This is a genomic window from Aquirufa sp. A-Brett2-W8 (assembly GCF_054558755.1).
Genome location: NZ_JBPXKS010000002.1, coordinates 288,357 through 346,027, shown reverse-complemented (window position 1 = coordinate 346,027; position 57,671 = coordinate 288,357). Strand labels below are relative to the sequence as shown.

The 57,671-nt window shown below is 40.9% G+C and carries 51 protein-coding genes (2 of these 51 cut by a window edge); 28 read left to right on the top strand and 23 right to left on the bottom strand.

What is annotated here, in order from left to right:
* Positions 1-1,925 carry the 5' portion of a methionine synthase gene (gene metH, locus ACST13_RS01485; RefSeq protein ID WP_459521449.1) on the bottom strand. The gene continues 1,834 nt to the left of window position 1, outside the view, so the window shows 1,925 of its 3,759 coding nt (coding positions 1-1,925); it begins with the start codon at positions 1,923-1,925; its stop codon lies beyond the left edge, outside the window.
* Positions 1,926-1,989: 64 nt separating this feature from the next.
* Positions 1,990-2,742, bottom strand: a complete 753-nt coding sequence (kdsB, locus tag ACST13_RS01480) for a 3-deoxy-manno-octulosonate cytidylyltransferase (protein WP_459521448.1) — start codon at positions 2,740-2,742, stop codon at positions 1,990-1,992.
* A 64-nt stretch (positions 2,743-2,806) separates the two neighbouring features.
* On the opposite strand from kdsB, the gene ACST13_RS01475 reads away from it, so the two are divergent.
* The 5 genes from ACST13_RS01475 to ACST13_RS01455 all read left to right on the top strand — a co-directional run bounded on the left by ACST13_RS01475 (position 2,807) and on the right by ACST13_RS01455 (position 7,066).
* Positions 2,807-3,466 (top strand): hypothetical protein, encoded by a 660-nt coding sequence (locus ACST13_RS01475; protein ID WP_459521447.1) that lies wholly within the window; start codon positions 2,807-2,809, stop codon positions 3,464-3,466.
* A complete protein-coding gene (locus ACST13_RS01470) occupies positions 3,453-4,328 on the top strand; it encodes a LysM peptidoglycan-binding domain-containing protein (protein ID WP_459521446.1) in 876 nt (291 codons plus the stop codon). The genes ACST13_RS01475 and ACST13_RS01470 overlap by 14 nt, the downstream gene beginning before the upstream one ends.
* A 162-nt stretch (positions 4,329-4,490) precedes the next feature.
* Positions 4,491-5,273, top strand: a complete 783-nt coding sequence (locus ACST13_RS01465) for a TIGR02757 family protein (protein ID WP_459521445.1) — start codon at positions 4,491-4,493, stop codon at positions 5,271-5,273.
* A complete protein-coding gene (locus ACST13_RS01460; protein ID WP_459521444.1) occupies positions 5,264-6,142 on the top strand; it encodes an aldose epimerase family protein in 879 nt (292 codons plus the stop codon). Before ACST13_RS01465 ends, ACST13_RS01460 begins: the two co-directional genes overlap by 10 nt.
* Positions 6,143-6,175: 33 nt before the next feature.
* Positions 6,176-7,066: a DUF3078 domain-containing protein gene (locus tag ACST13_RS01455; RefSeq protein ID WP_459521443.1), complete on the top strand. Its 891-nt coding sequence runs from the start codon at positions 6,176-6,178 to the stop codon at positions 7,064-7,066.
* Here the strand turns inward: ACST13_RS01455 and ACST13_RS01450 are convergent, their stop codons facing one another.
* A complete protein-coding gene (locus ACST13_RS01450) occupies positions 7,067-7,957 on the bottom strand; it encodes a Ppx/GppA phosphatase family protein (protein WP_459521442.1) in 891 nt (296 codons plus the stop codon).
* Positions 7,954-8,235 carry an iron-sulfur cluster biosynthesis family protein gene (locus tag ACST13_RS01445; protein WP_459521441.1) on the bottom strand — a complete coding sequence of 94 codons (282 nt, stop codon included), beginning with the start codon at positions 8,233-8,235 and terminating at the stop codon, positions 7,954-7,956. The genes ACST13_RS01450 and ACST13_RS01445 overlap by 4 nt, the downstream gene beginning before the upstream one ends.
* A 64-nt stretch (positions 8,236-8,299) precedes the next feature.
* Between ACST13_RS01445 and porX the strand changes: the two genes are divergently transcribed.
* Positions 8,300-9,865: a T9SS response regulator signal transducer PorX gene (gene porX, locus ACST13_RS01440; RefSeq protein WP_459521440.1), complete on the top strand. Its 1,566-nt coding sequence runs from the start codon at positions 8,300-8,302 to the stop codon at positions 9,863-9,865.
* On the opposite strand, the gene ACST13_RS01435 is transcribed toward porX, so the two are convergent.
* Complete coding sequence (locus tag ACST13_RS01435) at positions 9,866-10,537, bottom strand: cell division ATP-binding protein FtsE (protein WP_459521439.1); 672 nt, start codon at positions 10,535-10,537, stop codon at positions 9,866-9,868.
* A gap of 17 nt (positions 10,538-10,554) precedes the next feature.
* Positions 10,555-11,211, bottom strand: coding sequence for a fructose-6-phosphate aldolase (gene fsa, locus ACST13_RS01430; protein WP_459521438.1), 657 nt, complete (start codon positions 11,209-11,211; stop codon positions 10,555-10,557).
* Positions 11,212-11,392: 181 nt separating this feature from the next.
* Between fsa and ACST13_RS01425 the strand changes: the two genes are divergently transcribed.
* Genes ACST13_RS01425 through ACST13_RS01415 form a run of 3 tightly spaced genes read left to right on the top strand, consistent with a single transcriptional unit; the run spans position 11,393 to position 13,375 of the window.
* A complete protein-coding gene (locus ACST13_RS01425) occupies positions 11,393-12,094 on the top strand; it encodes a tetratricopeptide repeat protein (protein WP_459521437.1) in 702 nt (233 codons plus the stop codon).
* Positions 12,095-12,096: 2 nt separating this feature from the next.
* Positions 12,097-12,453: a transmembrane 220 family protein gene (locus ACST13_RS01420; RefSeq protein WP_459521436.1), complete on the top strand. Its 357-nt coding sequence runs from the start codon at positions 12,097-12,099 to the stop codon at positions 12,451-12,453.
* 1 nt (position 12,454) lies between these two features.
* Complete coding sequence (locus ACST13_RS01415; protein WP_459521435.1) at positions 12,455-13,375, top strand: sugar phosphate isomerase/epimerase family protein; 921 nt, start codon at positions 12,455-12,457, stop codon at positions 13,373-13,375.
* 45 nt (positions 13,376-13,420) lie between these two features.
* Here ACST13_RS01415 and ACST13_RS01410 read toward each other — a convergent pair whose 3' ends face one another.
* The 5 genes from ACST13_RS01410 to ACST13_RS01390 all read right to left on the bottom strand — a co-directional run bounded on the left by ACST13_RS01410 (position 13,421) and on the right by ACST13_RS01390 (position 20,975).
* Positions 13,421-14,152, bottom strand: coding sequence for a LolA family protein (locus ACST13_RS01410; protein WP_459521434.1), 732 nt, complete (start codon positions 14,150-14,152; stop codon positions 13,421-13,423).
* Positions 14,153-14,218: 66 nt separating this feature from the next.
* Entirely contained in the window at positions 14,219-15,433 is a 1,215-nt protein-coding gene (locus tag ACST13_RS01405; protein ID WP_459521433.1) for a TCR/Tet family MFS transporter, read from the bottom strand.
* Positions 15,434-15,456: 23 nt separating this feature from the next.
* Entirely contained in the window at positions 15,457-16,344 is an 888-nt protein-coding gene (locus ACST13_RS01400) for a sugar phosphate isomerase/epimerase family protein (protein WP_459521432.1), read from the bottom strand.
* 36 nt (positions 16,345-16,380) lie between these two features.
* Entirely contained in the window at positions 16,381-17,115 is a 735-nt protein-coding gene (locus tag ACST13_RS01395) for a PI-PLC domain-containing protein (protein WP_459521431.1), read from the bottom strand.
* Positions 17,115-20,975: a pyruvate carboxylase gene (locus ACST13_RS01390; RefSeq protein ID WP_459521430.1), complete on the bottom strand. Its 3,861-nt coding sequence runs from the start codon at positions 20,973-20,975 to the stop codon at positions 17,115-17,117. The genes ACST13_RS01395 and ACST13_RS01390 overlap by 1 nt, the downstream gene beginning before the upstream one ends.
* Positions 20,976-21,160: 185 nt before the next feature.
* Here ACST13_RS01390 and pdxA point away from each other — a divergent pair, with 185 nt between their 5' ends.
* The 8 genes from pdxA (at position 21,161) to ACST13_RS01350 (ending at position 31,743) form a co-directional block, all read left to right on the top strand.
* Positions 21,161-22,159: a 4-hydroxythreonine-4-phosphate dehydrogenase PdxA gene (gene pdxA / locus ACST13_RS01385; protein WP_459521429.1), complete on the top strand. Its 999-nt coding sequence runs from the start codon at positions 21,161-21,163 to the stop codon at positions 22,157-22,159.
* On the top strand, positions 22,152-23,078 hold the full coding sequence (locus ACST13_RS01380; protein WP_459521428.1) for an NAD(P)-dependent oxidoreductase: 927 nt from the start codon (positions 22,152-22,154) through the stop codon (positions 23,076-23,078). Before pdxA ends, ACST13_RS01380 begins: the two co-directional genes overlap by 8 nt.
* A complete protein-coding gene (locus tag ACST13_RS01375; RefSeq protein WP_459521427.1) occupies positions 23,075-25,516 on the top strand; it encodes an endonuclease MutS2 in 2,442 nt (813 codons plus the stop codon). Before ACST13_RS01380 ends, ACST13_RS01375 begins: the two co-directional genes overlap by 4 nt.
* Positions 25,517-25,563: 47 nt before the next feature.
* On the top strand, positions 25,564-26,001 hold the full coding sequence (locus ACST13_RS01370; protein WP_459521426.1) for a tetratricopeptide repeat protein: 438 nt from the start codon (positions 25,564-25,566) through the stop codon (positions 25,999-26,001).
* 173 nt (positions 26,002-26,174) lie between these two features.
* The gene (locus tag ACST13_RS01365) at positions 26,175-27,914 is read left to right on the top strand and encodes a hypothetical protein (RefSeq protein ID WP_459521425.1); all 1,740 of its coding nucleotides are present in this window, start codon (positions 26,175-26,177) and stop codon (positions 27,912-27,914) included.
* A 71-nt stretch (positions 27,915-27,985) separates the two neighbouring features.
* A complete protein-coding gene (locus ACST13_RS01360) occupies positions 27,986-28,414 on the top strand; it encodes an FKBP-type peptidyl-prolyl cis-trans isomerase (protein ID WP_459521424.1) in 429 nt (142 codons plus the stop codon).
* Positions 28,415-28,417: 3 nt separating this feature from the next.
* On the top strand, positions 28,418-30,856 hold the full coding sequence (locus tag ACST13_RS01355; protein ID WP_459521423.1) for a hypothetical protein: 2,439 nt from the start codon (positions 28,418-28,420) through the stop codon (positions 30,854-30,856).
* Positions 30,853-31,743 (top strand): YicC/YloC family endoribonuclease, encoded by an 891-nt coding sequence (locus ACST13_RS01350; RefSeq protein WP_459521422.1) that lies wholly within the window; start codon positions 30,853-30,855, stop codon positions 31,741-31,743. The genes ACST13_RS01355 and ACST13_RS01350 overlap by 4 nt, the downstream gene beginning before the upstream one ends.
* Positions 31,744-31,987: 244 nt before the next feature.
* Here the strand turns inward: ACST13_RS01350 and ACST13_RS01345 are convergent, their stop codons facing one another.
* The 6 genes from ACST13_RS01345 to ACST13_RS01320 are packed head-to-tail and all read right to left on the bottom strand — an operon-like array spanning position 31,988 to position 39,765.
* The gene (locus ACST13_RS01345) at positions 31,988-32,851 is read right to left on the bottom strand and encodes an EamA/RhaT family transporter (RefSeq protein ID WP_459521421.1); all 864 of its coding nucleotides are present in this window, start codon (positions 32,849-32,851) and stop codon (positions 31,988-31,990) included.
* A gap of 1 nt (position 32,852) precedes the next feature.
* Entirely contained in the window at positions 32,853-33,863 is a 1,011-nt protein-coding gene (gene hemH, locus ACST13_RS01340; protein ID WP_459521420.1) for a ferrochelatase, read from the bottom strand.
* 35 nt (positions 33,864-33,898) lie between these two features.
* Positions 33,899-35,047, bottom strand: coding sequence for a DUF4249 domain-containing protein (locus ACST13_RS01335; protein ID WP_459521419.1), 1,149 nt, complete (start codon positions 35,045-35,047; stop codon positions 33,899-33,901).
* Position 35,048: 1 nt separating this feature from the next.
* Complete coding sequence (locus tag ACST13_RS01330) at positions 35,049-37,454, bottom strand: TonB-dependent receptor (RefSeq protein WP_459521418.1); 2,406 nt, start codon at positions 37,452-37,454, stop codon at positions 35,049-35,051.
* A 56-nt stretch (positions 37,455-37,510) separates the two neighbouring features.
* Positions 37,511-38,599: a complex I subunit 1/NuoH family protein gene (locus ACST13_RS01325; RefSeq protein WP_459521417.1), complete on the bottom strand. Its 1,089-nt coding sequence runs from the start codon at positions 38,597-38,599 to the stop codon at positions 37,511-37,513.
* Positions 38,599-39,765, bottom strand: coding sequence for a trans-sulfuration enzyme family protein (locus tag ACST13_RS01320; RefSeq protein ID WP_459521416.1), 1,167 nt, complete (start codon positions 39,763-39,765; stop codon positions 38,599-38,601). Before ACST13_RS01320 ends, ACST13_RS01325 begins: the two co-directional genes overlap by 1 nt.
* A 164-nt stretch (positions 39,766-39,929) precedes the next feature.
* On the opposite strand from ACST13_RS01320, the gene ACST13_RS01315 reads away from it, so the two are divergent.
* The 5 genes from ACST13_RS01315 (at position 39,930) to ACST13_RS01295 (ending at position 44,266) form a co-directional block, all read left to right on the top strand.
* The gene (locus ACST13_RS01315; protein WP_459521415.1) at positions 39,930-41,297 is read left to right on the top strand and encodes a 3-keto-disaccharide hydrolase; all 1,368 of its coding nucleotides are present in this window, start codon (positions 39,930-39,932) and stop codon (positions 41,295-41,297) included.
* Positions 41,298-41,305: 8 nt separating this feature from the next.
* Positions 41,306-42,631 carry a Gfo/Idh/MocA family protein gene (locus ACST13_RS01310; RefSeq protein WP_459521414.1) on the top strand — a complete coding sequence of 442 codons (1,326 nt, stop codon included), beginning with the start codon at positions 41,306-41,308 and terminating at the stop codon, positions 42,629-42,631.
* Between the two features lie 286 nt (positions 42,632-42,917).
* Complete coding sequence (locus ACST13_RS01305; RefSeq protein WP_459521413.1) at positions 42,918-43,691, top strand: PASTA domain-containing protein; 774 nt, start codon at positions 42,918-42,920, stop codon at positions 43,689-43,691.
* A 1-nt stretch (position 43,692) separates the two neighbouring features.
* Positions 43,693-43,992: a rhodanese-like domain-containing protein gene (locus tag ACST13_RS01300; RefSeq protein ID WP_459521412.1), complete on the top strand. Its 300-nt coding sequence runs from the start codon at positions 43,693-43,695 to the stop codon at positions 43,990-43,992.
* Between the two features lies 1 nt (position 43,993).
* Positions 43,994-44,266, top strand: a complete 273-nt coding sequence (locus ACST13_RS01295; protein WP_459521411.1) for a rhodanese-like domain-containing protein — start codon at positions 43,994-43,996, stop codon at positions 44,264-44,266.
* On the opposite strand, the gene miaA is transcribed toward ACST13_RS01295, so the two are convergent.
* The 3 genes from miaA to ACST13_RS01280 all read right to left on the bottom strand — a co-directional run bounded on the left by miaA (position 44,255) and on the right by ACST13_RS01280 (position 47,027).
* The gene (miaA, locus tag ACST13_RS01290; protein ID WP_459521410.1) at positions 44,255-45,160 is read right to left on the bottom strand and encodes a tRNA (adenosine(37)-N6)-dimethylallyltransferase MiaA; all 906 of its coding nucleotides are present in this window, start codon (positions 45,158-45,160) and stop codon (positions 44,255-44,257) included. The two genes, ACST13_RS01295 and miaA, sit on opposite strands and share 12 nt — an antisense overlap.
* A gap of 3 nt (positions 45,161-45,163) precedes the next feature.
* The gene (locus ACST13_RS01285; RefSeq protein WP_459521409.1) at positions 45,164-46,471 is read right to left on the bottom strand and encodes a DEAD/DEAH box helicase; all 1,308 of its coding nucleotides are present in this window, start codon (positions 46,469-46,471) and stop codon (positions 45,164-45,166) included.
* Between the two features lie 76 nt (positions 46,472-46,547).
* Positions 46,548-47,027: a hypothetical protein gene (locus tag ACST13_RS01280; protein ID WP_459521408.1), complete on the bottom strand. Its 480-nt coding sequence runs from the start codon at positions 47,025-47,027 to the stop codon at positions 46,548-46,550.
* Positions 47,028-47,100: 73 nt separating this feature from the next.
* Between ACST13_RS01280 and ACST13_RS01275 the strand changes: the two genes are divergently transcribed.
* Genes ACST13_RS01275 through acs form a run of 3 tightly spaced genes read left to right on the top strand, consistent with a single transcriptional unit; the run spans position 47,101 to position 50,684 of the window.
* Entirely contained in the window at positions 47,101-48,576 is a 1,476-nt protein-coding gene (locus ACST13_RS01275) for an MFS transporter (protein ID WP_459521407.1), read from the top strand.
* A complete protein-coding gene (locus ACST13_RS01270) occupies positions 48,573-48,791 on the top strand; it encodes a DUF6814 family protein (RefSeq protein ID WP_459521406.1) in 219 nt (72 codons plus the stop codon). The genes ACST13_RS01275 and ACST13_RS01270 overlap by 4 nt, the downstream gene beginning before the upstream one ends.
* 3 nt (positions 48,792-48,794) lie before the next feature.
* Complete coding sequence (gene acs / locus ACST13_RS01265; protein ID WP_459521405.1) at positions 48,795-50,684, top strand: acetate--CoA ligase; 1,890 nt, start codon at positions 48,795-48,797, stop codon at positions 50,682-50,684.
* A gap of 194 nt (positions 50,685-50,878) precedes the next feature.
* On the opposite strand, the gene rocF is transcribed toward acs, so the two are convergent.
* The 3 genes from rocF to ACST13_RS01250 form a co-directional block, all read right to left on the bottom strand.
* The gene (gene rocF, locus ACST13_RS01260; protein ID WP_459521404.1) at positions 50,879-51,826 is read right to left on the bottom strand and encodes an arginase; all 948 of its coding nucleotides are present in this window, start codon (positions 51,824-51,826) and stop codon (positions 50,879-50,881) included.
* Between the two features lie 257 nt (positions 51,827-52,083).
* The gene (locus tag ACST13_RS01255) at positions 52,084-53,754 is read right to left on the bottom strand and encodes a sodium/sugar symporter (RefSeq protein WP_459521403.1); all 1,671 of its coding nucleotides are present in this window, start codon (positions 53,752-53,754) and stop codon (positions 52,084-52,086) included.
* A gap of 62 nt (positions 53,755-53,816) precedes the next feature.
* Positions 53,817-55,367: an NFACT RNA binding domain-containing protein gene (locus ACST13_RS01250; protein ID WP_459521402.1), complete on the bottom strand. Its 1,551-nt coding sequence runs from the start codon at positions 55,365-55,367 to the stop codon at positions 53,817-53,819.
* Positions 55,368-55,389: 22 nt separating this feature from the next.
* On the opposite strand from ACST13_RS01250, the gene ACST13_RS01245 reads away from it, so the two are divergent.
* The 3 genes in view from ACST13_RS01245 to ACST13_RS01235 are tightly spaced (each overlapping or abutting the next) and all read left to right on the top strand, a layout consistent with a single transcriptional unit that may run on beyond the window.
* A complete protein-coding gene (locus tag ACST13_RS01245; protein WP_459521401.1) occupies positions 55,390-55,974 on the top strand; it encodes an IMPACT family protein in 585 nt (194 codons plus the stop codon).
* On the top strand, positions 55,971-56,798 hold the full coding sequence (locus ACST13_RS01240; protein WP_459521400.1) for a fumarylacetoacetate hydrolase family protein: 828 nt from the start codon (positions 55,971-55,973) through the stop codon (positions 56,796-56,798). Before ACST13_RS01245 ends, ACST13_RS01240 begins: the two co-directional genes overlap by 4 nt.
* A protein-coding gene (locus tag ACST13_RS01235) for an aldehyde dehydrogenase (NADP(+)) (RefSeq protein ID WP_459521399.1) crosses the window boundary here: on the top strand, positions 56,798-57,671 show its 5' portion. The gene runs 485 nt beyond the window's last position; only the first 874 of its 1,359 coding nucleotides appear in the window; it begins with the start codon at positions 56,798-56,800; its stop codon lies beyond the right edge, outside the window. Before ACST13_RS01240 ends, ACST13_RS01235 begins: the two co-directional genes overlap by 1 nt.

The following is a 57,671-nucleotide window of genomic DNA, read 5'->3' as shown; positions in this document are numbered from 1 at the left end:
CCAGCCGATTTAACTGTTTCTGCATAGGTCACTAATTTCTCCGTTGATTCTGGATTTCTGTTTAATAAAACGTCCTCGCATAAATCACGTAGCACCGCATCAATATCATCGTACACACCTAATTGGCTGGCGTTAACAATTCCCATATCCATACCTGCTTTAATCGCATGATATAAGAAAACCGTGTGCATGGCTTCCCGAACTAATTCATTACCCCGGAAGGAGAAAGAAATATTAGAAACACCACCAGATACTTTCGCGTGGGGTAAGTTCTCTTTAATCCATTTCGTCGCGCGAATAAAATCAACCGCATAATTATTGTGCTCCTCAATTCCCGTCGCGACAGTTAAAATATTCGGATCAAAAATGATATCCTGAGCAGGCAAACCTACTTTATCGACTAAAATATCATAGGCTCTTTTGCAAATCTCAATACGACGCTCGTAGGAATCGGCTTGCCCCGTTTCATCGAAGGCCATGACCACGACGGAAGCTCCGTACATCTTCACCAAATTCGCAGACTCGATAAATTTCTCCTCCCCTTCTTTCAGCGAAATCGAGTTAACCACCGATTTACCTTGCACGCATTTCAAACCTGCTTCGATAACCTCCCATTTCGAGGAGTCAATCATAATAGGTAAACGCGCGATATCAGGCTCAGACATTAATAAATTCAAGAATTGCGGCATCATCTTGACGCCATCAATCATTCCCTCATCCATGTTGATGTCCAAAATCTGCGCTCCTCCATCCACTTGCTCACGAGCCACCGAAATAGCTTCTTCAAACTTTTCTTCCCGAATTAAACGGGCAAACTTCTTCGAACCCGTCACATTGCAACGCTCACCAATATTGACAAATCTGGTCAATGCGGTAATCTCCAAGGGCTCTAAACCAGATAATTGCTGATTATCGTTAGCCTCAGGAATTACGTGAGGCTTATGTTTCGCGGCCACTTCTGCAATGGCCTTAATATGCGCTGGAGTCGTTCCGCAACATCCTCCAATAATATTCAGGAAGCCGTTCGCTAAGAAATCATCGATAATTGACGCCATTTCTGCAGGCGATTGATCGTATTCTCCCATTTCATTCGGCAAACCCGCATTCGGGTGAGCAGAAACTAAGAAAGGGGATTTATCATTCAAGGTCTTCACGTAAGGACGCATTAAATCTGCACCAAGTGCGCAGTTTAAGCCAACCGAGAGTAAAGGCATGTGAGAAACAGAGGTCAAGAAGGCTTCGGTGGTTTGGCCGGATAAGGTACGTCCAGACGCATCCGTAATCGTACCTGAAACCATCACAGGTAAATAAGGCTTCGAAGGATCCTGCTTAAAGTATTGATCGATGGCGAACAAAGCTGCCTTCGCATTCAAGGTATCAAAAATCGTTTCAACCAAGAGTAAATCAGCCCCACCATCTACTAAACCACGAATTTGTTCGGTATAAGCCTCGACTAATTCATCAAAAGTCACCGCTCTGAAACCGGGATCATTTACGTCTGGAGATAAGGAAAGCGTACGATTTGTCGGCCCAATGGAACCAGCCACATAACGGGGCTTTGATGGATTCTCTGCTGTAAACTCATCCGCCACTTCGCGCGCAATTTTCGCAGACTCGAAGTTTAATTCATACACTAAATCCTCCATGTGGTAATCTGCCATGGCAATGGAAGTCCCAGAGAAGGTATTCGTTTCGGCAATATCAGCCCCAGCCGCAAAGTATTTTGCGTGAATTTCTTTGATTACATCCGGACGAGTAATCGATAATAGGTCATTATTTCCCTTTACTTCGTGTGGAAAATTCTTAAATCGTTCACCCCGATAATCGGCATCCGTTAGATTATATTGTTGGATTAAAGAACCCATTGCGCCGTCAAGAATTAAAATCTTTTCGCGTAATACGTCTTTTATATTCAGTTTTTGCATGTTTTAGAATGATTTTTGGACTAAGATTTATGCCAAAAACCTAACAAATATACTGCTTATCAGGCTAAATGAGGCCCATTTTCAAAATTTTTTCTACATCTTCCGGAGAATCAATTCCTATAGTTTCAAATTGCGTTTCAATGGCCTTAATTCGAATACCATTTTGAACCCAACGTAACTGCTCTAAAGATTCCGCCAGCTCTAAAGAAGTAGGCCTTAAAGCACTTAAACCGGGCAAAATATCTGCCCGATAAGCATATAATCCGATGTGTTTGTAAAAAGTATGCTTTGCTAACGAATCTTTAGGATCCACACCTCGTAGAAAAGGAATCGTTTGACGCGAAAAATACAAAGCATGCCCTTCTTCATCGCAAACAACTTTGGGAGTATTTACATTAAAAAGCGTTTCAATGTCTGTGATTTTCTTGATCAGCGTTAAAATAGGTGCTCCGGAAGCAAATCCTGCAGCGACCTCTCTCAGTTGTTCGGGCTCTATAAAGGGTTCATCCCCCTGAATATTAATGACATAATCCACCGATTCGCCTAATCGACTCAATACTTCTGCACAACGATCCGTACCGGTCATGTGGCTAGTGGATGTCAACATCACTTCTGCACCAAAACCCTGCGCCACATCAAAAATGCGTTGATCATCTGTCGCAATAACAATTCGATCAAAACCTTCCACCGCCTTGACACGCTCATAGGTACGCTGAATCATCGGCCTTCCGCCCAAATCTACCAGCGGTTTTCCAGGGAAACGAGAAGACGCGAAACGAGCCGGAATAATCGCGACTACTTTTTTGCCGTGCAACATAAAAATTACGTTTATTCGATAGAATTTTGCCAAATTTGCACATAATTTCCAAACTTTCGCGCCTTTGTCCACATTTTTCGAACATTCATTTACTGAACCTATCTGGAGTATCCGCTATTGGGGAACACCGAATAAGCCCCTTTTGTGGATTGAAACAAGAGGAAATGGTGAGGCATTTTGGCATTCATATGATGTCAGTACAAAAAAAATGGAGCTTTTAGGAAAAGCACCAGCAGACTATGCTCAACTAAACTTTCAATCGGGGGACGAAAATCAGGCGATTTTCATCAAATTACAGAAGAGTAAAAATCCGGGTTTGGAAGCGATTCAAACCTATTCTTTACGCCCGATTCAGCTTCTGAAAGAAGAAAAACCGCGCGCATTAAACTCTGAAAGCCCTTTCAACTTCAAAACTCCCCAACATTACGAAGAAAGTCAAGACTATTTCAAAGACTTTCAAGCTTTCTTTAAACAACAATTCAACGAAAACATTGCGAAAGGATTGGATTATTTTGAAGGTGAGGATAAGCTAATATTTTCTTATTATCTTTACGATAATGGCTGGAAAAACTACCTTCGGGTATGCAATTTAGCCTTCGAGACCTTAGTACTAGAACTAATCGCAGAAGGGGATGCCATCGGTTACCACACCTTTACGTTGCTCAATGATCAATTGATTTTTGTAAAGGACAAAATCAAACTAGTTATTTATGAAAAATTATAAATTAACTCTCATTTTAGCGTTTATATTGGGCTTAAGCACCAGCTTGCAGGCCATTACGCTCGATTCTTTAGGCTTAAAAAAAGAAAACAACAAGACCTATTTACTTTTCAAAGTAGGCCCTAAGCAATCGCTATTCTCGATTTTAAAACGCTATAATTTATCTCTGACAGAATTCAAGGCTGCTAATTCAGAAGTTGAAATCCCAGTGAAAACAGGCGAAATCGTATATATCCCATTGCATTACTTAGAGGAAAGCAATCCTGCCCCTAAAATGGCGGAAGAAAAAGTAGCTGATGCCCCTAAAATGGATGCTCCTAAAAAAGCCGAAATCCACATTGTAGCCAGTAAACAAGGACTTCTTTCTATTGCTAACATGCACAAAGTGACTATGGCAGAATTGCGTAAATGGAATAATTTAACTTCAGATCGTTTGCAAGAAGGTCAACGCCTGATTGTTTCTGACCCATCCGCTTCTAAATCAACCATTTCTGTAGATAAGACTAACCTATTGCCAGCGAAAGCATCTACTACAGATCCTGCAGCCGAACCAGCTGCACCAGCAGCTCCAGTTAAAGAAAAAGGTCCAGAAGATATTAAAAAGAAGATTGAGACGGGTATCGCTGAATTAATAGACGTACCGGATAATTCAGGTAAATTCTTAGCCTTACACCGAACTGCTCCTATTGGAACCTTGGTTTTAGTGAAGAACCTTACGAATAACCAAAGCATTTGGGTGAAAGTCATTGGTCGTTTACCCAATGGAGATACGAAGGTGATTATCAAACTTTCTCCTAAAGCTTTTGAAAAATTAAATGCAGTGGATAAGCGCGTGAGGGCTGAAATATCTTATTTATTACAGTAGATTTATGACAAAGAGAAAAAGGCCAATTACAGCTGGACACGTAGTTTTTGAAATATTTTTTATCTTATCCTATCCTTTTATAGCCGTATTCTCCACGGCGGTGACTATTTTGGTGTGGGTCTTTTCCATTCCATCAAGAATTATCGCTTTTTTTAGTCGCAAATGATCCACGAAAAAATAGCGGCCATCTTAGATGAGAAATTCGCTTTTTTCAATCATCCGCGTTTTATTGAACACGATCCTATTCAAATCCCTCACTCCTTTTCTCGACTACAGGATATTGAAATTATGGGGTTTTGGGTCGCTATTTTAGCCTGGGGTCAACGAAAGACAATTCTTCAAAACGCACGTCAACTCATCGATTTGATGGATGGATCCCCTTATGATTTCATTCTAAATCATCAATCATCGGATTTAAAGCGATTTGAATCTTTCAAACACCGAACCTTTCAGTATTCAGACACGCTCTATTTTATCGACTTTTTTCAAAGACATTACAAAAGCAATAATTCACTAGAATCGGCGTTTACGCATGGCTTACAAGAGGGTGATTTAACGATTGAAAATGGACTTAATGGCTTTTATTCCTATTTTTTCGATTTGGAATGGGCGCCAGAAAGAACAAAAAAACACATTGCATCCCCTAGGAAAAACTCTGCTTGCAAACGCATCAATATGTTTTTGCGTTGGATGGTGAGAAAAGATGAGGCAGGAGTTGATTTTGGGCTTTGGTCCAGCATTAAAGCATCTCAATTAGTTTGTCCACTCGACGTACATGCCATGCGCACGGCTAGTCAATTAGGTTTGATGAAAGAAGAGAAGGCAAACTGGAAAACGGCTTTGGCACTAACTGAAACACTACGTTCATTAGATCCTAATGACCCCGTTAAATATGATTTTGCCCTTTATGGAATGGGTATCGAAGATAAAACGCTATGGAAATAAGAAACAAAAATACGGGGGACTACCTTGTTATCGATCCTCAAATAGGAGCCAGTTTAATCGAATTACATATTTCTGGTCTATCACTCATTGACCTGCCGGGAAGCGAAAAATATCCTTTAAAAAGCAATACCTATCATCCCAGCTCCTTATTGACGCCTTGGGTTAATCGAGTGCGTAATGGTAATTATTCCTTCAAAGGCAAAAATTACCAATTACCCATTAACGAACCGGAACTCGGAAATGCCATCCATGGTTTACTGGCTAGGGCAGCTTTCGATGTGGTCACAGCCTCCGAAAACTCCATCACCCTGAAACACGTTTATTCTGGCGAAGAACCCAATTACCCCTTCCCTTTTACGTTCCGTTATACCTATACATTACAAGACTCGGGGACTTTAGATATCACCTTCGAGGCCGAAAATACGGGTACGGGGCCTCTCCCTTTTGCTTGTGGCTGGCACCCCTATTTTTCTTTTCCTGACACGTCTGCTGGAGATTTAGAGATCAAGTTCAAACCGATTAGCCGTTTTTTATCAGACTCCCAAATGATCCCTTTACAAGAGGAAAATCTACTCGGGAAACAACATTTTAAATTTAGTAAAGAGAAAATCGATCATGTTTTTCGATTAGAACCTCAGGAGAAGCACGTCACCGAATTTATGGATACAAAGCATCAGAGATCCTTGTTTTTAGAGCAATCGTCCATTCAATTCCCTTTCTTGGTGGTATTTCAACCAGAAGGCTATACCTCGGTTGCAATTGAGCCCATGACAGCGAATACGGATGCCTTTAATACAGGAGATGGACTGATTGAGTTAGCTCCAGCAGAGGTCTTTTCAGGTCAGATCCGTTTATCCATAGGAAAATAAACCATTCAAACAGCTTTTTTGTACCTTTGTCAGATGAAGTTAATTTCACTTATTATTTTGCTAAGCTTATCTGCTTTATGTCCCACATTCGGGGAATCGAAAGCAGATTCGACAGCTAATAAATGGAAACAAGTGATGACCTCAGGAATCAACTTAAATCAATCTAGTTTTAGTGATAACTGGAAAGGTGGGGGTACAAATACCTTGGCCATTGGATGGTATTTAAATCACACTGCCAACGTTTCAAATGAATCCTGGCGATTAAATTCAGACCTAAATTTACAAGTAGGTTTTCTCCAAAACCGCACCCAAAGTCTCCGTAAAAACATCGACCGAATTGCTTACGAATTTAAAGCGGGTTATCGAATCAGCCCTAAATGGGACTTTTATGGCTCTACTAACTTTCAGACTCAATTCTTTAATGGATATGAATATGGAAAGAAAAACAAAGCTGGCGTTGCGGTTGACTCCTTAATTTCGAGTCTCTTTGCCCCTGCCTATTTAACCTCCTCCATGGGTCTAGAATACCATCCGGATAAATCCTTTTATACCCGAATAGGTATTGGTAGTTTACGCCAAACCTTTGTCTTCGATCAAGCCATCTCCAGAGCAGGATTATATGGCCTAGAAAAGCCAGGGGACAATATTAGAAATCAATTCGTCTTTCAGTACCTGGTCAACATAGACAAAGATGTGTGGGAAAATATCAACGTAAAAGCACGGTATTCAGCCTTAATCGATTACTTCAGACTAAATCTCTCTAACAGTATCGTACACCGATTGGATGCGAATATAACCATGAAAGTGAACAAGTATGTCAGCACAAATCTGCAGATCGTATTATTCCGAGATTATGACCAGGATCCTAGTTGGCAATTTTCTCAAGTCCTTTCGATGGGACTCGTTTACCGAATCGAAAAATAGTTATTTCTTTCTATTCAGATGACGATCATACAGCATTTGAATGATTCCATCTTTCAATCCTAAATCAGGCACTAAAATCGTTTTACATCCACCTAATTCCATCGCAGTTAAATAGATGGAAGCTGCCGGAACAATCACGTCAGCACGGTCCGTATTAAGGCGTAATTTATTCACTCGATCTTCAAAAGAAAAAGAACCCACATAGGCTGCCATTTCAAATAGCGCATCAAAACTCATTGATTTTTCCTCTGGTGAAGGCTTGGAAAGGTTTAATAATTTTGCGATGTTTCCACCCGTTCCAATGGCTTCAATATCCCCAGAAATCATACTCATTTGCTGGGCAATCCAATTGCGCATCTTTTCCCAATCCCCTTCTTTTTCCGTACCTTCTAATAAACGAACGGAACCAATTTTAAATGATCTAGAGGCTAACTTCACTCGATTGCTATAAATATTTAATTCTGTACTTCCCCCCCCCACATCAATGTGCAAATAATTTTTTTTAGGGTGCAATGATTGAACCACAACATCATTAATTAATTCCGCCTCTCGACTTCCATCAATTAATTGAATTTTCATATCCAAAGTCTTGTGAATACGCGTAATTATTTCAGACGAGTTTGAGGCCTCCCGCATCGCCGAAGTAGCGCAAATGGCATAATCTTTCACTTCGTGCAAGTCCATTAATAATTTATAGGCGTGCATCAACTTAAAGATTCTAACCTCTGATTCTGGCGAAATTAATCCATCGCTAAATACGTCATGTCCTAAACGAAGTGCAAAACGGACATATTCAATTCGTTTGAAACTAATCACACCCTCATTCTCTAAAACACTGGAGATTTGAAGGCGGGCGGCATTTGAACCGATGTCAATGGCAGCAAATTTCATGATTTGGCGGGTTTATGAAGGAAAAAACCATTGCCTTGAACTTCAAAAGTAATCTCAGTTCCTAAGACAAAAAGTAATTCTCTTCGATCTATAATGACCGGTATATTTTCAATTAAATACTCCTCGTCATTATCTGTTTTTGAATCAAAACCCAAAACGTAGGTTCCTCCACAGGTTCCTCCACGCATTCCCACGCGAAGAAAGGGCTCCGGAAACGTGATGAGTCGAAGGTTTTCTATGGCAGATTCCGTCAAATGCACTGGAGTATCTATTAACATGTATTAACGAGGATGACGTTATAAAATTAGCTAATTTTAATCTCGAAAGGTAAATAAAAGGACAATGACGTATAAAATACTTTGGGCTGACGATGAAATCGATTTATTGAAACCCTATATTTTGTTTTTAGAGGGCAAAGGATATGAAGTATTTACGGTTAATTCCGGTGCAGATGCCTTGGATTTAGTAGAAACACAAAAATTTGATATTTTATTCTTAGATGAAAATATGCCTGGCATGTCAGGCCTAGAAGTTTTATTGCACATTAAAAAAATCCGCCCTAACCTTCCGGTGATCATGATCACAAAATCAGAAGAAGAGGAATTAATGGAGGACGCCATCGGCTCTAAAATAGCGGATTACTTGATCAAACCATTAAATCCCAATCAATTATTACTTTCAGTCAAACGGATTTTTGACAAAAAAAGACTCGAAGAGGGTAAAACTAATATTACCTACCAACAAGAGTTTTTAGCCTTATCAATGCAGTACCAGGATCATTTGAATGCAAAAGAATGGTCAGAAATTTACGAAAAACTCATTTATTGGGAGCTTGAGATCGACACCACCGAGAATAAATCGATGGCGGAGGTTTTGAACAACCAAAAAAATGAAGCAAATGCACATTTCAGTAAATTCATTGAGAAAAATTACGAAGGTTGGTTAATGAATCCGAATACAGAAACGCCTGTTCTCTCGCATTTAATGCTTCGGAAACATGTATTTCCTAAAATAAATGACAAAAGTCCCTTGTATTTTATTTTAATCGATAACCTACGCTTTGATCAATGGAAAACGTTGGACAAATACATCCAAGAATATTTTCGATTAGAGTCAGAAAGCACCTATTTTTCCATCTTACCTACCACGACTGCTTACGCGAGAAATTCCATCTTTGCTGGTATGATGCCTTCAGAAATCGCTAAAAATTATCCGGATAAATGGGTTTATGATTTAGGGGACTCGGACGATGAAGAGGGATTCAATAAACACGAAGAATTTTACTTGCAGGAGCAATTAAAGCGTTTAAAAATTAACGCCAAAAGCTCCTATCATAAGATTATCCATCAATATCAGGGAAAACAATTAGTGGACAATTTTAATAAATTAGCCACCAATGATTTAAATGTCATCGTTTATAATTTCGTAGATATGCTTTCGCATGCACGCACGGACATGGCGATGATTAAGGAATTAGCTCCGGACGAGTCAGCTTACCGCAGTTTAACTGCAAGTTGGTTTCAGCATTCCCCCTTGTTTGACTTATTAAAGAAGATCGCTGAGAAAAAGGGTCGAGTGATTATCACCACAGATCATGGAATGATTCGAGTTCAAAATCCCATCAAAATTGTAGGGGATCGAAATACGAATACGAATTTACGCTATAAGCAAGGCAAGAATCTAAATTGGGATAATGCAAGTAAAATGATGGTTTGCAGAAAACCGGAGAACATTTTCTTGCCTAAACCTAATGTTTCTACGACCTACGTTTTTGCCAAAGAAGACAATATGTTTGCCTATCCCAACAATTACAATCAATACGTAAACCACTACCGAAACACCTTCCAACACGGGGGAATTTCTTTAGAGGAATGTATTATTCCGGTAATCTACTATTCGGGAAAATAGTTAGAGACTAGCGACATGGAAAATTTTACCACCTTCGCATTTGAGGATTTGACCGGGAACTTTAGCCATCGTATTATAATCATGACTAGCCATTATAATGGCCATTCCACTTTGATTCAATTCCTTAAATAATTGCATAATTTCTAAAGAAATCTCTGGATCTAAATGGCCCGTAGGCTCATCAGCAAGCAATAAAACAGGATTGTTTAAAATGGCGCGTGCAATACAAATGCGTTGTTGCTCTCCACCAGATAAACGATGAATACGCTTCGAAATCGAAGAGCTCATTCCTACCCGGCGTAAAACCTCCTCTATCTTAAAGCGAATCTCCTCTTTGTCTTTATGACCTGTGGCCTCTAAAACAAAAGACAAATTCTTCTCTACATCGCGATCTGTTAATAATTGAAAATCTTGAAAGACGAAACCTAATTTTCTTCTCAAAAATGGTACATCTGAACGCTTAATGGTATTCAAGGAATAACCAGCCACCGTTGCATTCCCAGATTCAATCGCTAATTCCGCGATAATACTGCGAAAGAACGTGCTTTTCCCACTCCCCGTTTTACCAATTAAATAATAAAAATCTCTTTCATTAATCGTTAAATTAATGTCTTCCAGCGTATTAACGCCGTCTTGTGAAATAGTTACTTGTTCAAAAGATAAAACAGACATAAGAATCGCCTAGGTTATTAAGAATTTACTTTTGCGTGATCGGCTAAAAATTGAGCTAAACCTGAATCTGTCAATGGGTGCTTTAGAAGTGCTAACATGGCAGATAAAGGACCTGTCATGACATCAGCAGCGGCTTCAGCACATTTAATAATGTGCATTGGGTGACGAACTGAGGCTGCCAAGATTTGCGTTTCAAACTCGTAGTTATCGTAGATCAACCGAATTTGTTCGATTAATTCAATACCGTCGTAGGAGATATCATCTAAACGGCCAATAAAAGGAGAAACATAGGTTGCACCAGCTTTTGCGGCTAATAGAGCTTGGCCAGCTGAGAACACGAGCGTGCAGTTTGTTTTAATTCCTCTTTCTGAAAAATATTTCAAGGCTTTAATTCCGTCCTTGATGATAGGAATCTTAACTACAATTTTATCGTCTAATTCGGCTAATTCTTCGCCTTCACGAATCATTCCCTCATAATCAGTCGCAATTACTTCGGCAGAAACATCGCCATCTACGATATCACAAATCGCTTTGTAATGACGTAAAACGTTGTCTTTACCTGTAATTCCTTCTTTAGCCATTAAGGATGGGTTTGTTGTTACACCGTCCAAAACACCTAAATCTTGTGCTTCTTTGATTTGAGCTAAATTCGCTGTATCGATAAAAAATTTCATAGGTCAGATTTTTAATAACAAAAAAATGGCAAATTCACCGCTACAACCGACCTACCCTTGCTTCGATCAAGACCTGGGGGATTCAGCGGGAGCTGGTAATTTGCCATCACAAAGATGACAAAAAAGGAGCTTTTTTCAAAATAAATATCGTTTTTTTGGAATAGCACCTTAACTTTAAATAATGAAAAAATCGATTCTATTTTTAAGCCTATGCTTTATGTGGGCGTGTTCTACTTCAGGGGAGGCTTGGTTAGAGGAAGCGAAAGCTCGCTTACAGAAAGGGGAAGCCGTTTCTGCTAAAGAAGCGCTTCAAAAATCCATTGAAAAAAATCCGGGTCTTGCTGAGGCGTATAACTTACAAGGCGTAATTCTATTTCAAGAAAAAAATTACCCGGAGGCGGAAGCGGCTTATCGTAAGGCTATTGAATTAAAACCCTCTTTATATGCATCTCAATTGAATTTGGGGGCTGTTTTGATGGAACAAGGAGTCTGGGATAAAGCCCTCGCTCCTACGGATAAAGCTATTGCTGCTCAGTCAGATTCGAGTGCCGGATACTTACAAAGAGGTATTATACAGGCAGCACTTGCTAAACCAATGGATGCAAAAGCGGATTTTACGAAAGCCATAGGCTTAGCGCCTAAAGAAATCAATGCTTACTATAACCGAGGAAACATTTTATTTCAGGAGGAAAATTATACCGCCGCCATCGCTGATTTTGCGAAAGCCGCGGAGATTAATCCGAATTTTGGGAAAGCTTATTATGCTTTAGGATTAAGTTATATCAAATCAAATCAAAACGATAAAGCCTGCCTAGCATTCAAGCAAGCACAAAAACTTGTTTATCCTGGTGCGGCCGAAGCCGTTAAAAACCTATGTCAATAACCATGAGAAAGATACAATTTATTATAGGGGCCTTTTTTTGCATCGCATTCTCACTTTTTACCTATTGGCAATTGAATGACCCTGATCCCATTTTATGGGTTCCTGTGTATGCCACAGCTGTTTTTACATCGCTGCAAGCGATGCGTGGAAAAACGAATCCTGAACTTTTAATTGTCTTATTCTGCTTATCTCTGTTTGCTGGCTTGCAATTATGGGTGGAAATGACGGCTTGGGAGGGATTTTTGACAGATGGGTTAAGCATGAAAACGCACAATCAGGAATTAGCTAGAGAGGCGGTGGGACTTTGGATTGCATCGGCTTCGTTTGCCTTGTTTTACGGATTAGAAAAAAATAAATAACATGTTAGATCTTGGTTTTGTCTCTGCGATTCTTCCGAATAAAAGTCTTTTTGAAGTTTTAGACTATGCCAAACAGCAAAATTTTGCTTGTATAGAAGTCATGTGCTGGCCAGCTTCGTCAAAGGATGCACGCAGGTATGCCGGCGTTTCGCATATTGCTGTAGATCAAATGACACACGATGATCTGCTAGATTTGAGAGCTAAACTTGCTAAGCATTCGGTAAAAATTTCTGCTTTAGGCTATTACCCCAATCCCCTTGACCCGGATGAAACGCAGGCCGCAATTTACAGAGAGCACATTAAAAAAGTCATTCAGGCGGCTTCCGTTTTAGGTATTGAGCGGGTGAATACCTTCGTGGGACGCGATTACACCAAGAATGTGGCCTATAATATCAGTCGTTTCGCTGAGGTTTGGCCAGAAATTATTGCCTTAGCTGATTCATTAAAAATCAAAATAGGCATAGAGAATTGCCCGATGTTCTTTACGGATGATGAGTGGCCGGGAGGAAAGAATTTAATGAGTACGCCTAAGATTTGGGACGAATTATTTACGATTATTCCGTCGGTGAATTTTGGCCTAAATTACGATCCGTCTCATATGGTATTCCAAATGATGGATTATACCTACCCTATCTACCATTATGCGGATCGGATACACCACGTACATTTAAAAGATATAAAAGTGTATCAGGAGAAATTAAATCGCGTGGGAATTCTGGCTAATCCCTTAGAATATCATTCGCCTAAAATTCCTGGTTTAGGGGACATCGATTGGGGGAAATTTATCTCTGCTTTGAATGATGTGCGATACCGAGGTCCTATTGTAATCGAAGTAGAGGATAAGGCATACGAGGGTTCAGAGGAGGATATTGACAAAGCGATTCGAAGTGCTAGGAATCACATTCAACAATTTTTACCATAAAAAAAGGGCTTCATTTCTGAAGCCCTTTTTCATTAAATTCAAGATTTATTTGCCTGGTTTAGCAAAGATAACTGGATCGATGGTAGGATTAATTTCAACCGAAACCGTTTCGACTGTCATCATGCCACCCATTGGGTTAGCTGTTTCGACAGTATAAGGGAAAGCCAAACCATTGACCATTTTATAGTTCGAGAAACTCACCTCAGAATCTACTTCTTGTCCATTTGCTTGAACTTTAGCCTGTGTCTTCACTACGAAATTAGTTGCCGTAGACACATACACCTTACTATCTTCTCCAGATGGTTTAGTGACTGTTAATAAATAGACATCAGCTCCATCTAATTTCTCCTTAGAAACTAATTCGATTTTATAACCGTCTTTTTTTGCATTCGTTAAAATCGAACCTAAAGTTTTCTGTGAACTTGCCATCTTTACTTGCTCAGAAGGCATATCTTCTGGCTCGCCAGTTCCACCCATCATCGCTGGACGATTCATCCAACCTTTGTCTCCATCGATAGCGGTGATGATTTTATTTCCCATCACTTCAATTTCAGTACGGAAAGATTTACCAATCACTAAGGATGTTTTACTTTCAATGTCCATTCCTTGTACATTGAACTTGTTTTTAACTACCGCCGTCTTAACAGCAGCCCATTTGTCTAAGCCACCCATCGCAGCTTCATGTTTCGCTAAAATTTCTTCTGTAGATTGCGCAGACGCAACAAAAGCGAAAAGCATTCCTGCCACAAGGCAGATTGATTTGATTGTTAATTTCATTTTACAGGGATTTATTCTCGAAAGTTAAGGTAAAATAGGATAGCTTGAATACCATTCATCCTATTTTTATGCGTGTTTCTTCGGAATTGATCTCATTACAATCAACCATCCTGTTAAAACGAGGATTGCGGCCATAAAAAAGGCCGCACCGGGAAATAAAATAGGTGCGCGTTCGGAAGCAAAGTAGGCAAATAGATTGGAGGCTAATAAAGGGCCAAAAATAGTCGTAATGGACTGCAAACTCGTTAATCCTCCTTGTAATTCACCTTGCTCATCTGCGCCTACTTGTTGGGTGATTAAACTTTGGAGCGCAGGGCCAGCGATACCACCTAAACCGAAGGGAATCATAAAGGCATACATCATCCACGATTTAGTAGCATAAGCGAATAAGAAAAAGCCAAATCCATACAACAGAAGGCCGTAAGAAATAGCGCGGATTTCACCGAGTTTTGGCATAATAATACGAGCCAAACCTCCCTGAACAATCGCTACAATTAAACCCACAAAGGCTAAGGAATAACCCACCTGATCCGGAGTCCAACCAAAAACCTTCATTGTAAAGTAAGACCAGGTACTCGGATGTACTTGACCGGCTAATTGAAGGCAGAAAAAAGCCCCCACTAAACCGGCGATTACCGGATATTTTGTCAAATTCTTTAAAGAACCGAGTGGATTAGCGCGCTTTATATCGAAAGGTCTTCTGTTCGATTTAGACAGTGATTCAGGCAAGATAAAATAGCCATAAATGCCATTTATCAGAGTTAAAGCGGCCGCGGAGAAGAACGGAATACGATCTCCATAAGAGGCTAACATCCCTCCTACCGCGGGTCCAATAATAAATCCAACGCCAAAGGCCGCTCCTACTACACCAAAATTCTTCGCACGATCTTCCGGTTTAGAAACATCGGCAATATAGGCTTGAGCCGTTGTAAAGCTAGCTCCGGTGATACCTGACATAATACGTCCGATGAATAACCAAAGAATATTTGGTGCAAAGGCTAAAACTAAATAATCAATTGTGAAGCCGAATAAAGAAGCTAAAATCACTGGACGCCGACCCACCTGATCCGAAAGTCCACCTAAAATAGGGGAAAATAAGAATTGCATGATGGCATAAGAGGCCATTAACCAACCCGCATATTGTGAGGCAACGGAAATATCCCCTCCTACGAAACCTTTGATCAAGGTAGGTAAAACAGGGATAATTAATCCAATTCCAAGAACATCAATTAATAAGGTAATGAAGATAAATCCTATAGCAGGATCCTTTTTACTCGCCATTGTATTTTAAATTAGGCTGCAATTTAAGAAAAAGGATATTGAATTGTATCTTTTAAAAACTGCTTACTAGTTTGGGCGCAAGATAAAGGTGTTTTTCCTGGATCGGGTACCGCATCTAATTCCACGATGGCAAATCCTTTGAATTTAATTTTATCCAAATTCGCAAAAACCTCTTCTAAATTCACTTTCCCTTGGCCTAATTCGACAAAGCGATAACGTGGCTCTGTTTGGCGGACATCCTTAACATGTAGAGAATGAAGTACTTTCTGGTATTTCAATACAGCATCGGCTGGATTACCACCGCCTTGGAAATAATGCGCCACATCTAAAAGCAATTTGATTTTAGACGGATCCATATGTTGAACAAGTAAATCTACCTCCTCGGGTGTTTCTCCAAACTGATCCATGTGGTTGTGGTAGGTGGCTTGAATGCCTAATTTCTTTGTTTGGGCACCGATTTCATTCATTACTTCTGCTAAACGAATTAAATCTTTCTCCTCTGGCTTCACTCCTTTTTTACGTAAAGAATTCGTTAATTGAATCGAAGTACCTCCTAAAGCTTTCACGAAAGTGGCATGCTTTACATGCTGCGCAATAGATGCGTCTACTTTAGCCGGATCAATTTCTACACTTCCGCTCGAAAACATGCACAATTGTAAACCTGATTGATCTATTAAAGCTTTTAGCGATGCCGGTGATTCTCCGTATTTAGCAAACGTATTCGCGCGCAATTGAATTCCTTTAAATCCCAAGCTAGCTATATCTTGAATGGCTTTTTCATCTTGTCCACTCCAGGTGATAGATGAATAGCCTAAAGAATAGGATTTTTTCGCAGCAAATAGGGAAATAGGAAGCGCAGCTGCTACCGAAAATAAAGAGGATTTTACGAGGAATTCGCGTCTAGTTGTCATAGGATGAGGTTTAATTATAAAAGTAGCAGGAACAGTTTATTTACTGTTTCCTAATTTTAAATAATCCGCTAACAAACTAAGTTTATCCGTACCGATATAATCCACTCCTATATCTAGTAAGGCCTGAAAACCTAAAAGTGAATCTGGCGTAGCCCATAAGCGCACTTTTCTACCATTTGCGTGTACTTTGTCGACGTAGGTTTTCAGTTTTTCTTTTAAAGCAGCAGGAATAGGTCCTTGACCATTCCAAAAACCAAATTTAAACATCGATTCACTCTCTAAAATCACCTTATTCGTAGGAAAAGGTTCATCTGAACGGCCATCAAAAGTGATCCAAACGGGGGATTCAATGTATTGAGCAGGTTTTGGTCGATTTCCAGAAATAACAATTCGAAATCCTTTTTTTTGCAAAAGAGCTGCGTAGGGTTTGAAGGCGGCAATAATTAAGGGTAATGTGGAATCCGAGGGGGTCTTCGAATCAATCAATAATTGATGAAAGTTCCCTTCTTTATTTGCCTTTAAAACCGCCACAATAGGGTCAATGTACAAGTTCTTTAAGGTTCTATTTAGTGCTAAGGAAGATCGCTCATGTCCCACTAATAATTCCCCATTGACCGCATACACATCCGCTTCTACTGAACCAAATCCTAGCTGAAACGCATCAAAAAATGGTCGCTCGTGTTCGTAATCGTTATGCGCATGCGCCTTTAACAGCGGACTTTGCGCGTTTAGGGCGAGTGACATTAAACAAAAAAGAGCGATTTTTTTCATTAGCCTTTTACATAGTCCCCTGAAGCAATGCGCGTTTTGGGGTCAATTTTTTTATTGTATAGATACGCATAGGTTTCGATTTCCTTACCTTTTAAGGTTACTTTCACTTGCTCGCGCACAAATAAACTCTCGTCTTTCTTCTCTGCATTATACTCCTCGTATTCATCTAAAACGTTCAATAATTTGATCGTATTAGATAATAAATACAATTCCCCCACCACTTGATCTTTCGCATTTTCCGATGGAATAATACCCGGATATTCAGCAACTTGGAACATTTGGCCTTGGTAAGTCGCCATGCCAATATAGTCTGAATTACGGGCAATTAGGCGATGCAAGTCATTACCGCAATCACGGCGCAACGTTCCGTAAACGAACAAATATTCTTCTACATTAGGCTCTGGAAGTTTCGCTTCTTCTAAGGTTAAGACCAAATCATCCTGCTCTACCACCGTTCCCTCTGTCAACAAAACATTGCCAATAATTCCCTCAAAAGGAGCAGAAACAATCGATTCCATCTTCATGGCTTCAATTATATATAGAGGTGCATTTAATTTCACCTCGTCTCCAGGTTTTACCAAAATACGTGATAAACGTCCTTGCAATGGGGCTCCAATATCTCCTTTAGCCTTCGCTTTCGCGTGTTGCGCACGTTCTACTTTGACGTTTTTATCCAAAATCTTAATCCGGCGCGCTTGTCCATTCAATTCAAATGTCACATTGCGCAGGCCAGATTCATCTGCTTCCGACATGTACAAGAACTTCACAATGATCGTTTTACCCTGCTCTATCGTGATCATAATTTCCTCATCCTGCTTTAAACCATAGAAGAAAGCTGGTGTAGGAAGGGCCGATAATTCGCCGAATAGGGCGGAGTTCTTGTAGAAATCTTCGTAGACTTTGGGATACATTTTGTACGATAAATAATCGTAAAATCCACCTTCAGCCTCCGAGAATTTCTTCGTAAATGCCTTAAAATCAGCATCAAAATCGATGGGCGCTAAATGATCGTTTGGTCGACCTTCGATAGCGTGCTCGCCTTTCAAAATAATCTCCTGTAATTGTTTCGGGAAACCTTGGTAGGGCTGACCTAAGCCGCCTTTAAAGAAGTCTTTCACCGACTCAGGGAAGGATAAAGTAGCGCCTTTGGCATATACATCCTCCGCCGTCAACGAATTAGCGGTCATAAAAATCGCCATATCCCCGACCACCTTAGAAGAGGGTGTCACCTTTATAATATCGCCAAAAAGCGTATTCGCTTCCGTATAATTTCGCTTCAATTGCTCAAACTTATCGCCCACACCCAGCGCAATCGCCTGGCCACGCAAGTTCGTATATTGTCCACCCGGAATCTCATTATTGTACACCTCAGCGGTTCCAGCCTTCAATTCAGATTCAAACGGCGTGTACATGGTACGCACCGCTTCCCAATAATTAGAGTATTCATTCAATAAATCTAAATCCAAATCAGAGGCCTTCGGATGTCCTTGCATCATCGCCACTAACGAATTTAAATTAGGCTGGGACGTCAAACCGGACATCGCCCCTAAAGCGCCGTCCACAATATCTACTCCCGCTTCAATTGCCTTCAAATAGGTCGCCGATTGAACAGAGGCCGTATCGTGTGTATGCAAGTGAATCGGTATGTCAACCGCCTTCTTTAATTCAGTCACTAATTTTTCGGCTTGGAAAGGACGTAAAAGGCCCGCCATATCTTTTATACATAACATGTGTGCCCCCGCATCTTCAAGCTGTCGCGCCATATCCACATAGTAGTGTAAATTATATTTTTCGTTCGTGAATAGGTCACCCGTATAGCAAATAGCTGCTTCTGCGATACCGGGAGTTCGCTCACGAACGGCTTTGATCGAAACTTTCATGGCGTCGATCCAGTTCAAAGAATCGAAAATACGAAAGACGTCTACTCCAGCTTCAGAGGATTTCTCCACGAATTTCTCAATCAAATTATCAGGATATGCCGAGTATCCCACGGCATTCGAGCCGCGGAAAAGCATTTGCAATAACATATTTGGCATGGCCTCGCGGAATTCTTCCAAACGCTTCCAAGGGGATTCTTGTAAGAATCGCATCGCTACGTCGAAAGTCGCGCCACCCCAAACCTCCATCGAAAATAATTGAGGGAAGGATTTCGCAAAACCGTCCGCAACGGCTAACATATCTTGTGTACGCACACGAGTCGCTAAAAGCGATTGATGTCCGTCACGGAAAGTGGTATCAGTAAAATATATTTGCTTCGCATCCCGGATGTGTTTAGAGAATTTCTCCGCACCCATTTCCGTCAATAATTGCTTATTCCCTTTCGGATATACTGACATGGGATCCACGTAAGGAATAATCGGAGTGCGGAAAGGAGTCGTTGGCTTAAATTTAACATCCGGATTTCCGTTGACGATCACCTCGCCTAGGTAGCGAATCGCCTTCGTGGAGCGGTCGCGAGTAGGTTTAAAATTGAATAGTTCTGGGTGGTTGGCAATGAATGGCACCGTACAATGGCCTTCTTGGAAGACTGGGTGCGTGATGACGTTGCGCAAGAACGGGATGTTCGTTTTTACCCCACGGATTCGGAATTCTGTCAGCGCGCGGTTTAAGCGTTCGGACGCACCGCGAAGCGTGCGGCCTTTTGCCGACACTTTCACTAACATCGAATCGAAATAAGGGGAAATTTTTACCCCCGGATACGAGGATCCTTCATCTAAACGAATGCCAAAACCTGCCGCATTACGGTAGGCAATGATGGTTCCAAAATCTGGTTTAAAACCATTCGCCGGATCTTCTGTCGTGATACGACATTGAATCGCAAAGCCCTTTAATGGGATATCTGCTTGGTTTTGAATGAAAATACCTGGATCGGATAATTTGTAATTTTGGGCAATCAGAATCTGCGTGCGGACAATGTCGATTCCCGTCACCTCTTCTGTGATCGTGTGCTCCACCTGAATACGCGGATTTACCTCGATAAAGAAAATATTCTCGTCTTTATCAACTAGAAATTCGACCGTTCCTGCGTTATAATAATTCACCGCCTTGCCTATGGAAAGCGCGTAAGCGTATAATTTTTGTTTTGTTTCTTCTTTTAAACCAAAGGACGGAGCGATCTCCACCACCTTTTGGAAACGTCTTTGCACGGAGCAATCGCGCTCGTACAAATGGACTAAATTTCCGTGTTGATCCCCTAATAATTGAACCTCTATATGCTTCGGATCATCAATGAATTTCTCGATAAACAAGGTATCATTCCCAAACGCATTTTTCGCCTCATTCTTCGCTTCTTGGTAGGCTTTTTCCAGTTCCTCCTCCGTTCTCACCACCCGCATCCCACGTCCACCACCACCGGCAGCGGCTTTAACCATCACCGGAAATTTAATTCGTTTCGCTTCTGATAAGGCCAAAGAATAATCCGACAAATCCCCTCTAGAATCCTCTATCATGGGCACATTGGCCTTCATGGCAGCCACTTTCGCGGCCACTTTATCTCCTAAAGCATTCATCGCCTCTGGAGAGGGACCAACGAAAACAATCCCCTCTTCTCTGCAGCGACTCGCTAAACCTACGTTTTCAGAAAGAAAACCATAACCCGGATGAATTGCATCAATTTTTTTTGATTTACACAAAGAAATCAATCCTTCAATATCTAAATAAGGCTTTAAAGGTTCGTCGTCTTTACCGATTTGGTAGGCTTCATCCGCTTTATAGCGGTGCAGCGAATAGCGATCTTCGAACGTATAAACGGCCACGGTGCGAATCCCTAATTCGGACGCAGCACGCATGATTCGAATGGCAATCTCGCCACGGTTAGCGATCAATAAACTGGAGATTTTCTTAACGTATGATTTTGGCATAATCAATCAATTATCGGATTCTAACAAAAATGCTAAATATATTGCGATAATTGTATTGATTGCCCTATTTAATTTGGTAAAACTTAAAAATTTACAATTATTATTGGGTTCCTTACTAAAAAAATAATTCTATCGGCTTCCTGCGAAATTTCTTAACTTGCAGGTCGAACAAAAAATCCAGTTGAATGAAACCCATTATTGGCATAACCCTAGGTGATTATAACGGCATAGGCCCTGAGGTAATCTTGAAATCCTTAGCGAGTCCACGGATCCTAAAGTGGTGTACGCCTGTGATTTATGGTTCTGCCAAAGTACTGGATTTTTATCGCCAAAAATTCGAATTAAAAGAGTGGTCGATCGATTCAATTCAAGATGCATCTGAAGCAAAATCAGGCGGAAGCTCTGTCATCAATTGCTGGGATGATTCTACCACCGTTATTGAACCTGGAAAAGAGACTAAAGAAGCTGGTAAAGCAGCATTTGATTGCTTAGAGCGCGCTTCAAATGACTTAGACCGCGGTTTAATCTCCGCAGTAGTCACTGCTCCAATCAATAAACACAACATACAATCAGAGGAATTTAAATTCCCGGGACATACGGAATATTTCACGGAACGGTTTGAGGCAAAATCATCGTTAATGATGCTAGTATCTGAAAATCTTCGGATGGGCGTAGCGACGGGCCACATTCCCTTATTAGAGGTTTCTAAGGCACTTAGTGCCGATCTTTTACGTACAAAAATTCAATTGTTCTTGAAGAGTTTGAAGGAGGATTTCTCGATTGAAAAACCACGTTTAGCGGTTTTGGGTTTAAATCCACATGCAGGTGACTCCGGACTTTTAGGACAAGAGGAATTAGAGATTATTCAACCTGTTGTAGAGGAATTCAGAAAAAAAGGGAATTTGGTTTTAGGGCCTTATTCTGCGGATGGATTCTTCGGAAAAGCTCAATTCAAAGATTTTGATGGAGTTTTAGGCATGTACCACGATCAAGGATTAATTCCATTTAAATACATTGCCTTCGATTCCGGCATCAATTTTACGGCAGGATTACCTGTTATTCGTACGTCCCCCGATCATGGTACGGCTTATGATATTGCAGGCCAAAATGTAGCAGACCCAGGTTCCTTCTTACAGGCTATGTTTTTAGCCTTAGATCTTGTAAAAAACCGAATGAATGCATAATAAGCAAGTTTTGATTGTCGACGAAGTTCATCCTTCTATGGCGGAAGGACTGACGAAATTAGGCTTCGAGGTAGAAACTCGTTTGGGATTGAGCGCGGATGAATTTCGCCGCATTTTACCCGAGTATACAGGATTAGTGATTCGTAGTAAATTCAAAATCACCGCTGACAAACTAGAAAATACGCATTTATCTTTCATTGCGCGCGCCGGTGCCGGTTTGGATTTAGTAGATTTGGATGCGTGTTCAGCACGCGGAATTGCTGTTTTTGCAGCGAATGAAGGTAATTCAGATTCCGTAGCGGAACACGTCATCGGCCAAATACTTTCTTTGGCTCACAAGCTTCATACTTCTGATACAGAGATTCGGCATGGATTATGGGAAAGAGACGGGAATCGAGGTTTCGAAATCAAAGGCAAAACAATCGGTATTATCGGATATGGAAATATGGGCAAGGCGGTCGCTTCGCGGCTTTCTGGTTTTGGATTGCGGATTTTAGCTTATGATAAATATGCGCCTTCGGTTGATTTTCCTGCTTCGCTCGAACAAATTTTCGAGGACGCTGACATCCTGAGCCTACATATCCCATTGACTTCTGAGACTCGCGGACTGGTCACACCTTCCTTTATCGAGTCCTTCAAAAAGCCTATTTTATTTATTAATAGCTCTAGAGGGCCTATTTCTCCACTTGAACCCTTACTGCAAGGTTTGCGTTCAGGCCAAATTAGAGGATTAGCTCTAGACGTATTACCCAACGAAAAATTGTCGACCTGGTCTCCCGTGGAAAAAGAAATATTTACCGAAATAGCCGCCTATCCAGCCACGATTTTTAGTCCGCACGTAGCGGGTTGGACAACTGAGAGTTATTTTAAAATCAACGAGGTTTTACTCGAAAAAATAAAAGCGCATTTTTCTTTATGAATTACCCCATTAATCTTGCTGAAAAACTGGGCTTCAACCAGATAAAAGAGGAAATTAAGCAAATTTGCTTAAGTCCAATGGGGCAAGAATATGCGGATAAAATGCGCTTTTCAGACCGTTTCCCTCTTGTTAAACAATGGGTGGAGCAAGTGGATGAAATGGGGCGAATTTTAGGGGAGCACGGCGGTGAATTTCCGCAAGTGGATTACTTCGATTTGCGCTCCTATTTAAGCCCATTGGCATTAGAAGGTCATTATTTATCAGCAGACGAATGGAGGGATTGGCAGCGAGCTTTGAGCGTATTATACGAAAGCATTCGCTTCTTTGCGGCTACCGATGCATCTGAATACCCTGAAATACAAAAGATTACTCAGCATTTTCTAGCGAAAGGTGCAGAAAGCAATGGGGATTTCAGACAAATTCTTCCAATTATTCAAGATTTAGATCGAGTTTTTGACACGAATGGTCAAATCAAGGAAACGGCCTCCCCTGCTTTAGGCGATTTAAGACGTAAACGCATAGCCGAAGAACAAGGGCTTCGAAAGAAACTTGATTCGTATCTGAGTCAGGCGTACAAAGAGGGCTGGGTGAGTAAAGATTTTTCCCTGACTGTACGGAATGGCCGAATGGTGATTCCTTTAGCGGCGGAGCATAAACGCAAGATCAAAGGTTTTGTTCAGGATGAATCTGATACCGGGAAAACGGTGTTTTTAGAGCCTGCAGATGCGCTGGCAATGAATAATGAGATTAAATCCTTAGAGTCCGCTGAAAAAAGGGAAATTATACAGATTCTGTCCAAATTATCGGATCGAATTCGCCCCTTAACACCCTTTTTAGCCCACGCTTTTTCGTGGTTAGGATTGATTGATTTTATTCGGGCCAAAGCCCTCTGGGGGGCCGAACACAAAGCCATCAAACCCACGTTTATTCAAGATAAACCAATCGTCAACTGGACTGATGCGAGACATCCACTTTTGGAAAAATCCCTCGAAAAAATTGGCAAAATGATTAAGCCGCTCACGATTCGTTTAGAAGATGAAAGACGTATTATGGTCGTTTCAGGACCTAATGCTGGGGGTAAATCCGTGACATTAAGTACCGTAGGTCTCTTGCAATTCTTATTTCAATCGGGCTGTTTAGTTCCTTTAGCCGAGGGAAGCACGATGGGTTTCTTCTCCCAAATCTTCCTCGATATGGGTGATGAGCAAAACATAGAAAATGAATTAAGTACCTATTCCTCTCACCTAAGTAATATGCGGCATTTCATGCAGCACGTGAATGAAAATACCTTGATTTTAGTGGATGAATTTGGTACCGGAACCGAACCTTCCTTAGGAGGTGCGATAGCGGAAGCCATTTTAGAAAAATTAGCCGACAAGGGATGTTTTGGAGCGATTAATACGCACTTTGGGAATTTAAAAAGCCTTGCAGATCGCCAAAAAGGTCTCTTCAACGCCGCCATGCGTTACGACACGGAACACCTAGAGCCTCAATTCATTCTGGATATGGGGAAACCGGGTAGTTCTTTTGCCTTTGAAATTGCCCAGAAAATCGGACTGCCTAAAGCTATCATCGAAAATGCGCGTAAGAAATTAGGCAAGAAACAGGTGGACTTCGATAAATTATTATTGGAAACGGAGACGGAGAAGCAGATTTGGGAAAGTAAAAATGCCAGTTTAGCCCTCGCAAACGAGCAAGCTATATCCATCAAGGAGAATTACGAGCGCTTAAAAAACCACGTTCAAGAGGAACAGAAGGCGATGCTAAATGCAGCAAAAACTGAAGCCAAAAAAATTATTCAAGATGCGAATCAACGTATCGAGCAGACCATTCGTCAAATTAAGGAGAAGGAAGCGGACAAAGATAAAACGAAAGAGTTACGAGCGGATTTAGCAGCATTTGTTCAAAAGGAATTAAAAACGGTGGCCCCAATAAAGGTCATTTCCGAGACACCAGGAATCGTCTATGCGAACTCCCTCATCGCTGTGGGAGATTGGGTGGTTATTAAAGGGAGTGGGGACGAACCTACTTTGGGACAAATACTCGAATTAAAAGGAAAAGACGCGATGATTTCACTAGGAGCCATTCGCAGCACAATCAAATTAAACCGCCTACAAAAAATCGTCGCGCCTAAACAACAGAAGAAAAGCTCCGCACCCTTACGCGGCATCGACATCAATGACCGAATGGCTCAATTCCAGCTTAAATTGGATGTTAGAGGCAAGCGAGGTGAAGAAGTGTATGTGATTTTAGACCAATATATCAACGATTGCCTACTTTTAGGTGTTACAGATGTACAGATATTGCACGGAAAAGGTGACGGAATTTTACGTACCTTGATACGCGAACAATTACGGCGTTACAAAGAAATCAAGTCGATAACTGACGAACATGCAGACCGAGGCGGTGCGGGAATCACCCTCATTCAATTCAAATGATCCGAATTTTAGCTCTTCTATTTTCGCTCCTTTTCTTCAGCAGCTGCATGCTGCAATACGCCGCTGGCTTGAGCCAAATACAACAAGAAAAATACGAACAGGCGACCTATAACTTCTCTGTCGCACTCACAAAGGATCCGAAAAATCCAGAAATATACTTTGCAAGAGCGTTTTCACGCGGATCAATGGAACAATATTCGGGTGCCATCTCTGACTTAACTAAAGCCATTCGTCTCGATTCAACTAATGCCGATTATTTTTTCTACCGCGGCTACTATAAATCTAAATTAGGCAACGACAAAGGAGCTATCCGCGATTTCTCTAAATCCATCATACGCTACCCCTATTATGCCGAAACCTATTATAATCGCGGCATAAATTTAATGCACTTGGGACTTATTGATGACGCCTGTCTTGATTTCAATACGGCGATAGAGCTGGGGGATACCTTATCGTTGAAGTACAAAGCTTCGCTTTGCAGATAAGAGATAAGAGAGTAGAGAGGAAAGAGAGGAAATAAAAATCATCTTTACTCTATGCTCTCCTCTCTCTAATCTAATTGATATAACTCACTCCCCAGCATGATTTAAATCAGCTATTCCCCATCCTAGTGTCGGTAATTTTGCGAGGCCATTTGAGCAGGCTAAAAATACCATACATGAACACAAATTCAAATCATACTTTCCATATACCGGTGATGGGTTTAGCCTTTACCGTTGACTCCCCCGTTAAAGTTGCCCGTTTTGGCATATCGTCTGTCATTTCGCTGGCTGAAGATCGGCTTATCGAAATGATGCGAAAGCATTATAGTGAGGAATTCGGTGAAAAATATCACCCTATTGGACCCAATATGGAGGACTATAGGGCCAAACGAATTACCAGTTACTTAAATCTCCTTAATCGTATTGTTAATCAGCAATTCAACACTTTGCAAGCGGAAGATTTTGGTCAAGGAAACGAAATCGACAAATACTTTGAAATGCTGCCAACAGATTCTGCATTACGTAAGGATTATGAGCAAATGTTGCAGATGGATTGCCCTACGAAAAAAGTAATGCTACAGAAAGAATTGCGTGGAAAAATGTGTGCAGGAAGTATCGACGTTAACATTATGACAAAATTGGATAAGAGTAATCCAAGTCCAAATGGGGAAGTGAAAGACGAAAATTCAGATGCCATTGCGGCGCTAAGAGGTTATGCGAATAGTGACTTGAGTGACTCTTCGATGGTCTTTTCGGCCGGGTTAAACCCTCGACTATTTAATTATCTAGAGCATTGTGAAGATTTTCATACGTTTAAAAAGAAGGTAATCGTGAAGGTGACGGATTTTAGATCGGCCTTAATACAGGGAAAATATTTGGCTAAAAAGGGGGTTTGGGTTAGTGAATTTCGAATCGAATCAGGACTCAATTGTGGCGGGCATGCCTTTGCAACCGACGGATATTTGTTAGGACCGATTTTGGAAGAATTCAAATCCAGAAAACAGGAACTCATCGATACGATTTTCTCCATTTTTCAAAAGAGAGACAAAGCGCCAGCCATAAAGATTTCTGTTCAAGGGGGCATCGGAACCTATGAAGAAGATCATTTCTTACACGATTATTATGCAGTGGACAGCACTGGATGGGGAACGCCCTTCTTATTAGTGCCTGAGGCGACCACGGTGGATCAAGAAACGATGCAATTGCTAGCAGATTCGAAGAAGGAAGATATAATTTTAAGTAAAAGCTCTCCTTTAGGCGTACGTTTTAATTATTTAAAGGGCACTAGTGCTTACAAGGAACGATTAAGTAGAATTGAGCATAAAAAACCGGGCAGCCCATGTACGGAGAAACATTTGGCGTTTAATACAGAATTTACGGCTGAACCTATTTGTACCGCTTCAAAAAAGTACATCAAATTAAAATTAGCGACTCCGGAGGGACAGCAAAATAAGGCGGAGATTTTGGCCAAAGAATGCCTTTGTGTCGGCCTCAGTAATTCAGCAGCCATCACATACAAAGAAATGTTTGTAAAAAAATTAACGGCTGTGACGATATGTCCTGGACCAAACATTGCGAATTTTTCCCAAATAGTTTCCCTCAAAACGATGATCGATCACATCTATGGACGTATACAAACCTTGACGAAGGACAGTCGACCACACATGTTTTTGGCAGAAATTGAACTCTATGTGGATTACCTAAAAGAGACAATCGAAGAGGAAATAAATACAGACGTCTGGGCAAAGCGGACGAAATATTTTCAAAATTTCACGTCTAATCTTCAATCAGGAATTGATTACTACAAGAACTTACCTTCCTTAGCGAAAAAGAACTTCATTAGTTCCTTGCACACAATGGAAAATGAACTAAACGCGATACGCCAAAAATATGCACTCCAGACCATAGAATCGTAGGTCAAAAGGCTTGGAAACGCTATAAAAATTCGTGTTATTTGTAGCTTATTTTCCAATTTTAACGATTCATTATGTCTATTGCAAAAACCGGCGACCAGGTTGCCGTACACTACACAGGTAAACACACGGATGGTGCTATTTTTGACTCTTCTGTAGGAAAAACTCCCCTTGAATTTCAATTAGGTTCAGGCATGGTCATCAAAGGTTTTGATGATGGCGTGACTGGAATGACAATCGGCGAGAAAAAAACCGTGCTAATCCCAGCGGCTGAGGCCTATGGCGAACATTCTCCTGAAAACACAGTGACTTTAGAGCGCGCTCAAGTTCCTGCGCACATCGAATTAGAAGTAGGTGCCTCACTATCCATGCACCAAGATGGTGGTCATGTAGTAGAGGTTGTTATCACTGATTTAACCGATTCATACGTAACTTTAGATGCGAATCACCCATTAGCTGGCCGTGATTTAACTTTTGAACTTGAATTAGTATCGATCTCATAAGATATGAAAATTAATTTGCGCTCCTTTGCCCCCCATGGGATGGTTCTTTTGGGTTTTCTTTTGATCGCTTTTATTTATTGTGGACCCGTTCTGCAGGGAAAAGTATTGATCCAACACGATATTCAACAAGCCCAGGCGGCAGCACAGGAGAGCATTCAGTACAAAGCTAAGACCGGCGAGGATGCTTGGTGGTCGAACTCGATGTTTGGGGGAATGCCTACCTATCAGATTTCAGGATCTTATCCCTATTCTATTTCTGCCAAAATCGGATCTTTCATTACTAATCTCCTTCCCAGCCCCGTGAACTTACTTTTCCTGCAGATGTTAGGGATGTATATTTTGCTTTGGGCGATGGGAGCCTCCCCTATTTTAGGCTTTGCCGGAGCAGTGTTCTACGCCTTTGCGACCTATAATATGGTCATCATTCCAGCTGGACATACTTCGAAAGTGTTAGCCTTAGCATATGCTCCTATCGTTTTAGCGGGTGTAAAGCTAGGTTGGGGTAATCGGAAATGGCTAGGAGCCGCCTTGTTTACGCTAGGTATGGCCCTCGAATTATACGCTAACCACGTACAAATCACCTATTACTTATTCTTCATTATCGGATTTTATAAAATCTATACCTTATCGCAAGCGATCATTCATAAAACAGTGGTTGATTGGTTAAAGCGAGGATTATTGATAGGCTTAGGATTAGTTTTAGCGTTAGGGACGCACTCGATGCGTCTTTGGAACAACTACGAATATGCCAAGGAAACAACACGCGGTGCGTCTGAATTAAGCGTAAATAAATCACGTGGAGACGGATTAGACCAAACTTATGCGTTCGACTGGTCCTATGGTATTGCTGAAACAGGCACTTTATTAATCCCCAATTTTATGGGTGGTGCCTCTGCTGGAGATTTAGGAGGAACCGCTTCGAATACCTACCAAACCATGACTAATGCCGGAATTCCTGACGAGCAAGCTTTAGGATTTGTGGAAAAAGGCCCAGCGTATTGGGGTGATCAAAGTTATACGGCAGGTCCTGCTTATGCCGGAGCCTTAGTGATTTTCTTGTTTTTGTTTGGCGCCTTTTACATTAAGTCGGCTGAAAAATGGTGGGTTATTGGCTTTACCGCCCTATTTATCACTTTTGCTTGGGGGAAATACTTCTTCTTCAACACGATTCTATTCCAGTACTTCCCCTTATTTAATAAGTTTAGAGCTATCACGATGGTACTTTCTTTCGTACAATTGGGCTTTGTGACTTTAGGTATTTTGGGGCTTATTCGATTCATCCAACAAAAATCAAGCTGGACCGAAATCAAAAAACCCTTGTTATACGCTGCAGGATTGAGTGGTGGATTAGCCTTGTTTTTTGGCCTAGCACCTGACCTATTCTTAGAGTTTAAAGGCCCTAACTTTGGTGGAGCCTTAATCCAAGACACCTCTTTAAATAACCAAATCTGGCGTAGCATTCAGCTAGACCGTATCGAATTATTTCAGTCCGATGCATTCCGCAGTTTCTTTATTGTATTGATTGGAACAAGTATTTTATGGGTCGCCACAACTGGGAAAGTTAAAAAATCTATTTGGCTGATTGCTTTAGTATTGTTAGGGATATTTGATTTAACGCCGGTGGCAAAACGGTATTTTGGCAAAGAATTCTTTGTTTCTAAAGCAACTTTAGACGAACAAATACTTCCTAGCCCTGCTGATCAAAAAATCCTTCAAGACTCCACGCAGTACCGCGTAGTTAACGTCGCCACGAATTTCATGAGCGATGCTACCACCTCCTATTACCATCAATCCGTGGGTGGCTATCACGCAGCAAAACTACGTCGCTACCAAGAGTTAATCGAAAAACAATTCACCGCTAATCCAGGACAAACCAACATCCTGAATATGCTGAATACAAAATACATTCTAAGTCCAGACTCAACCGGTCAATTAGCACCACAAGTTAATCCAGGGGCACTAGGAAATGCCTGGTTTGTTTCCTCTGTAAACGTGATTCCATCGGCTGATGAAGCCTTGAACGGAATCGGTAAAATTGATCCACGCACAGTGGCGTTAGTAGAACAAAAAGACGCCGCTTTCGTCCCTGGGACTTCCTTTAAAACAGATGGAAGTATTGCATTAACCTCGTATAAACCCAATCATTTGAGTTATAGTTCCGAGTCTAAAGACCCTAGCTTCGCTGTATTCTCTGAAATTTACTACCGAGGAAACAAGGATTGGAAAGCCTATATTGACGGAAAAGAAACAAATCACGTACAAGCCGATTACGTTTTGCGTGGTTTAGCTATTCCAGCTGGTAAACATACAATCGAATTCAAATTTGCACCTATTTCCGTTATTACAGGAAATAAAATCGACTTAGGCGCTTCTATTGCAATGCTATTATTTATTGCATTCTCCTTTTATCAAGCGGCTAAGGCCAAAAAAGAAACTATATGATCTACTCCATGACGGGCTTTGGAAAATCCCAAAAAGAAATCCAAGACCTTCAAATCCGTGTCGAAGTAAAAAGCTTAAACTCGAAGTTCACCGATATTTTTTGCCGCGTTCCTAAATCATTATCTGCAAAAGAAATCGATATACGTAATTACCTAACGCAACAACTAGAGCGGGGTAAAATGGAATTGAATTTGCACTTACAAAAAAACACAGAGAACGTGGAGCAAAGTATTTTACCACAGGGCCAGATCTCCACCTATTTTACCGAATTAAAACGTTTAGCTGCTGAATTAGGGGTACAAAACATTGACGAGAATGCCTTGTATTTACAGGCTATGTCCATGCCCAGTTTACATTCATCTGATAATTCACAAGAAAACGATGACGAAATCGAAGCATTATGGAAGGTTGTATTTCAGGCCGTTCAAGAAGCTGTGAAAGAGTGTAAAGAATTCCGTGCTCGCGAAGGGAAGGTCGTAGAAGATAAATTCCGCGAATATATTGCCGCCATAAAATCTGGTTTAGCACAAGTCTTAGAACAAGATAAAATTCGAATGCCAGGCATCCGCGAAAGGATGCGCAACGCACTTTTAGAACTTGGATTGAAAGAAGATTTCGATAAAAACCGCTTCGAACAAGAGGTGGTTTATTACATCGAAAAATTTGACATTTCTGAAGAAAAAGTACGTCTTGCCACCCACCTTGATTATTTCATTGAAATATTAGAAGAAGGAAACGGCAAGAAACTTAACTTCATGGCGCAAGAAATTGGCCGTGAAATCAATACCATTGGCTCGAAAGCGAATGATTCTACCATCCAACGGTTGGTGGTAAATATGAAGGATGAGCTGGAGAAGATTAAAGAGCAAACGGCTAACGTTTTATAATTGCGAAGCAACTTGCTTAGTCGTTGCTTCGCAATTTAGCCAATACCTAGTCGTTGCTTCGCAACTTGGTCAATGAGTCGCCTTCGGCTTAGTCCGAAGAGAAAGCATAGAGCATAAAGCACAAAGAATAAAGGTGGATGTTGCTGCGCAACGAAGCATGAAACATTTCAAAAATGATAAAAAAAGGGAGCTTCACTCCCTTTTTTTATACAAACTTTATTCTTTTTGCTCTATGCTTTATTCTTTATAAGATAATCAACGCAATACCCGCACACCCTAACCCAATCCCTACCCACTGCTTATTTGTCAATTTCTCTTTAAAGAAGATCAGGGCCGTTACGGCACTCAAAAGAATCACACCAAGGTTATAAATTGTTAGAACTACGGCACCGTTTTGTTGATAAGCATCCAATGCCTTTAACAAGAAATAAAACGAAAAGAAATTAGGTAAGCCTAAAGGAATAGCGGCTAAAACAGAACGCAATGACCAAGTCACTCCACCAGTAAACGTCCAATACGCTAGAACTAAAGCAGACGTTGCCATTGAACCCAATAATAACATCAACGTAAAAGAAATACTACCTCCTACTTGTTGAACAATCGCCGCATTCAAGTAATTAAACGCCGTATTGGTGATGCCATAGGCGATAAAAACAGCCACTAAAGCCCAAATAACTGGTTTCTGTAAGGATTCCGAAACAGATGGGCTGCAGAAATAAATGGCAGCAAAGGATAATAAAAGCCCAGCAATAATCTGAATGGAAACATCCCCTCCTGTTTTCCAAATAAAGAGATTCACCATAACAGGTATCACCAAGGAAATATTATTAGCCAAGGAGGTGGGCGCCATTCCATTCTTAACGGTAGAATATCCTGACAAAAGAAATGTGATCACAAAACCAATTCCAATTCCAATAATTCCCATGGAATAGCCTGCAGATGGCCAATGAAAGGGAATGGCATTCATTTGGTGAAAGTAGCCAGTCAAAAAACAGACCGGGTAATTCAATAAAATAGCAATGCGTGTATCTATGTTAAATTTCGCGTGGGCACGAAAATTCACCAGTAATAAGACTGAAAATACAATGGTTAAAATTAAATAAAGCATGTTATGATTTCTTAACGAGGTCTTCTAAAAGAGCGACCCATTCTGGTGAATTATTCAAACTTTCGACTAATTGCCAGTGCTCACCACCTGCTTCTTCGAATAATTCTTTGTACTCCTCACCTACTTCAATGGTGGTTTCTAGACAATCTGCCACAAAGGCTGGAGAGAAGGCTAATATCTTCTTCTTGCCTTCTTTTACGAGCTTTTTGATGGTTTCATCCGTATAGGGTTGTAACCAAGGATCGCGTCCTAAACGGCTTTGAAATGCGGTCCCAAAGGTTCCTGGTTTCAAACCCATCTCTTTAGCAATCAAACGAGTCGTTTCATGGCACTGAGCGCGGTAGCAACCGTGATTCTTCTCCGTGATGGTCTCGCAACAAGCACCAAACACACAAGTATTCTTCGTGATATCGCCTTTACGAATGTGTCGTTCGGGAACTCCATGATAGGAGAATAAATAGTAATCGAAGTCGACGTCTTTTTGGTAATTTGCTGCTTTATCTGCGAAGTATTTGGCAAAAATCGGATGCTGGTAAAAATAGCTCACAAGCGATAAAGAAGGCATAATTTGCCAATCCGACATTAATTCCATCACGCGTTCGTAAATAGAACCCGTGGTAGCAGAGGCGTATTGAGGAAAGAAAGGGATGACAATTAATTTCTTTAAATTCGCCGCTTTCATTTCTGCTAAAGCCGTTTTTAAATCAGGAGTTTGGTAGCGCATCGCCAAACGAACCATATAGGCATCGCCTAAGGTTGATTGCAGAGATGCGCAACCATCTTCACCATAGAATTTTAATGGAGATCCACGCTCTTCCCAAAGTTCTTTATAAATCTTCGCAGATTGAGGTGCTCTAAACGGAGCAATAATTCCATTGACTAACAGATAGCGAAATGGATAAGGAATATCAATTACTCGACCATCCATTAAAAACTCGCGTAAATACTTACGTACACTAGGTGTACCTGGATCATCTGGAGTACCCAGATTGACTAACAAAACTCCGATCATAGTTCTTATTAAAGCACAAATTTGTGCCTAAAAAACTAGAATACCCAACCTTCCGGCGTAATTTTTGTTCTGATAGGCGATTCGACACAAGGCGCCTTTTCCAAGCATCCCACCGATCCTGGCGGACAGGTATAAGTTTCACCCGGGATAACGGAAATAATAGGCTCTTCTCCTACTGGAATATTCTTTCTACGATCGATATAAAAGATTTTCTTTCGCACAGAAAATACGTTAAATATACCCAATACACGCTCTGAAGGTGTAGTTAATGATTTAATATTTAAGCTAAAACGCGTTTCAGCTGGCACATCAAATAGGGATCCGGATGATTGTACTTGAGAGATTAAGGATTGATAGAAGGCAAACGCATTTTTCGTAATCGAGCGTTGCTCTAATCGGAAATAATAAGGAGTCCAATTATCGAATGGAATTCGAGCCACTTGACGGCCCACAACTCTTTGGCCATTCGTTAAAACATCGGAGAAAACATTCAAATCATTATTGGTACTAATATCCCAACAATTTCCGTCACACATATAATTAAGGATGGCATCCGTTGGAAATTTAGGTTGAACACAATCTTGCTTTTTAAAATCAAATTTACCTCCATCCGTACAAGTCGCACAAAAACTTGCATTTCGATAATTTTTCCAGTTCCAAAGATAAAAATCGCCCTCCGATGGCATATCCTTGAAATCCAAATAAACGGTAAATCCTGCACGGCGTACATCTACTTTAGAATATTGATCAAAGATCTCAAAACGTGTAATTGCATTTTCTATTTCAGGCACCCCTTTCATTGTTTCAGCCGTACTTTCATACGTTTGACCTGTTAACATCTTCACATATAACTTATAAGTCGAACCCACCACTCCTTTAAATCCGGCTGAAGGATAATAAGTACCTAAAGGAATTCCTTCCGTAAAGTTTGTTTTTGTACCGCTTTGGTCCGTCACATACACCACTGCTTTTGAAATAGGAAGTGATAATTGTGAGACCAAACGATTCGACGAACTGGTCAAACGCACCTTACTCAATTGTGCATCGTCCGAAATATCAGCTTCGATGGTCGTGAAGGAGGTGGCATCAATTTGCACAAAATCCTTAATCGGATTCACACAAGCCCAAGTCACTATTCCAATGAGTAAGACGTAAAAACTTGTATTTTTAAGAGATAAAGACATATTACAAGAATTTGAAATTATAGGTAAGGGAGATAAATGGAGAGGCGAATACACTTAATTCATAAGCTCTCAAACCATTCTTAGTTGACTTAAAGAAGACCGAGTAGGGATTTTGGCGACCATATAAATTATAGATCGTAAATACCCAACTTCCTTCCCAGCGTTGTTTGCGCATCGAAGGATTATTAATCGTCCAAGAAAAATCTAGGCGATGGTAATCCCGAATTCGGTCATTGTTTCTTTCCGCAAATACCGGGAATTTCTTGCCACCAATCTCATACGATCCAGATGGAGAGGAGAAAGGGCGACCTGTGTTATAAGCAAAAGTGAACGAGAAGCTATGGTGCGTCGTAGGCTGAATGTTCAACATCATATTAAAGGTATGTGGCTTGTCATAATTCGTAGCAAACCATTCTCCGCCATTAATTGCTTGTACTTCTGGATAATCTCCAATCATTTGGTTGAAAGCACGAGCATAGGTATAAGAAACCCATCCAGACACTTCCCCTTTCTTCTTTTGAACCATTAATTCCATACCATAAGCCTTGCTTTTACCGGTAATTAATTGGGTTTCAATATTCGGATTCAATTGTAAATTAGCTCCAGAAACGAAGTCCAACGTATTTCTCACATTGCGGTAATAAGTTTCTACTGAAGCCTCATACACATTTTCATTAAAGGTTTTAAATAAGCCTAAAGAAAGGAAATCACTTTGCTGAGGTTTGATAAAAGTATCAGCAGTTTTCCATCGCGAGGTAGGTAAAGGCGTTGTATTATTTGATAATAATTGGAAGAATTGCTGTTGACGATTATAACCAAATTTCATGGTGGTATTCTCAGCTAATGAATACTTCATGGTTAAGCGCGGTTCAAAACCACCATAAGAAGCCATCACTTCTCCATCACCGTAAGTTGTCTTTTTAACAATGGAATTTAAAGAAGGTACTTGGCCTGGCACATATTCATTAATGGACCCAGCGCCCATCCGGTAATATTGAGAATAACGCAAACCAGCTTGCACGGTAAATTTCGGACTAAGGGTCCACTCGTCATCGGCAAAGATGCCTAATTCATAGGATTGCTCTAAGGGTAATTTAACGGTCGCCACTCTAGAAACAACTCCCTCATTCAAATTACCGGGGTCAATATCATAACGCGTACCTGTTACACCAAAATTCATCTTATGATTCTCCCGCGGCTGGTAATCAAAACTTGCCGTCATATTACGGTACAAAATCGAGCTTTTCAGGTCAATGGTGTTGACCGTATCAGGGGCAAAGGTTTTAGTCGAATAATTAGTTAAAGATCCACTCACCATCATGTTTAATTTAGGCGAGAAATAATGGTTCCAATGGATCGCCGCATTAGAGTGACCATAATTAAAGGACGTTTGCTTCGCTATCACATTCTCAATACTGAATAGCGAATCTACCCGATAGTAATCGTGACTTAAATAAGTGGAAATTGAAATGGTATTTTTCGTGTTAGGACGGTAATAAATTTTCGTCGCGATATCAGAAAAATTTGCCCGCAAGTTTTTTAAATAATCAGGCGCAAACCATTTGAACATAAAGTCATTCACCGATAAACGACCTGCAACTAAAATGGATAATTTCTCTTTAATGATCGGAATTTCAGCCATCACCCGGTTTGAAACTAAGCCAATTCCACCTTGCATTTTGAATTTTTCTGTATTCGGTTCGATCATCTTAATGTCCAAAACCGAGGCAGTACGACCTCCAAAACGGGACGGAACACCCCCTTTATATAATTCTAAATCTCGAATGGCGTCTGAAGCAAAAACAGAAAACAACCCGAACATGTGCGTTGGGTTAAAAATAGGTGTATCATCAATGTAGATTAGGTTTTGGTCTACATTAGAACCCCGAATATTCAAACCATTTGCACCCTCTCCTACCGAAGAAACACCTGGAAGAGATTGTAAACTACGAATCACGTCGACCTCCCCCATCATAGTAGGTAATTTCTTGATTCCTTTCAAACTTAGAACGGTGACCCCTAAAGAAGGTGTCTGAATATCTCGTCTCGTCGCCGCACTCGACACAATTACTTCTTCTAATTGCTTCGTTACATTATTTAACTCCACATTTAATTCGGTATTCGCTTTAATATAGATTTTCGTACGATACGGATTATAGCCTACATAACTCACCTTCAAGACCCATTCGCCATAAGGCAAATACACTTTATACTGACCCAATGAATCAGTTCTAACCCCTGATTTTTTAAAGTCCACAGAAATATCAGCGCCTTTCAAAGGCTCACCAGTCGAAGCATCGATTACTTTTCCGAAAACAGAAGGTAGGGATGTGGTTTGTGCAATGCTTTGATGCGAAAGGACAAATAAAAGTCCAAGGCAAAGGACTCCAGGTAAGAGTTTGATCATAGAATATAGGTTTGCAAACGCAATAGTGTAAATAAACAAAAAATTAAGGAGATTCCTTACATTAGAAGCGACCAAAGCGCAGATATTGCGACGAAAATCAGGGCAAAGGGGATCAGCACCTTCCAGCACAAATACATGAGTTGATCTACACGAAGTCTGGGAAGCGTCCATCGAATCCACATTTGGAGAGCAATCAGCAAATATGATTTGATCATAATCCAAATAAAGCCCATCACGGTTGCATAAATAGTCCCAGGTTCTCCATTCGTCCAATCGGCTAAGCGAAGAGTTCCGATATTAGGAAAAGGAGAATACCAGGATCCCCAGAACAAAATAACTCCTAAAACACTCACTAAAAGCATCATGCCATATTCCGACAGGAATAAAAGTGCCCAGCGCATTCCAGCATACTCGGTATGAAATCCACCGACTAACTCTGATTCAGCTTCCGGTATATCGAAAGGAGCCCGATTAGCTTCTGCTAAAGAGGCGATGAAATAAATGATAAATAAGAAAAAGAATAAAGGCATTCGAACTACATTCCAGCTTAAGAAACCTCCGGCCTGTGTCACATCAATACCTAAGCTTTTTAATCCGAATAGATATTGAGTTTCTGAAGTAAATATCCCTTGCTGCAACGAGATGTCCTGTAAATTTAAGCTTCCGGAAATAAGCACCACACATAAAATCGTTAAACCTAAAGGAATTTCGTATGAAACTAATTGGGCGGCGGAACGAATGGCTCCTAAAAGAGAGTACTTGTTATTAGAGGACCAACCGGCTAGCAAAATCCCTAAACTATCTAAGGAAACAATACCCATGAAGAGCATGATTCCCATCTCAGTTTGACTACCCTGCAAAAAAGTGCCTGAACTGAGGGGAATGACTGCAAATGCGCCAAAAATGGACAAGAAAATAATCCAGGGAGCTAAAAGAAACAAGCGCTTTTGGGCGTTTGCAGGAACTATATCTTCTTTTTGGAATAGCTTCAAGAGATCTGCAAAAACCTGCAATAAACCCCATTTACCTACGTCCATAGGCCCTAATCGATCCTGCATAAAAGCAGATAGCTTTCGCTCCACATAAACGCCAATCACGACATTCACAGTCAACAAAAGCAAACAAACGATTAGCGCGATCCACATTAGCTAATCTGATTAAGGGCTTGAATGAAATCAGCTTTTAAGTCTTCGATCGACTCTAAACCCACCGCTACACGAACTAATCCTGCTGTAATACCTAAAGCCGCTTTATCCTCAGCAGATATTTTAGCATGGGTTGTCGAAGCTGGATGCGTAATAATTGTTCTAGAATCGCCTAAATTGGGAGAAATGGAAGCTATTTTCAATAATTTACTGAATTCGTTTACCTTGTCAAATCCTCCTTTAATATCAATAGTTAGAATACCTCCGCCGTACTTCATTTGACGTTTCGCTAAATCATATTGTGGATGAGATTTTAAAAAAGGATATTTGACTTGATCTAAGGCTTTATGTCCTTCCAAAGCTTCCGCTAATGCCATCGCATTTTCAGAATGCTTCTGCATTCTTAAGTCTAATAATTCCAAACTTTTAGATAATATCCATGCATTAAATGGCGACATGGATGGCCCCGTATGGCGCGCAAAGAAACGGATTTCATCGATGTAGACCTTTTTGCCACAGATAACGCCCCCTAAAACACGGCCTTGACCATCGATGTATTTAGTCGCTGAGTGAATCACTAAATCTGCCCCTAAATCCATTGGAGTTTGTAAAATGGGCGTTGCAAAACAGTTGTCCACCGCTAGAATTAAATCTTTACCTTCTTTCAAGGCCGCTAATTCTTTTAAGTCTATTAGCTCTAAACCAGGATTAGACGGGGATTCACAGAATAAAAATTTCGTATTCGGTTTTATCGCCGCCTTCCAAGCGTTTATATTTGCACCAGGCACGAAAGTGCATTCGATTCCCCATTTAGAGGTGATTTTGGTCAAAATCTGAATACAAGATCCAAATAAAGCATTCGATGCTACGATGTGATCCCCCGACTTTAATAAACCCGCCATGGAAGCGAAAATAGCTGCCATTCCGGTAGAAAAAGCGATTCCATCCTCTGCATTTTCCAACATATTCATCTTCGCCATAAATTCATCCACATTAGGATTCATATAACGGGAATAGATATTACCTGCTTGCTCCTCAGCAAAAATCGCTCTACCCTGTTCCGCATCATCAAATGTAAAACTGGAAGTAAGGTATAAAGGAACCGAGTGCTCTCTATTTTGAGATTTTTCGGCTTGCATGCGAATGGCTTTGGTCTGTTTTTGCATAATCTTCAATTTAATCTACAAATTTAATAGAATACTTAGTAAATATACTTCCCCAGTAGCACTATTTTCCTGACCTGATTATCCACCCTACAGAAAGTAAATTATTTTAAGATAATTGAGTAAATTTCGAAGATGTAAGCCTTGTTAATGAAACAAAATAAACTATGAAAAAATTGATTATACCTTTTTTGAGCTTGTTTTTAGTGATGGGATCACTACAGGCGCAGACTCAAAAATGGACCAGCCTTTTCGATGGAAAAACCTTCAAAGGGTTCAAGCAATTGAATGGGCAAGCCAAATATGAAGTAAAAGACGGCGTAATGGTAGGAACTACCGTAGCGAACACACCTAATTCCTTTATGGCCACCGAACAAGAATACGGCGATTTTATCCTTGAATTCGATGTAAAAGTGGATAATAAAATGAATTCAGGCGTTCAATTCAGAAGCCTTTCTATTCCTGAATACCAAAATGGTCGTGTGCATGGTTACCAAGCAGAAATCGATCCATCAGTTAGAGGATGGTCAGGTGGAATTTATGATGAATCAAGACGTGGTTGGTTAGCCCAAAACGAACTAAAACCAGAGGCTAAGAAAGCCTTTAAATTAGGGGATGTTTGGAACCATTATCGCGTCGAGGCAATCGGAACTACGATTCGCACTTGGATAAACGAGGTTCCTGTATCCTATTTAGTCGATGATATGACGGCCAAAGGTTTCATTGCCTTCCAAGTGCACGCGATTTATGCAGACATGAAACCGGGAATGCAGGTGATGTGGAAAAACATCCGAATTCAAACGGGAAAAGATATGCAAGCACGTCCTTTGGACAACAAAGTAGTCGTAGACAATTATCTATTAAACACTATTTCTCCACAGGAGAATGCACAAGGATTCCGCTTATTGTTTAACGGAAAAGACTTAACAGGCTTCCGTTCTGCATTTAAGACAACAGCTCCTCCCTCTGTTTGGACGGTGGAAGACGGAACACTTCACGTAAATAGTTCAGGTGGAAAAGAATCAGGGAATGGAGGCGATATTCTAACGAATGACAAATTCGGTGCTTTCGAATTAACCTTTGATTTTAAATTAACGGAAGGTGCAAATTCGGGTGTAAAGTATTTCGTCAACGAATCCTATAATTCAGGCATGTCAGCTATCGGTTTAGAATACCAAGTGTTAGATGACGCAAAACACCCGGATGCAAAATTAGGAACGGTGGGAAATAGAACGCTAGCGAGTTTATATGACATCATTCCATCTAAAAAATTAGACGGACGCTTCCAACGTAAAATAGGCGAATGGAACAATGCACGTGTTATCGTATACCCTAATAACATAGTTCAGCATTGGTTAAATGGCTTTAAAGTAATTGAATACGAACGTAAGAGCAATATTTTCAATGTATTAGTGGCTCATAGCAAGCATAAAGTATGGCCAGGTTTTGGCGCACAAGATTCAGGCGCCATCTTATTCCAAGAGCACGGAGATTCCGTCTTCTACAAAAACATCAAAATCAGAGAAATTAACTAAACCAAACAATGGAAAGAAGAGAATTTATCCACAAAGGTGCTTTAGCTTCCCTAGGAACTTTAGCATTTAGTCCAAAGTCTTATAGCAAGATTTTAGGCGCAAATGACCGCGTTCGTGTAGCTTGTGTCGGTTTTTCAGATCGCCACCGGGCATCACATGTACCGCCATTCAAGGCTTTAGCGAAACAAATGAACTTTGAAATGGTCGCACTTTCAGATTTATGGAATCGCCGTAGAGATGAAGGAAAAGCCTATTTAGAGAAAGAATTAGGCGGATCTATCCAAACTTACAGAAACAATGATGAATTGTATGCTGCTAAAGGAATCGATGCCGTTTTCATATCCACAGCGGATTTCCAACACGCATTACACACCATCGAGGCAGTAAAAGCAGGTTGCGATACCTATACCGAAAAGCCATTAGCCGAAACGATGGAAGATAACCGCGCTGTTTTAAAGGCAGTGAAAGATTCCGGAAAAGTGGTTCAAATCGGGTCACAACGTCGTTCAGGCGAGAACTATTGGGCAGCCGACGAATTCATTAAATCGGGTAAATTCGGTGACATCAAAATGGTGGAATTAATGTGGAACGTAAATCAGCCAGCTCGCTGGAGACGTCCTGAATTAACGAGCATTTTAAAAGAATCAGATATTGACTGGAAGCGCTTCTTGATGAACCGCCCAGCTGACAAATTTGATCCTCGTAAATATTTAGAATACCGCCTATTTTGGCCATATTCTTCTGGAATTGCAGGACAATGGATGTCGCACCAAATCGATACCGTTCACTGGTTCTCAGGTCTTTCTCACCCAAATTCAGTCGTAGCGAATGGTGGAATCTACCAATGGAATGACGGTCGTGTTAATGCAGATACAATGACAGTGGTAATGGATTATGGCAAAGGAACTAAGGGATTCCAGGTTCAATTCACCTCCCGCTTCTCTAACTCAGCTGGCGGTACAAAAGAAATTTACTACTCAAACGGCGGTGAATTAAACTTAGACACGAACACAATTTCTCCAAACGGGGGACTTCGTGAGCGCGAGGCAAAAGCAATGGGCTTACAAGCGAACTTATTACCTACGATGAAAATTGAAGGTGCAAAAGTGGCTACAGATGCAGATACAGGAGGAGATATTTTAACTTTCAACCACGTGAAAAACTGGATGGAATGCGTTCGTTCTCGCAAAACTCCTAATGCTCCTATCGAGGCTGGATACCAACACTCTATCGCAACTATCATGTCAAATGCAGCATATCGCACGGGACAACGTGTTACTTTTGACGAGAAAACGCAAGAGGTAATGGCGGGGGATAAGGTTTTTAAGTATTAGTCAGTGGACAGTAAACAGTAGTCAGTGGACAGTAAACAGTAATCATTGGACAAAATTGGGGCGCAAGCCCCTTTTTTGTTTTTCAGAGTTGAGATTACAAAGTATAGATAATAGAGTAGAGAGAAGAAATAATAAAATTGGAATCAAAAGTAGGCTAAAGCCCCCTTTTAGGCGATTTATTTAAATGCTAGGTTATGATACTTCATTACTGACTTTATTCTTTATGCTTTATGCTTTATGCTTTAATAAGATTTTGTAAATTGCACTATATAAGATTTCTCGCTCCATGGCAATTATTTCAACTAAATCAAAAAAGGACTTTTACCTACACCTAGCCATTCTGGTGACGTTGTTTTTAGTGCTATTTTTTGGTTTCTTTTTCGTCTATTTACCTTGGAGTACACACCATGGGGAAACTATTAAAGTACCTAATTTAAAAGGTATGACGATGGATAAGATGGAGGAATCGGTTGATGCGAATAACCTCGAATACGAGATCTCAGACTGCACTTTTGTAGCTAATAAGCCCCCTTTGACTATTTTGTCACAGTATCCATTGCCTAATGCTTTGGTCAAATCAGGACGTAAAATATATATTACCATTAATTCAGAAACTCCCCCTACGATCCCCATGCCTAATCTAATTGGGCTATCGGTGAGAAGTGCGGAACAGCAATTGGTTATTGCGGGATTGAAAAAAGGGATTGTGCATCAGGTTAATGATCCGCGATTGAAAGAGGTGATTGACATGCAGGCTTTGGGACGTAAAATAATGGCTGGGAATAGTATACCTAAGGGAACCGAGGTCGATTTATATATCGGAAATGGAACGGCCGATGCGGAAATTGAATTACCGGATTTGATCGGAAAACCTATCGATGAGGTTTCTATTATTTTAGCGGGGATGAATTTAAAATTAGGCCGTGTGACTTATGAGGCCAATAGTGATTTAGAAGCAGGAACCGTATTCAAACAAACCTGTGCGACTTGTGATGGAACGAGTATTCATCCGGGTGATACGATAGATGTTTGGGTGGTAGGTGACGGAAATAATCAATAATATGGATATTACAATCGAAGAATTAAAAGAGCGAATGGATAAGGGCGAAGCCTTGCATCTGTTTGATGTGCGCGAAGAATATGAGTTTGATGAATTCAATATCGGAGCTATATTAATTCCTTTAGGTGAATTGCCAGATCGTTTAGATGAAATGGCTCATTTGAAAAACGAAGAAATTTTAATCCATTGCCGCTCAGGAGCTCGTTCTGGACGTGCAAAAGACTATTTGACAGCGGAAGGCTACGCAAATGTACGCAATGTATTAGGCGGCATGGTGGCGTGGCAAGCAGCGGGTTATTAACATGATTGCGACGCAATTCAAGCAAGAATTAAATCAATTAAACCTCCTAGATATAAGGACTCCCAGGGAATGGGATGAATTAAGTCTAGGAGGTTTTCACGTTCCATTGGATTCTCTTTTGGAGAAAATGGATGAAATTTCAAAGGAAAAAAGCTGGGTGATTATCTGCTATAATGGAGCGCAGAGTCTGATTGCCTTGCGTCTGATGAAGGCCAAAGGTTTTACCAATGTCGATCACCTTGAAGGCGGATTGGAAGCTTATTTAAGCCTCTAATCTTTTTAAAATTTCCACAAAGGCATTCGAAGGATGCAAATAGCTAAACTCATCTTGGTTTCTAAACCAAGTCATTTGCTTCTTCGCATAGTGTCGGTTATTTCGCTTTAACAAACGAATCATTTCCGCTTCATCGTATTCACCCCGAAGAAAACCGTAAATTTCCTTGTAGCCTAGGGTTTTCAATGCATATAAATGTTGCTTATCCTCAAAAGCCTTCGCTTCCTCCATCAACCCCTTCGCTAACATTTGATCCATTCTTTGATCAATCCGGGTATATAATTCTTCGCGAGGGCGTTCTAGACAAATCTTGATGACTTGAAAAGGTCTTTCGGGTTTTGTAGCCAAACGAAATTCTGAGTACGGCTTTCCTGTAGACAAACAAACCTCTAGGGCGCGAACTACGCGTTGCGGATTTTTGGAATCTACCTTAGCTGCATAATCTGGATCTAATGTCTTCAGTTCAGAAAATAATGCCCATAAGCCGTCCGATTTAAGGCGAGCATTCAGGTTTTCACGCAAGACTAAATCTGCCTCTGGCATCTCATCCAAACCTTCCATTAAAGCCTTTATATACAAGCCTGAACCTCCGGTGGCGATAACAATATCCTGCTTTTTAAACAAGGTATTTAATAGCTTTGTTGATTCACGTTCGAAATCCCCTGGAGAAAAATACTCCTCCACGGAATGAGAATCAATAAAATGATGTTTTACTCCACCCTGCTCTTCAGCAGATGGCTTAGCAGTTCCAATAGAAAGTTCGCGATAAAATTGACGGGAATCCGCCGAAATAATGTCCGTCTGTAGGTGCTTTGCTAAATCAACACAAAGCGCAGTCTTTCCGACTGCCGTGGGACCTACGATGACGAGCAATATTTTTTTAGATAGCTTCAAAGATTAATAGGTATTTTTCTTACCATACCATTTACGACCAGCACTCGCTTTATCAAAAGAGCGAGCAGGCTTTGCGTCAGCAGCTGCAGGAGCGCCTGAGCGTGGAGCACCGTTTCCACCGCCACTATTACGTGGTGGACCTTGAGGTTTTTTTGCCGCTTTTTCGACATGTAATACCCGCATTGGGTATTTATGAGCTTCCACTACTGGAATCTTTTTCCCGATTAATTTCTCAATGTCTTTCAAATAGGCTTTCTCCTCAATATCACAGAACGAAATTGCAGCACCTTTAGCTCCAGCACGGCCTGTACGACCAATTCTGTGAACATAGGTTTCAGCGATGTTCGATAATTCGAAATTGATCACGTATTCTAATTCATCTATATCAATTCCACGAGCAGCGATGTCGGTTGCGACAAGTACGCGAGTGGTTTGAGCTTTGAAGTTTTTAAGGGCGCTTTGGCGGGCATTTTGAGACTTATTACCGTGAATCGCCTCTGCTCTGATGCTTGCTTTTAATAAGACTTTCACCACTTTGTCTGCGCCGTGTTTAGTACGGGTAAAGACTAAGGCCGTTTTAATCGCCGTGTCCTGCAAAATGTCTAATAAAAGATCATTCTTATTTCCTTTATCAACGAAATAAACGGATTGATTGATAATTTCGACTGTGGAAGAAACGGGGGTAACGGATACAGAAGCTGGATTACGCAAGATACTTGCGGATAATTTAACAATTTCCGGGGGCATCGTAGCTGAGAAGAATAGCGACTGGCGTTTGTGTGGCAAGGCCGCTAATAGTTTCTTCACATCATGAATGAAACCCATATCTAACATACGATCCGCTTCGTCTAATACGAAGTATTCTACGTCTGCAATAGATAATAAACGTTGGTTCATTAGGTCCAAAAGACGCCCTGGCGTCGCGATCACCACATCAGCACCGCTGCGGATGGCAGAAACTTGGGGACTTTGGCCTACTCCTCCAAAAATAACCGCATATTTCAAGTCCGTATGACGCGCATACGCACGGAAACTTTCGCCTATCTGAATCGCTAATTCACGCGTAGGCGTAACGATTAGGGCACGAACTTTCTTATTTTTTTGGAAGGATTTATTCTCCTCTAAAAGTTGAATGATGGGCAGCGTAAAAGCTGCTGTTTTACCAGTTCCTGTTTGAGCACAACCTAATAAATCGGTACCACGAAGGACGATAGGAATAGATTGAGCTTGAATGGGGGTTGGATTACTATAACCCTCTTCTTTGAGCGCCTTTAAAATAGGCTCAATGAGGTGCAATGATTCGAATGACATATTACTGTATAAAGATGTGTTATGAGCAATGAAATAATAACAAACATCCTCATAATGTGGCGCAAAGATACGCCTTTTATTTAACAGATTCGATTAAACGTCTCATCTCGACTAATTTGGCCTTGATCTCCTCCCCTTTTTGGGTCCCGATTAATACAGGTTCTCCCTCCTTAAAATTCAATTGTAAGCCTACGCTTCCGGCCACATTATAGACAAGCCCATTCCCGTTAAAGCTGTATTTAATACCCCAGCCGCCATATTCCTTCAATGGACTGTAGTCACGAACGTAACAAGCTGAAATAGAATCCCATGCATAAAATTTCTCTCTAAAATGAAAGGGAAAAAAGCGCACATAAATACCTTCAGCTTCGATGCGAGTCTTTAATTTCATTTGACAAAACAAAAGCGGCAATAACAATCCTAAACCATAAGAGATGATATATGATAGCGTTGATTGAGGTGGCTCTGTGGCTAATGCATAAATCAAAGCGCCCCATGAAACTAGTAAAACTAGCCATAACCACCATTGGGTAAAACGTTGCGTTTCGCTAAACATAGGCAAGATAATTAGGTCAAATTTAGCAGAATTAAGGAGAAAATTTTAGATTTGTTAAAACCTATTTAAAATAATGCAAACCAAAAAACAAAGCCTCGCCTATATCATTAGTGCGTCGTCAGTGGGTACTTTAATTGAGTGGTATGATTTCTATATTTTCGGGAGCTTAGCCACTGTTTTATCGACCAAATTTTTTCCAACAGATAATCCCACTGCCGCCTTTTTAAATACCCTTGCTACGTTTGCTGCTGGTTTTGTGGTTCGACCTTTCGGCGCCTTAGTTTTTGGGCGATTGGGTGATTTAATTGGTCGAAAATACACCTTTATGGTGACACTGATGCTGATGGGCGGTGCCACTTTTGCGATTGGTTTAATCCCCTCATATGCAACCATAGGTGCCTGGGCCCCTATTTTAGTCCTTACCTTACGCTTGTTACAAGGTCTAGCGTTGGGCGGAGAATATGGCGGCGCCGCTACCTATGTAGCCGAACATGCACCGCCAGAAAGACGGGGATTTTTTACCTCTTGGATTCAAACAACCGCTACATTAGGATTAGTCATTTCATTAGCGGTTATTATGCTGACCAGAGCATCTTTAAGCAAGGACGCATTCGATGATTACGGCTGGAGAATTCCATTTCTAGTATCTATTGTGATGGTTTTAGTCTCTTTGTTAATCCGTAAAAACATGGATGAATCGCCCATGTTTGAGCAGGCTAAAGCGGAAGGAAAAATTAGCAAAAACCCGTTAAAAGAATCTTTTGGCAATAAATTAAATTTAAAATATGTCCTTTTAGCGTTATTTGGAGCAACGATGGGACAAGGATTGGTTTGGTATACCGGGCAATTTTATGCGCAGACTTTTCTTTTAAAGATCTGTAATCTGGATGATATTCAAACGAATACTATTTTAGTCATTGGGTTATTACTAGGCACTCCCTTATTTATCTTTTTTGGTGCTTTATCTGATAAGATTGGCAGAAAAGGTATCATGATGGCCGGTATGATTATTGCCGTTTTCTCTTATCGTCCCATTTTTGATCAAATGTATAAAACAGTCGATGTTAGCCACAAAACAGTGGTTCCTGGTTCGGAAAAGATGGTTCTTAGCGGTAAAACAACTACGGTGTCTAAAGAATTTACAGATGGGAGTTCCTACAAGAATGTCATTACGGAAGTTTCTACGGAGAAAACCGAATCTAAAATCACCATTAAAATTAATAAGACCGATCAATGGGCTTTGATAGGCTATGTTTTCTGTCTTATTTCTTTCGTAACCATGGCGTATGGACCTATAGCAGCCTTTTTAGTAGAAATGTTTCCTACTAAAATTCGATATACGTCAATGTCCCTTCCCTATCATATTGGCAATGGCGTTTTTGGCGGATTAATGCCCGCAATTGCTACTTTTCTGGTTTCTAATGCAAATGCGGCTGGAACCTTAGAAAAACCCTATTTAGAAGGATTAAACTACCCAATCGCCCTCATTAGCGTCTGCGTAGTGATCGGAATTATTTATATCAAATCAGATAAAAAAGCATCATTATGAACCTAATAAAACGTATTTTGGGGATAGTATGGATCGGTTTAGGAATCGGTGCCGGCATTTATTTGATCTATTTTCAAGCGGTTCCTTTATGGGCCAAAGGGGGAAATGACCTAGTTCCTGCCATTATTTACACCTTTGTTTTGGCCCCATTAATTTCGATTGGGATGAGCCTTTTTGGCTATTATGCCTTTCAAGGAGAATTTGATAAAATATAAATTATGAGAATTAAAGACCTAGTAGATTACCAAAAAACGTATGAATTAAGTGTGCAGGAGCCTGAAAAATTTTGGGCAGGCATCGCGAATGAATTTGAATGGTCTAAGCCATTCACTAAAGTATTGGATTGGAATTTTAAAGACTATTCTGTCAAATGGTTTGAAGATGGGCAATTAAATATCACAACAAATTGCCTAGATCGTCATTTAAGTACGATTCCAGATCAAGCAGCCATTATCTACGAGCCTAATGAGCCTGGTGATTTAGCCATCACATTGACCTACCGTGAACTGCATGCACGAGTTTGTAAAATGTCCAATGTCTTGAAATCTCAAGGCGTCCTAAAAGGGGACCGCGTATGTATTTACATGCCCATGATCCCTGAATTAGCCATTGCTGTTTTAGCTTGTGCTCGAATTGGAGCCATTCACTCGGTTGTTTTTGGCGGGTTTTCAGCACAATCAATCTCAGACAGAATCAATGATTCAGCCTGTAAGGTGATCCTTACAACGGATGGAGCCGTTAGAGGAAATAAAATGATCCCGATGAAAGAAACGGTGGATGAGGCTGTCGCGCTTTGTCCCTCAGTTGAAAAAGTAATCGTTAAACGTCGCACAAATACCCCGGTTTCGATGCTAGACGGCAGAGACATTTGGTGGGATGAAGCAGAAAGTGAAGCTGCCGACGCTTGCGAACCAGCAATCATGAATTCTGAAGATCCCTTATTTATTTTATATACATCTGGATCAACAGGAAAGCCAAAAGGCGTCGTTCATACCTGTGGTGGATATATGGTTTATACGGCTTATACATTTGAAAATGTTTTCCAATATAACCCAGGTGAAGTCTATTTCTGCACCGCTGATATTGGTTGGATTACCGGTCACTCCTATTTAGTTTATGGCCCACTTCTCAATGGAGCCATATCCGTCCTTTTCGAGGGAGTACCTACTTATCCAGATGCGGGACGTTTTTGGGACATCATAAAAAGACATCAAGTCAATATATTCTACACGGCACCCACAGCGATCCGTTCATTGATGGGCATGGGTAACGAGTTTGTCACAAATAAAGATCTAAGCTCCTTGCGCGTTTTAGGATCTGTAGGCGAACCATTAAATGAAGAAGCTTGGCATTGGTATAATGACAAAGTAGGTCATGGCAATTGCCCCATCGTCGATACTTGGTGGCAAACAGAAACTGGGGGGCACATGATTTCACCCATCGCTGGAATTACACCATTAAAGCCCGCCTACGCTACATTACCATTACCTGGCGTTCAACCCATCTTAGTGGATGAAAACGGCAAGGAAATTGAAGGAAATGGCGTTAACGGAAATCTTTGCATTAAATTCCCGTGGCCTGGAATCATCCGGACCACCTACGGTGACCATGAACGTTGTAAATCTACCTATTTTGCTACCTATCCGGGCTTATATTTCACTGGGGATGGCTGCATGAGAGACGAAGATGGATATTACCGAATTACAGGACGTGTAGACGATGTAATGAATATCTCGGGTCACCGCATTGGAACGGCAGAAGTGGAAAATGCCATCAATATGCACACTGGAGTCGTAGAATCGGCCGTGGTTGGTTTTCCTCACGACATAAAAGGACAAGGAATATATGCCTATATCATCTGCGTGCATATGCCAGAGAATGACAGCCTAATGCGCAAAGACATTTTGGCCACCGTTACTCGTGTGATAGGACCCATTGCAAAGCCGGATAAGATTCAATTTGTGACGGGCCTACCTAAAACACGTTCAGGTAAAATTATGCGCAGAATTCTACGCAAGGTGGCTGAAGGCGAATTTGGCAGTCTAGGTGACACGTCGACGTTACTGGATCCGGGGGTGGTGGAAGCGATTATCAGCGGAGCTTTATAATTTGCTTCGCAGTAGATTAGAGATAATAGAGTAGAGAGTAGAGATTTAAAGCATAGAGCACAAAGTCGGAATCGCCTACGGCGATGAATTCAGAGGTACGTTGACTTAGGAATGATTTCCTTCGGACTCATTCCCTGCGGACTGAAAACTGGATACTGATTACTGTTTACTGTATACTGTTTACTGTTTACCATCTACTGCATTATATGCTTCTCTAATTTGGCTAAAATTTCAAAAGCCGTTTCAGCCATTTTATTTCCCATATTATCTAGAAGTGGATTAATTTCAGCTACTTCTAGGCAAATTACTTTCCCTGTCGAAATAACCATCTCAAGAAGTGTAGAAACTTCTGCTGAACTAAACCCTGATTTAACAGGAGTTCCGGTACCATAGGATATTTGATCGCAATCTAGGGAATCTACGTCAAAAGAAACGAAAATAATATCCGTTGATTCTAGTTGACGAATAGCTTTATGGAGGCAATTTTCAAATCCTAAATTCCGCATTTCCTCTACTTTGAAATGCATGATACCAAACTGATTAATTAAGGATTCCTCTGCAAATTCAAAATCTCGCAAACCAAAGTAAACCAAATGATTAGGCAATAATTTTGGCCCTTGCACGCCAATATTTTTTAATTCCTGCCACGAATCCACTGTTTCGATTGAAACTTGATTTACGCCACAGTCTAAATTATCTAAATGCATTGCTGCCGCTAAGGGCATTCCATGAATATTTCCAGAGGGAGACGTATAAGGTGAGTGTAAATCTGCGTGAGCATCGATCCAAACAACTCCCAGCTTTTTCTCAGGATAGGCCTTTTTTATTCCACTAATTACACCCAAAGCAGAAGAATGATCTCCGGATAAAACGATAGGGAAAAACTGATTATTCAAACTCTCTGAAACATGAGTACAAACACGTTCACATTGCTGTAGGACATGTTCTATCCTTTTTGCAAAGCTATTGGTATTCTTTTGGTAGATAGTTTCGTTATGAGTAGAGATATCCTCAAAAAGGTGTCGATGAAAAAAATCATCCTCTTGGTTTATTGCTGCAATTTCTAATGCATCAATACCCATATCTGATCCCCGCGTACCCGCACCAATATCAGATCTATTTTTGAGTAGTTTGATGAGCATGGTTTGTTGATGTGGTCGCTGCTGCGCAGCTTAGTTGTCACTTTGTGACTTAGTCGACTTCGTCTTAGTCGCTGCTTCGCAGCTTAGTCAATTAAAAACAAATCTAAAGTCATCCCAAAAGGGGATTCCTACTTTATTCTTTATTCTTTATGCTTTTTGCTTTAAGTTTTAGAAGTCAATGGGTCCACAGAATTTTTTATGGTAAGCGTTTACAAAATTATTGCATAGCACAATTTTAAAACGCTTACCATAAAAAATTACCAAAAATAAGTGTACAATGCCACAATAGCCATCACCACTACGACCGCTCCAAAAATGAAGGACGGCTCGAGTTTGAACATTTTGGCATCAATCTCTAAACCTTTCGGGTTATTCTTGCTCGCCGGATCAGCTAAGGTAATAATCACCATTGAAACTACGCAGAATATAAATACCCAGCCCATACGGTCCATAAATGGAATCATGTACACGTCGCCATCTAAAAAGGCCGTGTAGAATAGGCAATCATTTACGCCCGTCCAAGTAGGAATATATTTGGTTAAAATAGAGAATGTAACACCTCCGATTAAGGCAAATAAAGCCGCATTCGAAGTCGTTCTCTTCCAGAAGAATCCTAAAATAAACAAAGCAAAAATACCTGGAGAAACATAGCCCGTATATTCTTGAATGAATTCAAAGCCCCCTTTTTTGTCAATACCCATAAATGGAGCAATAACGATCGCTAATACCATCGCACCTATAATGGCGATACGACCCACTGAGACTAATTGCTTCTCTGTGGCATTCGTATTCAAATATTTTTTGTAGATGTCCAAAGTAAAGATCGTTGAGATCGAATTCGCTTTACCCGCCATGGAAGCAACCACTGCTGCTGTCAAAGCCGCAAAAGAAAGACCTTTTAAACCAGCCGGCAATAGGTTCAACAATACTGGATAAGCGCTATCTTGATTGATCACGCCATCTTTCAACATCTCTTGTTGGAACATGCCATCCTTGTGCAATAAATAAGCAGCGATACCAGGTAAAACTACGATGATAGGCATTAATAATTTTAAGAATGCCGCAAATAAAATACCCTTACGAGCTGTAGGAAGATCCGCTCCTAAAGCGCGCTGAGTGATGTATTGATTACAACCCCAATAGTTCAAGTTAATAATCCACATTCCACCGATTAACACCGTCAAACCTGGAAGAGATGGATAATTCGCATTGTCTTTATTTAGAATCATGTGGAAATGCTCCGGTGCTTTTGTCAATAAATGACTCATACCGCTCATCATTCCTTCACCACCGAAGTGATCAGAAACCATTTGTAAAGCTAAATAGGTGGTGGCAAGACCTCCTAAGATCAAAAAGAATACTTGAATCACATCCGTATATCCAATCACTTTCATACCACCCAAGGTAATAAGTACCGCAAAAACAGACATTCCGATCATACAAAGTTGCATGTCAATTCCAGAAATGGTAGTAATCGCAAGGGCTCCTAAGTACAAAATAGAGGTCAAATTCACGGCTACATATAGCATTAACCAGAAAACAGCCATGATTAAACTCACGGTAGGAGAATAACGTTGCGATAAGAATTGGGGCATCGTGAAGATTTTGTTCTTCAAATAAATAGGCATGAAGAAAATCGCCACGATTAATAAGGTTGCTGCAGCCATCCATTCGTAAGTAGCGATGGCTAGACCGAGTCTGAAACCATTACCTGACATACCAATAAATTGCTCTGCAGAGATATTTGAAGCAATCAATGAGGCTCCGATTGCCCACCAGGTTAAAGAACCTTCGGCTAAAAAGAAGTCATTTGAATCAGATAATTCAGATTTTTTCTTGTTGTAAATCCAATAGCCGTAACCAGCTACTACCACAAAATAAAATAGAAAAACGAGGTAATCGAGTGTTTGTAAACCGTTTGATTGCATAGAGTTTTGTAGTTAATTTTTGGTCTTTAATTGTCTAAATTAAGATTTTTATCGGAATTGTGCTAATCCCAAAGCTCAGGTTTCACTAAAACTACCTCTTCTTCGCGATCTACGATGACCATTCCGGGAAGTAAATCCTTCGTTTTACGAACGAATTTTTTAGAGGTAACCATGACGGGACAAAGGGATTCTGTCTGTCTTTTAGAGAAATATGCTGCTAAACTGGCCGCCTTTTCAATAACGAAGGCGGGAACCGTTCGGTTTTGTGGATTTCGAATAATCACGTGAGAACCAGAGACGTCTCTAGCGTGCAACCAGATATCTTGTTTCTTCGCGTATTTCAGGGTGAGGAGATCATTGTTTTTGGCATTTTTACCTACCCAAATCGCCCATCCTTCTACCTCAAATTGCTTAAATGGCAATTCCTCTGTTGCATTCTTTGCCGCAGTAATTTGCAAATAAGGTTTCAACCCTTTGCGCGTTTCCACTAATTCCAACGCCGTTATTTTCGCTTGTAGATCAGTTATTTCTCGCTGTTTACGGGCAATGTTTTCTTCCCAGTGGGCGAGTTCTTTAGAGAAATTCTTCGCTTTTCGGTAATAATTCTCCGCATTCGCTGCTGGACTTAAGGTGGAATTTAATTTAATCGTAATAGGGAGATTTCGGTAGAAGTCTTCCAAAGTCACCTTCGACTCACCAGAAGGGATCAAATGCAAAAAGGCCATCAAAATATTTCCAATTTCTTCAAAAGGTACATTAGTCTCTCGTATCACCTTCTGTTTCTCCAATTCTTGCAAATACAATAAGGATTTAACTAAATTTCGTTCTAAGCCATCCTGAATCAATTTCTTCTCCCGCGTGAACTCCCCTACCGAATAGTGCACTAGGTAAAATTGGTTCAGTGCAGCGATGGGATCTGTCGATTGAAAAAGAGGGTCAGAAGAAGGAGGAAATAGCGTAAATCCAATACCTTTTGGCGTGGACACCACATAAAAAGACCCCTCTTCTAAAATAGAAAGCATTTTTTGCAATAATGCCCAGCGATCTTTTAGGTTCGCCTGCTCATATCCTTGAGCAGCAAGCCAGGCTTGCCCTTCTTTTCCTAAGGTGGGAAATAGAGGGAAATACTCTCCATCGGCCGCTTGGAAGGCTTCAAAACTCTGATCAATCGAACGCGAAATGGATCCTAATATAAGCTCATCATCTTTTTTGAGGCGCTTTTGGAACTGAGAATCATATTCCCCATCGCGGTATAAAATCAGATTAGCTCTATTTCCAAATAACTTAAAAACCAGCACATAATTACCTAAGAAATGAATCCCAAAAGCTCGTTCATTCTCGTACATCTCCACTTCCTGTACTTCTGCTAACAATAAATCAGAGAAAAGATCGATGGAATTTCGGCCAGCTCGGTGGAAAGATTCTGGAAACTGAAGACTAGAGAACTGAGGTCCTAGGGAGCATTTAATGTAGAAATCATCCCCGTTTTGGCGTTCAAACCCCAAAACCAATTCATCTTTATCTTGAGAAAAACACTGTTTTAAGCGCGCATACATCAATATCTGCCGTAAATGACTCGATAAAATCCGTAGAAAATAATAGTTATTGTGCATGGCTTAGCTTAAATTTATCCTCATGTCATCGATACCCGACTCCTATCTCACCATCGCGAAACCTGCTGAAGGACTTTACAAAGATAAAGGAAGTAAATTCATCAGTTGGGCATATCCGGTGAAAGATTTGGAAGAAATAAAAAGCAATTTAACATCTCTAAAAGAAGCGCACCCGAAGGCTAGGCACATTTGCTATGCTTATCGATTAGGTTTCACACCGGAGGAAGCTCGATCAAATGATGACGGCGAGCCTGCTGGAAGTGCAGGAAAACCCATTTTAAATACGATTCTATCCTATCAAGTGCATTATGTACAAGTGGCAGTGGTTCGGTATTTTGGTGGCACTTTACTGGGAGTTCCTGGATTAATCCATGCCTATAAAGAAGGGGCGATTGACGCTTTAACACAGGCAGAGATTTATGAGAAAGAACCTATGTCACTTCGCAGCATCGAATTTTCCTATGCACAAATGAATGAAGTGATGAAAATTTGTAAAAGACATCCAATTCAAATAGTAAATCAAGTAATTGATAATCTTTGTACCTATGAATTGACCTATCCATCTCGCCACGCAGCAGAGATAGATGCCTCTTTAAATAACCTATGAACAGCATTAAAATTTATTTAACCTCCTCAGGGATTCAATTGCAAGATCAGCAAGGGCTGGTTTGCTCGGTCCCAGGAAACTGGGATGATTTCATTAATCAAAAGAATCTATTTGAAGTTTGCTCGATGCATCTTTTGAATGGTATTCAGGCCAAAATAGAAAATACCCTCTGCCCTATCGATTCGCAAGAAATTTGGGCGGCTGGCGTGACCTATTTGCGCAGCAAAGTGGCACGGATGGAAGAATCTAAAGAATCCGGTGGTGACACTTTTTATGACAAAGTCTACGATGCTGTCCGTCCAGAGATATTTTACAAAGGCAATCGTTTGCGTGCGGTAGGTTCAGGTGGAAAGGTGCGGATTAGAAAGGATTCACTTTGGAATGTCCCAGAACCGGAATTGACACTATTTGTCAATAAGCACGGCGAATTAGCCGGCTATAGCATCGGTAACGATATGAGTTCCCGGGATATCGAAGGCGAAAATCCACTCTATTTGCCTCAGGCCAAAGTCTATGACGCAGCAGCAGGTCTCGGACCCTGCTTATTAGTAACGGAGATACCTTTGGCGCCTAATACCATCATCGCGATGGAAATTTCCAGAAATGGACAAAGCGTATTCAAAGGGGACACCGAAATCTCCCAAATGAAGCGTTCACACGCTGAATTAGTGGACTATTTAACCCGCGAAATGTCCTTTCCATCAGGAGTCTATTTGATGACGGGCACGTGCATCGTCCCTGATCCCCCTTTTACCCTACAATCTGGAGATAATATCCAAATTACCATTGAACCTATTGGAACCCTTATTCAAACCGTTGCCTAATGAATTATAAAGACGCCTCGATCGCAGAAATCGACTCAGCAGTAGCAGCCGCAAAAGCAGCCTTCCCTATTTATCGCCGCATTTCTGATTCAGATCGCGCATCGTTTTTACAAGCTATTTCGCGCGAAATAATGGCCTTAGGTGATGAATTAATCCAAAGCGCCTGCGCAGAATCAAACCTCCCAGAGGCTAGAATTACGGGAGAAAGAGGTCGCACAACAGGCCAAATCCAAGCCTTCGCAGACTTCATCTCGAATCCCTCATGGAAAAAGGAAATCCATGATCCCGCGATGCCGGACCGTGCACCCTTACCTAAACCGGATTTATTTCAAACCCAAATCCCCTTAGGCCCTGTCGCTGTTTTTGGGGCAAGTAACTTTCCATTAGCTTTTTCAGTGGCCGGAGGCGATACCATTTCTGCTCTAGCTGCTGGCTGCCCAGTGATTTTCAAGGCGCATCCAGCGCATCCAAAAACAGGGGATTTAGTAGGTTCTGCCATTTCGAAAGCCGTAGCCTCTTGTGGTTTACCAGCCGGAGTTTTCGCTTTAATTCACGGTTCATCACACGAAGTGGGATCAATTTTAGTGCAGCATCCAGCTATTACAGCAGTTGGCTTTACAGGATCCTATCGAGGTGGAAAAGCCTTATACGACCTAGCTGTTCGTAGACCCCAACCTATTCCGGTATATGCAGAAATGGGATCTGTAAACCCAGTTATCTTATTGTCGGATAAAATCGCCAAAGATCCAGCTGCATTAGCTGCTGGGCTTGCCGGTTCTGTATGCCTAGGTGTAGGTCAATTTTGCACCAATCCTGGCCTTTTAATTTTACAGAAAAAAGACGCGAGCTTCCTCGATTTGCTTGCTGCGGAAT

What these genes read in the sequence shown, in the direction of transcription:
- ACST13_RS01240 (WP_459521400.1), top strand. Translation starts at nt 55,971, where the DNA reads ATGAACAGCATTAAAATTTATTTAACCTCCTCAGGGATTCAATTGCAA.
- hemH (WP_459521420.1), bottom strand. Translation starts at nt 33,863, where the DNA reads ATGATCGGAGTTTTGTTAGTCAATCTGGGTACTCCAGATGATCCAGGT.
- ACST13_RS01330 (WP_459521418.1), bottom strand. Translation starts at nt 37,454, where the DNA reads ATGATCAAACTCTTACCTGGAGTCCTTTGCCTTGGACTTTTATTTGTC.
- ACST13_RS01280 (WP_459521408.1), bottom strand. Translation starts at nt 47,027, where the DNA reads ATGTTTAGCGAAACGCAACGTTTTACCCAATGGTGGTTATGGCTAGTT.
- ACST13_RS01300 (WP_459521412.1), top strand. Translation starts at nt 43,693, where the DNA reads ATGGATATTACAATCGAAGAATTAAAAGAGCGAATGGATAAGGGCGAA.
- ACST13_RS01415 (WP_459521435.1), top strand. Translation starts at nt 12,455, where the DNA reads ATGTTAGATCTTGGTTTTGTCTCTGCGATTCTTCCGAATAAAAGTCTT.
- ACST13_RS01350 (WP_459521422.1), top strand. Translation starts at nt 30,853, where the DNA reads ATGATCTACTCCATGACGGGCTTTGGAAAATCCCAAAAAGAAATCCAA.
- ACST13_RS01425 (WP_459521437.1), top strand. Translation starts at nt 11,393, where the DNA reads ATGAAAAAATCGATTCTATTTTTAAGCCTATGCTTTATGTGGGCGTGT.
- ACST13_RS01410 (WP_459521434.1), bottom strand. Translation starts at nt 14,152, where the DNA reads ATGAAATTAACAATCAAATCAATCTGCCTTGTGGCAGGAATGCTTTTC.
- fsa (WP_459521438.1), bottom strand. Translation starts at nt 11,211, where the DNA reads ATGAAATTTTTTATCGATACAGCGAATTTAGCTCAAATCAAAGAAGCA.
- ACST13_RS01355 (WP_459521423.1), top strand. Translation starts at nt 28,418, where the DNA reads ATGAAAATTAATTTGCGCTCCTTTGCCCCCCATGGGATGGTTCTTTTG.
- ACST13_RS01445 (WP_459521441.1), bottom strand. Translation starts at nt 8,235, where the DNA reads ATGTTAATAGATACTCCAGTGCATTTGACGGAATCTGCCATAGAAAAC.
- ACST13_RS01400 (WP_459521432.1), bottom strand. Translation starts at nt 16,344, where the DNA reads ATGACAACTAGACGCGAATTCCTCGTAAAATCCTCTTTATTTTCGGTA.
- ACST13_RS01325 (WP_459521417.1), bottom strand. Translation starts at nt 38,599, where the DNA reads ATGTGGATCGCGCTAATCGTTTGTTTGCTTTTGTTGACTGTGAATGTC.
- ACST13_RS01370 (WP_459521426.1), top strand. Translation starts at nt 25,564, where the DNA reads ATGCTGCAATACGCCGCTGGCTTGAGCCAAATACAACAAGAAAAATAC.
- ACST13_RS01275 (WP_459521407.1), top strand. Translation starts at nt 47,101, where the DNA reads ATGCAAACCAAAAAACAAAGCCTCGCCTATATCATTAGTGCGTCGTCA.
- ACST13_RS01435 (WP_459521439.1), bottom strand. Translation starts at nt 10,537, where the DNA reads ATGTCTGTTTTATCTTTTGAACAAGTAACTATTTCACAAGACGGCGTT.
- ACST13_RS01270 (WP_459521406.1), top strand. Translation starts at nt 48,573, where the DNA reads ATGAACCTAATAAAACGTATTTTGGGGATAGTATGGATCGGTTTAGGA.
- ACST13_RS01245 (WP_459521401.1), top strand. Translation starts at nt 55,390, where the DNA reads ATGTCATCGATACCCGACTCCTATCTCACCATCGCGAAACCTGCTGAA.
- ACST13_RS01365 (WP_459521425.1), top strand. Translation starts at nt 26,175, where the DNA reads ATGAACACAAATTCAAATCATACTTTCCATATACCGGTGATGGGTTTA.
- ACST13_RS01295 (WP_459521411.1), top strand. Translation starts at nt 43,994, where the DNA reads ATGATTGCGACGCAATTCAAGCAAGAATTAAATCAATTAAACCTCCTA.
- ACST13_RS01285 (WP_459521409.1), bottom strand. Translation starts at nt 46,471, where the DNA reads ATGTCATTCGAATCATTGCACCTCATTGAGCCTATTTTAAAGGCGCTC.
- ACST13_RS01255 (WP_459521403.1), bottom strand. Translation starts at nt 53,754, where the DNA reads ATGCAATCAAACGGTTTACAAACACTCGATTACCTCGTTTTTCTATTT.
- ACST13_RS01305 (WP_459521413.1), top strand. Translation starts at nt 42,918, where the DNA reads ATGGCAATTATTTCAACTAAATCAAAAAAGGACTTTTACCTACACCTA.
- ACST13_RS01390 (WP_459521430.1), bottom strand. Translation starts at nt 20,975, where the DNA reads ATGCCAAAATCATACGTTAAGAAAATCTCCAGTTTATTGATCGCTAAC.
- pdxA (WP_459521429.1), top strand. Translation starts at nt 21,161, where the DNA reads ATGAAACCCATTATTGGCATAACCCTAGGTGATTATAACGGCATAGGC.
- ACST13_RS01335 (WP_459521419.1), bottom strand. Translation starts at nt 35,047, where the DNA reads ATGTCTTTATCTCTTAAAAATACAAGTTTTTACGTCTTACTCATTGGA.
- kdsB (WP_459521448.1), bottom strand. Translation starts at nt 2,742, where the DNA reads ATGTTGCACGGCAAAAAAGTAGTCGCGATTATTCCGGCTCGTTTCGCG.
- rocF (WP_459521404.1), bottom strand. Translation starts at nt 51,826, where the DNA reads ATGCTCATCAAACTACTCAAAAATAGATCTGATATTGGTGCGGGTACG.
- ACST13_RS01465 (WP_459521445.1), top strand. Translation starts at nt 4,491, where the DNA reads ATGATCCACGAAAAAATAGCGGCCATCTTAGATGAGAAATTCGCTTTT.
- ACST13_RS01395 (WP_459521431.1), bottom strand. Translation starts at nt 17,115, where the DNA reads ATGAAAAAAATCGCTCTTTTTTGTTTAATGTCACTCGCCCTAAACGCG.
- ACST13_RS01380 (WP_459521428.1), top strand. Translation starts at nt 22,152, where the DNA reads ATGCATAATAAGCAAGTTTTGATTGTCGACGAAGTTCATCCTTCTATG.
- ACST13_RS01470 (WP_459521446.1), top strand. Translation starts at nt 3,453, where the DNA reads ATGAAAAATTATAAATTAACTCTCATTTTAGCGTTTATATTGGGCTTA.
- ACST13_RS01450 (WP_459521442.1), bottom strand. Translation starts at nt 7,957, where the DNA reads ATGAAATTTGCTGCCATTGACATCGGTTCAAATGCCGCCCGCCTTCAA.
- ACST13_RS01375 (WP_459521427.1), top strand. Translation starts at nt 23,075, where the DNA reads ATGAATTACCCCATTAATCTTGCTGAAAAACTGGGCTTCAACCAGATA.
- ACST13_RS01320 (WP_459521416.1), bottom strand. Translation starts at nt 39,765, where the DNA reads ATGCAAAAACAGACCAAAGCCATTCGCATGCAAGCCGAAAAATCTCAA.
- ACST13_RS01360 (WP_459521424.1), top strand. Translation starts at nt 27,986, where the DNA reads ATGTCTATTGCAAAAACCGGCGACCAGGTTGCCGTACACTACACAGGT.
- ACST13_RS01460 (WP_459521444.1), top strand. Translation starts at nt 5,264, where the DNA reads ATGGAAATAAGAAACAAAAATACGGGGGACTACCTTGTTATCGATCCT.
- ACST13_RS01345 (WP_459521421.1), bottom strand. Translation starts at nt 32,851, where the DNA reads ATGCTTTATTTAATTTTAACCATTGTATTTTCAGTCTTATTACTGGTG.
- acs (WP_459521405.1), top strand. Translation starts at nt 48,795, where the DNA reads ATGAGAATTAAAGACCTAGTAGATTACCAAAAAACGTATGAATTAAGT.
- ACST13_RS01455 (WP_459521443.1), top strand. Translation starts at nt 6,176, where the DNA reads ATGAAGTTAATTTCACTTATTATTTTGCTAAGCTTATCTGCTTTATGT.
- porX (WP_459521440.1), top strand. Translation starts at nt 8,300, where the DNA reads ATGACGTATAAAATACTTTGGGCTGACGATGAAATCGATTTATTGAAA.
- ACST13_RS01250 (WP_459521402.1), bottom strand. Translation starts at nt 55,367, where the DNA reads ATGCACAATAACTATTATTTTCTACGGATTTTATCGAGTCATTTACGG.
- ACST13_RS01420 (WP_459521436.1), top strand. Translation starts at nt 12,097, where the DNA reads ATGAGAAAGATACAATTTATTATAGGGGCCTTTTTTTGCATCGCATTC.
- ACST13_RS01405 (WP_459521433.1), bottom strand. Translation starts at nt 15,433, where the DNA reads ATGGCGAGTAAAAAGGATCCTGCTATAGGATTTATCTTCATTACCTTA.
- ACST13_RS01310 (WP_459521414.1), top strand. Translation starts at nt 41,306, where the DNA reads ATGGAAAGAAGAGAATTTATCCACAAAGGTGCTTTAGCTTCCCTAGGA.
- ACST13_RS01315 (WP_459521415.1), top strand. Translation starts at nt 39,930, where the DNA reads ATGAAAAAATTGATTATACCTTTTTTGAGCTTGTTTTTAGTGATGGGA.